Below are 53,332 nucleotides of genomic sequence, written 5' to 3' on the forward strand. Positions count from 1 at the left end.
GCGGCGATCGCATTTTTAACGGCAGGAGAGATAGTGTGGTCTGGCAGCAGCAGCGTGCCGTCCATATCGATTGCAATGAGTTTGATAGCCATGAGGTCCCCGGGATAAATGAGTGCTATTTCATGCTAACGCGATTAAGCACACAAAAATAGAGCTACCTTGCGTAACAAAAAGCCCCTTTTATATTTATCCCGGGAACAAGAACTCACTGGCGGGTGAGAACGATTTTGCCAAACGCACCGCGATCCAGATGCTCAAGCGCCTGTTCCAGTTCGTCAAAACGGTAGCGATGTTCAATCACCGGTTTTAACTCCGTGACATCAACAGCACGGACAAAATCTTCCAGCGCCCGGCGGTGTCCAACCCCAATTCCCTGAATGACGGGGGATTTCAGCAGCAGCTCGCCAGCAGGCAGGGAAATGTCCGTTCCGGCCAGCACGCCAATAACGGAGATACGCCCGTGAACGGCTACCGCGCGAAGGGAATGTCTCAGGTTCTCCCCACCCACGGTTTCGATAATATGGTCGATGCCGCGATCCTGCGTCAGTGCCAGCGTATTTTCAGCCCAGTCGCCTTTCAGTCGGTTGATGCCCTGGCTGGCTCCCAGCTTTTTGGCTAGTGCCAGTTTTTCATCACTCCCCGACGTAACAATAACTTCTGCGCCGTGCGCTTTTGCTATCTGCAAAGCGAATAGCGCCACACCGCCCGTGCCTTGTACCAGCACCGATTGCCCGGCGCGTAAATGACCGCGCTCCACCAGCGCGAACCATGCGGTAAGCCCCGCGCAAGGAAGCGTGCTGGCCTCAGCGTCATCCAGGCTTTCCGGGGACGCCACCAGCGCGTTTTCACTCACAATCACATATTCGGCCAGCATGCCCTGGAAGTATCCACCGGACGTTTTATAGGGCAAATCGCGCGCGTCTGCCTGCGGCTTGCCGTCGATCCATTCCGGGAAGAAGGTTGAGATGACGCGTGCGCCGGGTTTGAAACGCGTAACGCCTTCGCCAATGCTGTCCACCACGCCTGCCATGTCAGATGCTGGGGTAAACGGGAAGGAAAGCGGAATCGGCATCGTGCCTTCAATCACCATTTTATCCCGGTAGTTGAGCGCAACGGCACTCACCCGCACGCGGATCTCACCCGGGCCGGGCTGTGGCACAGGCACCTGAACAAGCTGAAGGCTCTCGCGCCCAAGGGCGTTCATTGACCAGCGCTGCATTGTTTCTGTCATTTTTTCTCTCCTGCCATCAAATAAGCTTTAGGACTGACAGTCTACCGTTGACGCCTGGTCGCCAGTGGCGATAAGTTTTCCCATAATTGATGACGCAGTGGATACAATCCATGACCGATACGCTGAAGGATATACCTGTATTTGTGGCCGCCGTTGAGGCGGGAAGTTTTGCGCAGGCCGCCGTCCGTCTGCATTTGTCGCGCTCGGCGGTAGGAAAAAGCATTGCTCGTCTTGAAGAGCGGCTGGGCGTACGTCTTTTCCAGCGTACCACCCGCAGCCAGAGGCTGACCGACAACGGCGCTCTGTTTTATGAACGCTGCCTTCGCGCGCTGGAGGAGATTCGGGGCGCGGAGTCGCTGCTTGAAACAGGGAAGCAGCAGGTCAGCGGCCGCCTGCGCGTCGCCATGCCGGTTCTGTTTGGTCGCCAGTGCGTCGCGCCACTGCTGATAGAACTGACGCAGGAACATCCTGGGCTTGAGCTTGAAATGTCATTCAGCGACCGCGTGGTGGATCTGGTAGAGGAAGGCTTTGATATGGCGGTACGTAACGGCACGCTGCAGGACAGCAGCCTGCTGGTCGCCAGAAGGCTGGGCGAGCATCGCATGGTGCTGTGTGCCGCCCCGGATTACCTGATGAAGAACGGCCAGCCAGAAAACGTTGCTGATTTACCCCACCACACTGCCATTAACTATCTGCGATCAGGCAGAGTGCTGCCCTGGCAGCTAATGGATAGCGAAGGGAGATCGCACACCTTTACTCCCCGCTCATCGCTCAATATGGATGATTTACAGGCAATCTGCGACGCTGCGCTGGCCGGACACGGCCTTGCGTGGTTGCCCTGCTGGATGGCCCGCAGAGAAATACATCAGGGAAAACTCATCCCGCTTTTAAAGCAGGCACCGGACGTGCGCTTCGACGTTCATGCAGTCTGGCAGCAGACGCCGCATCTGCCGCTGAGGGTTAGAATAGCGATAGATACGCTGGCGAGCCGTTTACCGTCCGTGATGTCGCTGGATATGCCTGCGCCCATAAAAAAGCCGCGCTAAAAGCGCGGCCTGTTATCGTGCGGTATAACGACGATTAAATATCGATATTCGCCGCTTTCAGGGCGTTCTCTTCGATGAAGGCGCGACGTGGTTCAACCGCGTCACCCATCAGGGTAGTGAACAGCTGATCCGCTGCGATTGCATCTTTAACGGTGACGCGCAGCATGCGACGGCTTTCCGGATCCATGGTGGTTTCCCACAGCTGATCCGGGTTCATTTCGCCCAGGCCTTTATAACGCTGAATAGAGAGGCCACGACGGGACTCTTTCACCAGCCACTCCAGCGCCTGTTCGAAGCTGGCTACCGGCTGACGACGCTCGCCACGTTCGATGAACGCGTCGTCTTCGATCAGACCACGCAGCTTCTCGCCGAGGGTGCAGATACGGCGGTATTCCGGACCGGTAACAAACTCGTGCTCCAGCGGGTAGTCGGTATCGACGCCGTGGGTACGCACGCGAACAATCGGCTCGAACTGCTGCTCAGCGTTCTGCTGAACGTCAAACTTCCACTGGCTGCCGTGCTGCTCTTTCTCGTTCAGCTCGCTCACCAGGGTGTTCACCCAGCGGGTGACGGTCTGCTCGTTGCTCAGATCGGCTTCGGTCAGGGTCGGCTGATAAATCAGCTCTTTCAGCAGCGCTTTCGGATAGCGACGCTCCATACGGCCAATCATTTTCTGCGTCGCGTTGAACTCGGAGACCAGACGCTCCAGCGGTTCACCGGCCAGCGCTGGCGCGCTGGAGTTTGCGTGCAGGGTCGCACCATCAAGGGCGATCGCGATTTGGTACTGATCCATCGCCTCGTCATCTTTAATGTACTGTTCCTGCTTGCCTTTCTTCACTTTATACAGCGGCGGCTGGGCAATGTAGACGTGGCCGCGCTCAACGATTTCCGGCATCTGACGATAGAAGAAGGTCAACAGCAGCGTACGAATGTGCGAGCCGTCGACGTCCGCATCGGTCATGATGATGATGCTGTGATAGCGCAGTTTGTCCGGGTTGTACTCGTCGCGACCGATGCCGCAGCCGAGCGCGGTGATGAGCGTCGCCACTTCCTGAGAAGAGAGCATCTTGTCGAAGCGCGCTTTCTCAACGTTAAGGATTTTACCCTTCAGCGGCAGAATCGCCTGGTTCTTGCGGTTACGGCCCTGCTTTGCAGAACCGCCCGCGGAGTCCCCTTCCACGAGGTACAGTTCAGACAGCGCCGGATCGCGTTCCTGGCAGTCAGCCAGTTTGCCCGGCAGGCCTGCCAGGTCCAGCGCGCCTTTACGGCGGGTCATTTCACGGGCTTTACGCGCCGCTTCACGGGCACGCGCCGCATCGATAATTTTACCCACCACGATTTTCGCGTCGGACGGGTTTTCCAGCAGGTATTCGCTCAGCAGTTCGTTCATCTGCTGTTCAACCGCCGATTTCACCTCAGAAGAGACCAGCTTGTCTTTGGTCTGTGAGGAGAATTTCGGATCCGGCACCTTCACGGAGACCACGGCAATCAGGCCTTCACGGGCATCGTCGCCGGTGGCGCTGACTTTCGCTTTTTTGCTGTAGCCTTCTTTGTCCATGTAGGCGTTCAGGGTACGGGTCATCGCCGCGCGGAAGCCCGCAAGGTGCGTACCACCGTCGCGCTGTGGAATGTTGTTGGTAAAGCAGTAGATGTTTTCCTGGAAACCATCGTTCCACTGCAGTGCCACTTCCACGCCGATACCGTCTTTTTCAGTAGAGAAGTAGAAGATATTCGGGTGAATTGGCGTTTTGTTCTTGTTCAGATACTCAACGAACGCCTTGATACCGCCTTCGTAGTGGAAGTGGTCTTCTTTGTTGTCGCGTTTGTCGCGCAGTCGAATCGACACGCCGGAGTTCAGGAACGACAGTTCACGCAGGCGTTTCGCCAGGATCTCGTACTCGAATTCGGTGACGTTGGTGAAGGTTTCAAGGCTCGGCCAGAAACGCACCATGGTACCGGTTTTGTCGGTATCACCGGTAACGGCCAGCGGTGCCTGCGGCACACCATGGGTGTAAATCTGGCGGTGAATTTTGCCTTCGCGCTGGATAACCAGCTCCAGCTTCTGCGACAGGGCGTTTACTACGGATACGCCTACGCCGTGCAGACCGCCGGAAACTTTATAGGAGTTATCATCGAACTTACCGCCTGCGTGCAGAACGGTCATGATCACTTCCGCAGCAGATACGCCCTCTTCCGGGTGAATACCGGTTGGGATGCCACGACCATCATCGGTAACGGACACGGAGTTGTCCGCATGGATCGTGACCACGATGTCTTTACAGTGACCCGCGAGCGCTTCGTCGATAGCGTTATCTACCACCTCGAATACCATGTGGTGCAGACCGGTGCCGTCATCCGTGTCGCCGATATACATACCCGGGCGCTTACGCACCGCATCCAGTCCTTTCAGGACTTTGATACTGGAGGAGTCATAAGAATTCGACATCAACGTTTCTCGCTCATTTCAACTTGGGTTAATCCGTTATTTTACCCTTTTCCACGGTAAACATCTTCGAATTTTCGTCCGACATGTCCATAACGTGTTCAGCGCTAATGGCGCTGACGAAAACCTGCGACTGCGTGGCTTTTAAGCGGCTGGCAAGTAGCCCGCGCCGCGCGTCGTCAAGTTCCGAGGCAAAATCATCTATCAGGTACAGGCAGCGTCGCCCACTTTCGCGGGTGAGGAACTCCCCCTGCGCCAGGCGCAGCGCGCACATCAGGAGCTTCAGCTGCCCGCGCGACAGCGTGTCTTCCACCGGCGCACCGTCGGCACGAATGCGGAAATCCGCCTTGTGCGGGCCGTGCGCGGTGTAGGTCAACATGCGATCGCGCTCGAAGCTTCTCTCTAACACCTCGGCATAATCCGTCTCTTTTTCCCAGCCACGCTGGAAAGAGAAGGTGAGAGAGAACTCGGGTAAAAACTGTTTGCAGGTATCGGCCATGTCTTCGGCGATACCTGCGCTGTATTCGGCACGCCAGCGGCTGATTTGTTCCGCAAGAGGAATTAATTCCATGTCCCACGGACGCAGCTGGGCGTAGCGCGTGACCTGGCGCAATGCGGCGTTACGCTGTTTAAGCAGACGCTTCAGATTGCTCCAGGCGTTAAAGAAACCGGCTTCATTGTGAAAGCATCCCCAGTCGAGGAACGCTCTTCTGTATTTGGGGCCGCCGTTGAGTAAAGTAAACCCCTCCGGCGTAATCAGCTGCATCGGCATCAGCAGTGCCAGCTCCGCCACCTTGTGGCCGTCGGTGCCGTCGATGCGCACCTTGCTGTCGCCCTGCTTGTCTTTGGTCAGGCCGATGGCAGTTTCCCGCTCGGCACCCTGTAAGCGCCCATGCAGCACAAACGCATCCTGCTCGTGGCGAATCACGCGACCAATCTGCAAACTGCGAAACGCCCGGCCATGACCGAGCGTATAGATGGCTTCCAGCACGCTGGTTTTGCCGCTGCCGTTCGCGCCAACCAGGAAATTAAAGCCAGGGGATAAAGCGAGATCCGCGCTCTCGATGTTGCGAAAGTCGCGGATCAACAGACGGGTGAGCGACATTACAGTCTCATTGGCATGACAACATAAGCAGCCGACTGTGATGCGGCATCTTCAATCTGTACGCTCGAAACGGAGTCAGTCAGCAGGATGCGAACGTTCTCGCATTTCAGTGCATTCAGCACATCCAGCACATAGCTGACGTTGAAGCCGATTTCCATCTCAGCCCCGGCGTAGGTGACGTCCAGAATCTCTTCTGCCTCTTCCTGCTCCGGGTTGTTGGCGGTGATTTTGATCTGGTTTTCACTCACGTACAGACGTACGCCGCGGAATTTCTCGTTGGAGAGAATAGCGGCGCGCGCGAACGCCTGCTTGAGGATGTCGCAACCTGCCTCCAGCGTTTTGTCCGGGTTCTTCGGCAATACGCGGCGATAATCCGGGAAACGTCCGTCTACCAGCTTCGATGTGAAGACAAAATCGCCCACGTGGGCACGAATATTGTTGCTACCGATCTGCACGCGCAGCGGGGTGTCGCCGCCGTCGAGCATACGCATCAGTTCAATTACGCCTTTACGCGGTACGATCACCGAATGGTTTGGCAGTGAATCGCCAATCGGCATGGAACAGACCGCCAGACGGTGACCGTCTGTAGCCACGGTACGCAGCTCTTCACCTTCGGTTTCGAACAGCATGCCGTTTAAGTAGTAACGAACGTCCTGATGCGCCATGGAGAACTGCGTGGCTTCAATCAGACGCTTCATCGTCGCCTGCGGCAGGGTAAATTCAACTTCGCTCTGCCAGTCATCCAGGTTCGGGAAGTCCGCAGCGGGCAGCGTGGAGAGGGAGAAACGGCTGCGGCCAGAGCGCACCAGCATGCGGTCGCCCTCCAGCTGCACGGCGATTTCAGCGCCTTCCGGCAACCCACGGCAAATATCAAAGAATTTACGTGCCGGAACCGTGGTCGCGCCCGCGTCGTGCGGCTGAGTCAGCGTAACGCGCGCGATCATTTCCATTTCCAGATCTGTGCCGGTCAGCGACAGCGTACCGTCAGCGACCTGAAGCAGCAGGTTTCCAAGAATAGGCAGCGTAGGGCGGCCGCCTAATGGGCCACTCACCTGTTGCAGCGGTTTTAATAAATGTTCACGTTCAACGGTAAATTTCATAGCGTCACGATGATAATGTTCTGATTAAATTGGAAAAATCTTCTTTTATGTCGTGGCTTTCTTCGCGTAACTGCTCAATCTTGCGACAGGCGTGCAGCACGGTCGTATGGTCACGGCCACCAAACGCATCACCGATTTCCGGCAGGCTGTGGTTGGTGAGCTCTTTTGCCAGCGCCATCGCCATCTGACGCGGACGCGCCACCGAGCGGGAACGACGTTTAGACAGTAAATCTGCCACTTTGATCTTGTAGTACTCAGCCACCGTCTTCTGAATATTGTCGATGGTGACCAGTTTTTCCTGCAATGCCAACAAATCGCGCAGCGCTTCACGCACAAAATCGATGGTGATCGCACGACCGGTAAAATTGGCGTTGGCGATAACGCGGTTCAGTGCCCCTTCCAGCTCACGAACGTTGGAACGCAGGCGCTTGGCAATAAAGAACGCCACTTCACCCGGCAGGCGAATGTCGTTCTCGTCGGCTTTTTTCATCAGGATCGCGACGCGGGTTTCCAGCTCCGGCGGCTCGATCGCCACGGTCAGGCCCCAGCCGAAGCGGGATTTGAGACGATCTTCAACGCCGTTGATCTCTTTTGGATAACGATCCGAGGTCAAAATGATCTGCTGATTGCCTTCCAGCAGGGCGTTAAAGGTGTGGAAAAACTCTTCCTGCGATCGTTCTTTATTGGCAAAGAACTGGATGTCATCGATCAGCAGCGCATCAACGGAACGGTAGTAGCGTTTAAACTCTTCGATCGCATTGTTTTGCAGGGCTTTTACCATGTCCTGAACGAAGCGTTCGGAGTGCATATACACTACTTTGGCATTGGGCTTACGCGCCATAATGCCGTTGCCCACCGCATGCAGCAGGTGCGTTTTACCGAGACCCGTGCCGCCATAAAGGAACAGCGGGTTGTAAGCACCACCGGGATTATCGGCAACCTGACGGGCCGCCGCGCGCGCCAGCTGGTTCGACTTACCTTCAACGAAGTTATCGAACGTGTGTTTCACGTTAACATTAGAGCGGTAGGTAGGCTCAGCGGGGGCCGGAACGTTATCCCAGCCCTGACGAGCCGGTGCAACGCGAGGCGCTGGAGCGGGCGCCGCCTGTGCAGGGGCTGCCACATTGACAACTTCACGAACGGTTTGGGTGACCGGCTTTGTGCCCACTTCAAAACGCAGCTGTGGGGCATCTGACCCGCAGAAATCGTTCAGCAGTCCATTGATGTTATTAAGGTATTTATCCCTTACCCAATCGAGCACGAAACGGTTTGGCGCGTACAAAGCCAGCGTGTTATCGCTCAGTTCCGCCTGCAATGGGCGGATCCACATACTGAATTCTGTGGCTGGTAACTCATCCTGCAATCGGGCAAGACACTGCTGCCAAAGCGAAAGTGACACGGCGGACTCCACTCGAACAATAAAAGAAAACTATTGAATATTCATGATTGTTGGCGCACATCGACATGACCCCATCAGGGTGATGTGCGAACCGCTATCTGCGGTTATACACGCTATCGTTGATACAGCCTGAACGATGTTGTGTTTATGTCCGGCCAGGATCGCTGGATCCCGATCAGGACCGCGGATCATAGCCTAAACTGAGCCAGAGATCTTCTGTTTCTCACAGATTCTTCCCGATTTATCCACAGGAAGATCCGGAATCGGGTAAGTGTAAACGATCCTGACGCGAGTGCCTCGCGATTTAGGCCGCATATTGGAAAATTTAATGAGCACAGACAATTTTGGGCTTAAATGATCTAACGAAGATCCAGGAGGATCCTTGCGCTTTGTTGGCGAGCCCGTATAATCCTCGACCCGGCGCGTGATGCTCATCTTCCTGCGTCGTTCGTTGCTCATTTTCCACGCGAAATCGTGCGGAAATACGCAGGGATTTAAGGAAAGAGAATTGACTCCGGAGTGTACAATTATTACAATCCGGCCTCTTTAATCACCCACGCTGAGGCGTTAGTCGTTCGAATCTCGTTCGGGTATACGCAAAAGTCAGTGAATTTATTCAAGTTTAGGTAGAAATCGCCATGAAACGCACTTTTCAACCGTCTGTACTGAAGCGCAACCGTTCTCACGGCTTCCGTGCTCGTATGGCTACTAAAAATGGTCGTCAGGTTCTGGCACGTCGTCGTGCTAAAGGCCGCGCTCGTCTGACCGTTTCCAAGTAATAAAGCTAACCCCTGAGTGGTTAAGCTCGCATTTCCCAGGGAGTTACGTTTGTTAACTCCCACTCATTTCACTTTCGTCTTCCAGCAGCCACTACGGGCTGGCACGCCGCAAATCACCATCCTCGGCCGCCAAAATTCGCTGGGGCATCCCCGCATCGGTCTCACAGTCGCCAAGAAAAACGTTAAGCGTGCGCATGAACGCAACCGGATTAAACGTCTGACGCGTGAAAGCTTCCGTTTACGTCAGCACGAACTGCCTTCAATGGATTTCGTGGTGGTGGCTAAAAAAGGGGTTGCCGACCTCGATAACCGTGCTCTCTCGGAAGCGTTGGAAAAATTATGGCGCCGCCACTGTCGCCTGGCTCGCGGGTCCTGATAGCCCTCATTCGGGTCTATCAACGCCTGATTAGTCCGCTACTCGGGCCACATTGCCGTTTCACGCCAACATGCTCAAGCTACGGAATTGAGGCATTGCGCAGGTTTGGAGTGATAAAAGGCAGTTGGTTGACGGTGAAACGCGTATTAAAATGCCACCCTTTACACCCAGGTGGAGACGACCCCGTCCCTCCAGGACCTTTTGATACCAGAGAACACTAACGATGGATTCGCAACGCAATCTTCTTATCATCGCTTTGTTGTTCGTGTCTTTCATGATCTGGCAGGCATGGGAGCAGGATAAAAATCCTCAACCCCAGCAGCAGACCACGCAGACCACGACCACCGCAGCGGGTAGCGCCGCCGACCAGGGCGTACCGGCCAGTGGCCAGGGGAAACAGATTACGGTTAAGACCGATGTGCTTGAGCTGACTATCAACACCCGTGGTGGTGATGTTGAGCAGGCGCTGCTGTTGACCTACCCGAAAGAGCTGAAGTCTACCGAACCGTTCCAGTTACTGGAAACCACGCCTGAGTTTATCTACCAGGCACAGAGCGGCCTGACCGGTCGTGATGGCCCGGATAACCCGGCGAACGGTGCGCGTCCACTGTATAACGTCGAGAATGACACCTTTGTGCTGGCTGATGGTCAGAACGAACTGGTTATTCCGATGACCTACACCGACGCGGCAGGCAACACCTTCACCAAAACCTTCACCCTGAAACGCGGTGAATATGCGGTGAACGTGGGCTACAGCGTACAGAACACCGGTGCGAAACCGCTGGAAATCTCTACCTTTGGTCAGCTGAAGCAGTCCATCAATCTGCCGTCTCACCGTGACACCGGAAGCAGCAACTTTGCGCTGCATACCTTCCGTGGCGCGGCTTACTCCACGCCAGATACCAAGTACGAGAAATACAAATTCGACACCATTGCCGATAACGAAAACCTGAACGTCAGCTCTAAAGGCGGTTGGGTCGCAATGCTGCAACAGTATTTCGCGACGGCGTGGGTACCGAATAACGACGGTACGAACAACTTCTACACCGCGAACCTCGGCAACGGTATTGCAGCCATCGGCTACAAATCTCAGCCGGTTCTGGTGCAGCCGGGTCAAACCGGTAAGCTGGCAAGCACCCTGTGGGTCGGCCCGGAAATCCAGGACAAAATGGCTGCCGTTGCGCCGCACCTGGATCTGACCGTTGATTACGGTTGGTTGTGGTTCATCTCTCAGCCGCTGTTTAAGCTGCTGAAGTTCATCCACAGCTTCCTGGGTAACTGGGGCTTCTCCATCATCGTTATCACCTTTATCGTTCGTGGCATCATGTACCCGCTGACTAAAGCGCAGTACACCTCCATGGCGAAGATGCGTATGCTACAGCCGAAGATTCAGGCTATGCGTGAGCGTCTGGGCGATGACAAACAGCGTCAGAGCCAGGAGATGATGGCCCTGTATAAAGCAGAAAAAGTGAACCCACTGGGTGGTTGCTTCCCGCTGCTGATTCAGATGCCAATCTTCCTTGCGCTGTACTACATGCTGATGGGTTCCGTTGAGCTGCGCCACGCGCCGTTCGCCCTGTGGATCCATGACCTGTCCGCACAGGACCCGTACTACATCCTGCCGATCCTGATGGGCGTGACGATGTTCTTCATCCAGAAGATGTCTCCGACCACCGTGACTGACCCGATGCAGCAGAAGATCATGACCTTTATGCCGGTCATCTTCACCGTGTTCTTCCTGTGGTTCCCGTCAGGTCTGGTGCTGTACTATATCGTCAGCAACCTGGTGACCATCATCCAGCAGCAGCTGATTTACCGTGGTCTGGAAAAACGTGGCCTGCATAGCCGCGAAAAGAAAAAGTCCTGATTCGGTAACTTAACGCTAAAATAAGGGCGGTCGATTGACCGCCTTTTTTATTTGTATTGAACGAGAGCAACCATGAGCCATAACGACACTATCGTCGCCCAGGCAACCCCACCGGGACGCGGTGGTGTAGGCATTCTGCGCATCTCCGGCCTGAAGGCGCGTGAGGTGGCCGAAGCGGTGCTGGGTAAACTGCCAAAGCCGCGCTACGCTGATTATCTGCCATTTAAAGATGCCGACGGCACCTCGCTGGACCAGGGCATTGCGCTGTGGTTCCCCGGCCCAAACTCTTTTACCGGCGAAGACGTGCTGGAGCTTCAGGGTCACGGCGGCCCGGTGATCCTCGACCTGCTGTTAAAACGTATTCTGACCCTGCCTGGCCTGCGCATTGCGAAGCCGGGTGAGTTCTCCGAGCGTGCCTTCCTGAACGATAAGCTCGACCTGGCGCAGGCCGAAGCGATTGCCGACCTGATCGACGCCAGTTCCGAACAGGCAGCCCGCTCCGCGCTGAACTCGTTGCAGGGGGCATTTTCCGCACGCGTGAATCACCTTGTGGAAGCACTTACTCACCTGCGAATCTATGTTGAAGCGGCTATCGACTTCCCGGACGAGGAGATTGACTTCCTTTCTGACGGCAAAATCGAAGCCCAGCTCAACCAGGTGATGAACGATCTGGATGCCGTTCGCGCCGAAGCGCGCCAGGGCAGCCTGCTGCGTGAGGGCATGAAGGTGGTCATTGCTGGTCGCCCCAACGCCGGGAAATCAAGCCTGCTGAACGCCCTGGCGGGCCGTGAAGCGGCGATCGTGACCGACATAGCCGGTACCACCCGCGACGTCCTGCGCGAGCATATCCATATCGACGGCATGCCGCTGCACATCATCGATACCGCTGGCCTTCGCGATGCGAGCGATGAAGTCGAGCGTATCGGTATCGAACGCGCCTGGCAGGAGATCGAGCAGGCCGACCGCGTGCTGTTTATGGTGGACGGAACCACAACCGACGCCGTTGACCCGGCAGAAATCTGGCCAGACTTTATCGCCCGTCTCCCGGCCAAACTGCCGATCACCGTGGTGCGCAATAAGGCCGACGTTACCGGCGAAACGCTGGGCATCAGCGATGTGAATGGTCACTCACTTATTCGCCTGTCGGCCCGTACCGGGGAAGGCGTGGAAGCCCTGCGTAACCATCTCAAACAGAGCATGGGCTTCGACACCAGTATGGAGGGCGGCTTCTTGGCCCGTCGTCGTCACTTGCAGGCGCTGGAAGAGGCGGCTCGCCACCTTGAGCAGGGCAAAGCCCAGCTGATCGGCGCTTGGGCCGGCGAGCTGCTGGCGGAGGAACTGCGTCTGGCGCAGCAGAACCTGAGCGAGATCACCGGGGAGTTTACGTCGGACGATCTGCTTGGACGAATTTTCTCAAGCTTCTGTATTGGTAAGTAATTCCCGATAGAACATGGTGATTTCCTCCAGGGAAATCACCATTGTCCCAATGGCAACTCGCTTAATCCCCCCATGCCCCCTATCCTGCTTGCCTGCACCTATGGGGGATTTATGGCTCGTTTTCTGTTTTGTAGTTTCGCATTAGTTCTGCTGTATCCGTCCGGTATTGATATGTATCTGGTGGGGCTACCGCATATTGCACGCGATCTGGGTGCCAGCGAGGCGCAACTGCACATCGCGTTTTCGGCCTACCTCGCGGGAATGGCGTCGTCGATGGTATTTGCCGGGAAAATCGCGGACAGAGCCGGCCGTCAACCCGTCGCCATTACGGGGGCGGTTATCTTTACGCTGGCATCGGTACTGTGTTCAATGGCTCAGGAAAGCACAATGTTCCTGTCAGGGCGCTTTATCCAGGGCATTGGCGCGGGCGGCTGTTACGTGGTGGCGTTTGCCATTCTGCGCGATACCTTGAGCGCCCAGCGCCGCGCCAGGGTGCTGTCGATGCTGAACGGCATTACCTGCATCATCCCGGTGCTGGCACCGGTTGTAGGCTACCTGATCATGCTGAAATTTCCGTGGCAGAGCCTTTTCTGGACCATGGCCACAATGGGCGCCATCGTCTTTATACTGTCCGTAACGGTGTTGAAAGAGACCCATCCCGGTTCGCAGCAGACGCACCACGCTGCTACCATTCATCCGGCTGAAAAGCTTCTGAATCGCTTTTTCCTGAGCCGCCTGGCCATCATCACGCTCAGCGTGGCGGTGATCCTCACATATGTAAACGTTTCCCCGGTGTTACTGATGGAGACGATAGGCTTCGATCGCGGTGAGTATTCGACGGTGATGGCGCTCAATGCGATGGTCAGCATGGCGGTTTCATTCTCGATGCCCTTTGCGCTCAATATCTTCCGCCAGCGCACGCTGATGCTCGCTTCACAGACGCTGTTTCTCGCCGCAGGCGTAATTCTGGCGACCGCCACCTCACATGCGCTGATGCTGGTGGGTATGACCCTGATCTGCGCCGGATTCTCCGGCGGCTTCGGCGTGGCGATGAGTCAGGCGCTTGGCCCGTTCTCACTGCGGGCAGGCGTGGCAAGCTCGGTGCTGGGCATTGCGCAGGTCTGCGGTTCGTCGCTGTGGATTTGGCTGGCGGCGGTGATCGGCCTTAACGCGCTGAATATGCTGATCGGGGTTCTGATTGGCTGTAGCATACTCTGCATTACCTTACTTATGGTCATCCAGCCCGCGGCGCACTATGAAGAAGCCCATCAGCAGTCTCGATCTTAATCTTTTACTTTGCCTGCAGTTGTTGTTGCAGGAGCGCAGCGTCACCAAAGCCGCGAAGCGAATGAACGTGACGCCGTCCGCGGTGAGTAAATCGCTGGCGAAGCTGCGCGACTGGTTCGACGATCCGCTGTTTGTGAAAACGCCTTTAGGGCTACTGCCCACGCCGCTAACGGTGAGTCTGGAACAGGATCTGGCCGACTGGATGCAGATTGGCAATCAGATCGTCGATAAATTCCACCATAGCTCTCCAGGCGGGCTCAAGTTTGTGCTCGCCGCCGAAACGCCGCTGATGCTGATTCGCTTCAACACCCTGCTGGAGCAGGTGAATGAGCGCTACCCACAGGCGACGGTGAAGTTGCGCCAGTGGGATTATGATTCGCTGGACGCCATTACGCGCGGGGAGGTCGATCTCGGTTTTACCGGCCGCGAAACGCACCCGCGCTCCCGCGAGCTGCTAAAGCTGATGCCGTGGTTTATTGACTACGAAATCCTGTTCAGCGACCGTCCGTGCGTCTATCTGCGAGAAGATCATCCGGCACTTCACGAAGCGTGGAACCTTGAGACGTTTCTGCGCTACCCGCATATCAGCATCTTCTGGGAGCGCAGCGATACCTGGGCGCTTGATGAAGTGCTAAAAGAGATGGGCCGGGAGCGCAACGTCGCCATGAGCCTGCCCGGCTTTGAACAGTCGATGTTTATGGCGGCTCAGCCGGACCACAACTACATTGCCACTGCGCCCTACTACTGCCATCACTACAATCAACTCCACCAGCGTAATCTGGTCTGCCTTCCCATTCCCATCGATGAGGCGCAGGCAGAAAAGCTGACCGTACCCTTCACGCTAATCTGGCATAAGCGGAACAGCCATAATCCGAAAATTATCTGGCTGCGCGAAACTATAAAAGCCCTGTATACCGCGCCAGGTCAGGTTTTTGCCTAAGATAATGTAAAGTTCGGTCCTCAGGCTTCTCTTATTTCTATTTACTGATTAAAACAGAAGCTGAGTTAAGCGATAATCATGTAACCGTTTAACCGACTACGACCATTATCAGGGAGCGAAAAATGGCTACGCACTTTGCACGAGGAACATTAACGGAAGGGCATCTCGTATCGGCCAGAATTTCTTCAGCCTGTCACAGTGAGGCGCTCAAACTACCTGAACACCGCAGGACGCGGTTTTTAGCTTCCAGAGCGCTCCTCGCAGAACTGCTTTTTATGCTGTACGGCACCAGCGAATTACCGGACATACTCACCCAGCCAGAAGGTCGCCCGGTTTTTGCGGACCCGGCACTCCCCCATTTTTCCATTGCGTATACCGGCAACATTGTTGGCGTCGCGCTGACGACTGAAGGTGATTGCGGCCTGGATATGGAGCTGCAACGCGTCACGCGCAGCTTCCATGGTGCTAACGCGCTCGATGAATACCCGCTCTCCAGCAATGAAAAGCTGTGGATACGTAACCAGAACGATCCCGTTGAAGCCAGAGCGCAGCTCATCACCCTTCGCCAGAGCATCCGTAAACTGAGCGGCGCGGCATCAGACGACGCCAGCCTGTTGCAGCTGCTTCCCGGCTCCGGACGCCTGCGTGCCGCGAAAGCCTCGCTGGTAGAGGCGCTCAGCGACGCTGAGGACGTACTGATCTGGTCCGTTGCGGTGAGCCCCGCCATCGAACGGCTGAAAATCTGGGAGTTTGACAGTATTCGCGGTTGGCGTAGTCTTCCGGATGTACCTGAGCGCGCCAACGAGCCCGCCGCGCGCCTGATGCGATTAACCAGTTTACCGGCAGAAAAAGCATACACCCATAGCTGATCCGTCCAGGGTCATCATGATGAAACAGGAGTAATCATGTCTGATACGTTGAAAGTTGTTACGTTACTGGGAAGCCTGCGCAAAGGTTCGTTTAACGGGATGGTAGCGCGCACGCTGCCACAGCTGGCGCCTGCGGGAATGGAGATCAGCGCCCTGCCGTCTATTGGCGACATCCCGCTTTATGATGCTGACGTTCAGCAGGAAGAAGGGTTCCCGCACAGCGTGGAGGCGATAGCCGAGCAGATCCGTCAGGCTGATGGTGTAGTGATTGTAACGCCAGAATATAACTACTCGGTTCCGGGGGGTCTGAAGAACGCGATTGACTGGTTATCCCGTTTACCGGAGCAGCCGCTGTCAGGCAAACCGGTGCTGATCCAGACCAGCTCAATGGGCGCCATCGGCGGTGCGCGCTGCCAGTATCACCTGCGACAGATCCTGGTGTTCCTGGATGCGATGGTGATGAACAAGCCGGAATTTATGGGCGGCGTGATTCAGAACAAAGTCGACCCGCAAACGGGTGAAGTGGTGGATCAGAGTACGCGTGACCATCTCTCTGGTCAGTTGACCGCGTTTGGGGATTATATTAAGCGGGTTAAAACCTGATAAAAAAGCCCGGTGGCGCTAGCGCTTACCGGGCCTACACTCGTCAGTAGGTCAGGTAAGCAAAGCGCCACCTGACACCACAAACCGCACCTTAGTGCGCGTCAATAAACACAATCTTGAGCACAAACAGCAGCGCCACAATCATCACGCACGGGCTGAGTTCGCGGAAACGGCCGGTACCGATCTTCATCACACAGTACGAGATAAAGCCCAGCGCGATACCTTCGGTGATCGAGAAGCTGAACGGCATCATCACCGCGGTAATAAACGCCGGAACGGCTTCCGTCAGATCTTCCCACTTCACGCGCGCCAGGCTCGAGGTCATCAGCACGCCGACGTAGATCAGCGCGCCAGCTGCCGCGTACGGTGGCACCATCCCCGCCAGCGGAGAGAGGAAGATCACCAGCAGGAACAGCAGACCCACGACTACCGCCGTCAGGCCAGTACGGCCGCCCACGGACACGCCGGAAGAGGATTCAATGTAAGCGGTAACAGACGAGGTGCCGATGAAAGAACCCGCAACGGACGAGATGCTATCCACATACAGCGCCTGCTTCATGCGCGGGAATTTGCCTTTCTCGTCCGCCAGACCCGCTTTGTCCGTCACGCCAATCAGCGTACCGGAGGAGTCAAACAGGTTGACCAGCATGAAGGAGAAAATCACTCCGGCCAGACCCAGGTTCAGCGAGCCCGCCAGATCAACGTGACCAATCACGGTAGAAACGCTCGGTGGCGCAGAGACAATACCGCTGTAATGCACGTCACCCAGCATCCAGCCCAGCAGCGTGGTCACGATGATAGAGACCAGCACCGCAGCGTGGATGTTACGCGACGCCAGGATCGCGATAATAAAGAAGCCCAGCACGCCCAGCAGCACGCTGTGAGAGGTCAGGTTACCAATACTCACCAGCGTTTCCGGGTTCGCCACGATTACGCCAGCGTTTTTCAGCCCCATCATGCCGATAAACAGACCGATACCGCTGGTGATACCCACGCGCAGGCTCACGGGAATGTTCGCAATCATCCAGTAGCGCACACGGAAGATGGTCAGCAGCAGCAGGCCGACCGCGCCCCAGAAAATAGCCCCCATCCCAACCTGCCACGGCAGGCCCATCGCCTGAACCACCACGAACGCAAAGAACGCATTCAGACCCATTGCCGGGGCCAACGCCACGGGCAGATTAGCGAAAACGCCCATCAGGATGCTGCCAAGGGCCGCGATCAGACAGGTGGTAACAAAGACGGCGCTGGTGTCCATGCCAGCCACGCCCAGAATTTGCGGGTTAACGAAAACGATATAGACCATCGTCAGGAAGGTAGTAAAACCGGCGATCACTTCGGTGCGTGCCGTTGTGCCGTGCTCGCGCAGTTTGAACACGCGCTCAAGCAGCCCCTGACCAGATGTCTGGGTAGTGTGTTGTTGACTCATCATCAATTTCCGAACAAGGAGGGAAAATTCGTCGCTATCCTATACCAAAATGCGACAATAGTGGCGGTTACGGGATACTTTTTTCATTGATTTTGCTTATACGGCAACGATTGCGTCTCGTTAAACTGTCGTACGTAAACGTTAAACTTGTTAAAAGGGAAAGGCATGTCCGGAATTGAAGCGGTATTTTTCGACTGTGACGGTACGCTGGTCGACAGTGAGGTCATTTGTTCCCGTGCGTATGTCGCCATGTTCCAGGAATTTGGCATTACGCTCGATCTCGAAGAGGTGTTTAAACGCTTTAAGGGCGTGAAGCTGTACGAGATCATCGACATCATTAACGAAGAGCACGGGGTGGATCTGGCGAAAGCGGATCTGGAACCGGTGTACCGCGCCGAGGTCGCACGCCTCTTCGACGCCGAGCTGGAAGTTATCGCCGGCGCTAACGCGCTGCTGGATGCGATGACGGTGCCGATCTGCGTGGTCTCTAACGGCCCGGTCAGCAAAATGCAGCACTCACTCGGCAAGCTGGACATGTTGCACCACTTCCCGGAAAAACTGTTCAGCGGCTACGATATCCAGCGCTGGAAGCCGGATCCGGCATTGATGTTCCACGCGGCGAAGGCGATGAACGTCAACGTGGAGAACTGCATCCTGGTGGATGACTCGTCTGCGGGCGCGCAGTCGGGGATTGATGCGGGGATGGAGGTGTTTTACTTCTGCGCCGATCCGCACAACAAGCCGATCGATCATCCAAAAGTGACGACCTTTACAGACCTGGCGCAGCTGCCGGAACTGTGGAAGGCGCGCGGGTGGGATATTACTCGCTGAAAAAACAAAGCCGGATGGCGCTAACGCTTATCCGGCCTACAAGGATCGTAGGGCGGGTAAGCGATAGCTCCACCCGCCACACACATCACTCTTTCGGATCTTTACCCGCCAGCAGCTTGTCCAGCTCGTCGCCGCCCACGTGACGGAAATCCTGTCCCTTCACGAAGTAGAAGATGTATTCGCAAATGTTCTGGCAGCGGTCGCCAATACGCTCAATTGAGCGCGCGCAGAACAGCGCGGTCAGCACGCTTGGAATGGTACGGGAATCTTCCATCATGTAGGTCATCAGCTGACGCACTATGCCTTCGTATTCCTGGTCAACTTTCTTATCTTCACGGTAGATACGGACCGCTTCGTCCAGATCCATGCGCGCGAAAGCGTCCAGCACATCGTGCAGCATCTGCACGGTGTGGCGACCGAGAGACTCCAGGCTCACCAGCAGCGGCTGGTGCTGCTGGGAGAATTTCTCCAGCGCGGTGCGGCAGATTTTATCCGCCACGTCACCAATACGCTCCAGCTCGGCGATAGTTTTGATGATCGCCATTACCAGACGCAGGTCACTCGCGGTTGGCTGACGCTTGGCAATGATGCGCACGCACGCTTCGTCGATGGCGACTTCCATCATATTGACGTTGTGATCGCCTTCGATAACGCGCTTCGCAAGCTCGCTGTCCTGGTTGTGCATTGCCGTAATCGCATCAGAAAGCTGCTGCTCGACCATGCCGCCCATGGTCATCACCTGGGTGCGAATGCTTTCCAGCTCTGCGTTAAACTGGCCGGAAATGTGTTTATTAAGATTGAGGTTGTCCATGGTTTCTCCACATGCACTAAGGCAAATCAACCGTAGCGGCCAGTAATATAATCTTCGGTTTGTTTCTTCGCAGGACGGGTGAACAGCGCGTCCGTATCGCTGAACTCAATCAACTCGCCCAGGTACATAAACGCCGTGTGGTCAGAACAACGGGCAGCCTGCTGCATGTTGTGAGTGACGATCACCACGGTGTAATCCTGCTTCAGCTCGGTGATCAGCTCTTCGATACGCCCGGTTGAGATCGGGTCAAGGGCTGAGCACGGCTCATCCAGCAGCAAGACTTCCGGGCGAATGGCGATACCGCGCGCAATGCACAGACGCTGCTGCTGACCACCGGAGAGAGAGTACCCGCTCTGGTGAAGTTTATCTTTGGTTTCGTTCCATAATGCGGCCTTGGTCAATGCCCACTGCACGCGCTCGTCCATATCCGCACGGGAGAGCTTCTCAAACAGACGCACACCAAAGGCGATGTTGTCATAGATCGACATCGGGAACGGCGTGGGTTTCTGGAACACCATCCCCACTTTCGCACGCAGCAGGGCGATATCCTGGGTATTGGTCAGGATGTTGTCACCGTCCAGCAGAATTTCACCTTCTGCGCGCTGCTCCGGATAGAGCGAATACATTTTGTTAAAGGTGCGCAGCAGCGTGGATTTACCACAGCCAGACGGACCGATAAATGCCGTGACCTGGTTCTTCGCGATATCCAGGTTGATATTCTTCAGGGCATGGAATTTGCCGTAGTAGAAGTTCAAATCACGAACCTGAATCTTACCCGGGGCAGTATCAACCATACTCATTGACTCATTTCCTCATTCGGCGCCGCGATGTGCCGCGCCGTAAAAATTTAACCGTGTTTCTGCTTCGCGAAAATGACGCGCGCCAGAATGTTCAGCAACAGTACGCAAAGGGTGATGATCAGCACCCCGGCCCAGGCCAGCTGCTGCCATTCCGCGAATGGGCTCATCGCAAATTTAAAGATCGTCACCGGCAGGTTGGCGATCGGCTGCATCATGTCCGTACTCCAGAACTGGTTGGAGAGGGCGGTAAACAGCAGCGGTGCGGTTTCACCAGCGATACGGGCGATAGCCAGCAGGATACCGGTCATGATCCCCGAGACGGACGCTTTCAGGGTGATCGCCGAAATCATTTTCCATTTCGGCGTGCCCAGTGCGTAAGCCGCTTCACGCAGGCTGTCCGGCACCAGTTTCAGCATGTTTTCAGTGGTACGAATAACGATAGGCACCTGCAACAGCGCCAGCGCAATCACACCCGCCCAGCCGGAGAAGTGTTCCATTTGCGCCACCACGATGGTGTAAACAAACAGACCTACCACAATCGACGGGGCAGAAAGCAGAATGTCGTTAATAAAGCGGATGACTTCAGCGATCCAGGACTTGCGGCCATACTCCGCCAGATAGATACCCGCCATGATGCCCAACGGCGTACCGAAAACGGTCGCCCACAGGATCAGCAGGCCGCTGCCCGCCAGGGCGTTTGCCAGACCACCACCCGCCGTGTTTGGCGGCGGCGTCATCTCGGTGAACAGCGCCAGGGACATTCCATCAATACCACGGGTGATGGTGGACATCAGGATCCAGATCAGCCAGAACAGGCCGAACGCCATCGTGGCCATGGAAAGCGTCAGCGCAATGCGGTTTTTAATCCGGCGCTTTGACTGCATTTTGCGACGAGATTCCGCAAGCTGAGCGGTGTTTTGCATGTCGAGAGTCGCCATTAGCGTGCCCCCTCGTTTTTAGCCAGACGCATAATCATCAGCTTGGAGATAGCCAGCACAATAAAGGTAATAACAAACAGGATCAGACCCAGTTCCATCAGCGCTGCGACGTGCAGCCCGGATTCCGCTTCGGCAAATTCGTTCGCCAGCGCAGAGGTAATACTGTTCCCCGGCATGTAGAGCGACACGCTGTCGAGCTGGTAGGTGTTGCCGATGATAAAGGTCACCGCCATGGTTTCACCCAGCGCGCGGCCTAAGCCCAGCATGATGCCGCCGATCACCCCATTTTTGGTGAACGGAAGGACGATGCGCCAGATAACCTCCCAGGTGGTGCAGCCGATGCCGTAGGCCGACTCTTTCATCATCACCGGGGTTTGTTCGAAGACATCGCGCATGACCGCCGCAATGTACGGAATAATCATGATGGCGAGGATCACGCCAGCCGCCAGAATACCGATACCGAATGCCGGGCCAGAGAACAGGGCCCCCACAAACGGAACGGCGGAGAGAACATTACCCACCGGCTCCTGGAAGTACGTCGCAAACAGCGGAGCAAAGATAAACAGGCCCCACATGCCGTAAACGATACTTGGGATGGCCGCCAGCAGTTCAATGGCGATACCCAGCGGACGTCGCAGCCAGCCTGGTGCCAGCTCCGTCAGGAACAGGGCAATACCGAAGCTTACCGGCACCGCAATCAGCAGAGCGATAAAAGAGGTCACCAGCGTGCCGTAAATCGGCACCAGCGCACCGTAGATATCGTTCGGCGCATCCCACTCTTTGGTCCACAGGAAGGCGAAACCAAATTTTTGAATGCTCGGCCAGGAGGAGAAAATGAGGGACACGATAATGCCGCCCAGCAGCAATAGCACAATCAGCGCAGCCAGTTTCACCAGCGCGCTGAAAATCATGTCACCTTTTTTACCCGGAGGGTTAAATGCAGGCTTGGTTGCAGCCATAAATTACTCTTCTTTATGAGACGTCTTACGAATATGCCCGGTGGCGCTGGCGCTTACCGGGCCTACAGGATGAACCGTAGGGCGGGATCGCTGCGCGCCACCCGCCATCTTCGTCAAAAATATCCTGTTAGTACAGCGCTTTACCGCTGCTGTCTTTCACGTTGGTTTTCCATGCAGCACGGATCTGCTCAACCACGCTGTCTGGCAGGCTGGCGTAATCCAGGTCATTCGCCTGTTTGCCGCCGTTTTTGTATGCCCAGTCGAAGAACTTCAGCACTTCAGCACCCTGCTCAGGCTTCTTCTGCTCTTTGTGGACCAGAATGAAGGTGGTAGACGTGATAGGCCATGCATCGTCGCCTTTCTGGTTGGTCAGGTCCTGAGCGAAGGATTTGCTCCAGTCAGCGCCTTTTGCGGCGTTAGCGAAGTTCTCTTCGGTCGGGCTAACCGGTTTGCCGTCAGCAGAAACCAGTTTGGTGTAAGCCAGGTTGTTCTGCTTCGCGTAAGCGTACTCTACATAGCCGATAGAGCCAGGCAGACGCTGTACGAAGGCAGCGATACCGTCGTTGCCTTTACCGCCCAGACCGGTTGGCCAGTTAACGGTAGAGCCGGAACCGACTTTAGATTTCCACTCTTCGTTCACTTTCGCCAGGTAGCTGGTGAACACGAAAGAGGTACCAGAGCCGTCAGCACGACGAACCACCGCGATATTCTGCGAAGGCAGCTTAACGCCCGGGTTCAGTTTCGTGATGGCTTCGTCATCCCATTTTTTGATTTTGCCCAGATAGATATCACCCAGGGTTTTGCCGTCCAGCACCAGCTCGCCTGATTTCAGGCCAGGGATGTTAACAGCCAGCACAACGCCGCCGATCACGGTCGGGAACTGGAACAGGCCTTCCTGATTCAGTTTCTCATCAGACAGCGGAGCGTCGGATGCGCCGAAATCAACGGTATTCGCGGTAATTTGTTTTACGCCACCGGAGGAGCCGATACCCTGATAGTTGACCTTGTTACCGGTCTCTTTCTGGTAGGTATCCGCCCATTTGGCATACACCGGCGCAGGGAAGGTTGCACCAGCGCCAGTAAGGCTTGCTGCTGCGAAAGCAGAGAAAGCGCTCAGAGATAAGGTCGCGGCGACAACAGTTGCGACAGTGGTACGCATAACTTTCATAATGTCTCCTGCAAGGATTTCGTAAATCATTGTTTAAGTGGCTACGATGAGCAAAATAGGACAAACAGGTGACAGATAAATGTACGAAATATGACAGTTTTATGACAAAGAAAATTTCACTTAAAATTAAGCAAAAATCCATAAATAAATCATAAACTTAATGATTATTATGACAGCTTGTTTTCAGTAATATTTTCTTTATGTGACACTGATAAAATAGCTGAAAATGACGGATTGTCATAAAAAAAGGCTCCACCGGATGGCGGAGCCTGGAAGGATTATTCTACGGTAACGGACTTCGCCAGATTTCGCGGCTGGTCAACGTCGGTGCCTTTGATCAGCGCGACGTGGTAAGCCAGCAGTTGCAGCGGTACGGTGTAGAAGATCGGCGCAATCACCTCTTCCACATGCGGCATCTCGATGATGTGCATGTTGTCGCTGCTGGCGAAACCGGCATCTTTATCCGCAAAGACGTACAGTACACCACCACGGGCGCGCACCTCTTCGATGTTAGATTTCAGTTTTTCCAGCAGTTCGTTGTTCGGTGCCACCACGATAACCGGCATATCCGCGTCGATCAGCGCCAGCGGACCGTGTTTCAGCTCGCCTGCCGCGTAGGCTTCCGCGTGGATGTAGGAGATCTCTTTCAGCTTCAGCGCGCCTTCCAGCGCGATAGGGTACTGATCGCCACGGCCCAGGAACAGAGCGTGGTGCTTATCAGAGAAATCTTCAGCCAGCGCCTCAATGCGCTTGTCCTGAGACAGCATCTGCTCGATACGGCTCGGCAGCGCCTGGAGACCGTGAACGATATCATGCTCAACGGAAGCATCTTCGCCTTTCAGACGCGCCAGCTTCGCCACCAGCATCAGCAGAACGGTCAGCTGAGTGGTAAACGCTTTGGTGGAAGCGACGCCGATTTCGGTGCCCGCTTTAGTCATCAGCGCCAGATCGGATTCACGCACCAGCGAGGAGCCCGGTACGTTACAGATGGCCAGCGAACCCAGGTAACCCAACTCTTTAGACAGACGCAGCGCCGCCAGGGTATCGGCCGTTTCGCCAGACTGGGAAAGGGTGATCATCAGGCTGTTACGGCGCACAGCGGATTTACGATAGCGGAACTCAGATGCGATTTCGACGTCGCACGGCACGCCCGCCAGGGATTCAAACCAGTAGCGAGAGACCATACCGGAGTTGTAAGAGGTACCGCAGGCCACGATCTGAATGTGCTCGACTTTGCTCAGCATTTCGTTGGCATTGGCGCCCAGCTCGCTCAGATCCACTTCACCATGGCTGATGCGCCCGGTCAGAGTGTTTTTAATGGCGTTTGGCTGTTCGTAGATCTCTTTCTGCATGTAGTGACGGTAAGCGCCTTTGTCGCCCGCGTCGTATTGCAGGTTTGATTCGATTTCCTGGCGCTTAACCTGCTCGCCTTTCGTGTCGAATACGGTCACGCTGCGACGTGTCACCTCGGCAATGTCGCCCTCTTCCAGAAAGATAAAGCGACGGGTAACCGGCAGCAGCGCCAGCTGGTCGGAAGCGATAAAGTTTTCACCCATGCCCAGACCAATCACCATCGGGCTACCGGAACGCGCGGCCAGCAGCGTGGACGGGTCACGGGAATCCATGATCACCGTACCGTAAGCACCACGCAGCTGAGGGATAGCGCGCAGCACCGCATCACGCAGTGTACCGCCCTGTGCCAGCTCCCAGTGCACCAGGTGAGCAATCACTTCGGTGTCGGTTTCAGAGACGAAGGTATAGCCGCGCGTTTTCAGTTCTTCACGCAGCGGTTCGTGGTTTTCGATAATGCCGTTATGCACCACCACAATGTGTTCAGACACATGCGGGTGTGCGTTGCCTTCAGATGGCTCACCGTGAGTCGCCCAGCGGGTATGCGCAATACCGGTGCCACCGTGCAGCGGATGTTCCTCCGCAGCCTGGGCCAGCATCTGCACTTTACCGAGACGACGCAGACGGGTCATATGACCTTCTGCATCGACGACAGCCAGACCGGCTGAGTCATAACCACGGTATTCCAGACGACGTAAACCTTCGAGAAGGATTTCAGCAATATCACGCTGCGCAACTGCGCCAACAATTCCACACATAGTTAGATTTCCTGATTATGGCGTTATGCCATGCGTTGTCGCTGACCTGTATTTGCCCTTTCCGGGCACCCCGAGCCTTGTAGAGAGTGGGGTTATTTTTATGGGTACTGCTGGTGGGGGGAGGATTATGTTATCCCCTCACCCCAGCCCTCTCCCCATAGGGGAGAGGGTGAAAACCGCACCATTCAGTTCCCCTCTCCCCTATGGGGAGAGGGTCAGGGTGAGGGGTGTATATTGTCGTTACTTTTTCTTCACCGGGCGTTTCCAGCCCTGCTTACTGACCTGCGGAACGCGGCTTAACACCAGCTCGTTCTCGGCCACATCGCGCGTAACGGTTGTCCCGGCGGCAATGGTCACGCCTTTGCCCACGGTAACAGGCGCCACCAGCTGGGTATCGGAACCTACAAACACGTCATCACCGATGATGGTTTTAAACTTATTGGCACCGTCATAGTTACAGGTAATCGTCCCTGCACCGATGTTTACGTTGTCGCCAATTTCCGCATCGCCCAGATAGGTCAGATGACCGGCTTTCGAGCCTTTACCGAGACGTGCTTTTTTCATTTCCACGAAGTTACCTACATGAGCGCCTTCCAGCAGCTCAGCGCCCGGGCGCAGACGCGCAAACGGGCCGATGGTACAGGCGGAATCCAGACGCGCATCTTCTACCACGCTGTACGGGCTGATTTCGCAGTCGTCACCGATCACGCTGTTTTTAATCACACAGCCGGTGCCGATTTTGACGCGGTTGCCCAGCGTGACGTTACCTTCCAGGATAACGTTAGTATCTATTTCAACGTCGCGCCCGTGGGTCAGCGTGCCACGCAGATCGAAACGCGCCGGATCGCGCAGCATAACGCCCGCCAGCAACAGTTTTTCTGCCTGCTCGGACTGGTAAATACGCTCCAGGCGTGACAGCTGTAGACGGTTGTTTACCCCGTCCGTTTCGCTGATACGCGCCGGATGAACGGCGGCAATCTCACGCCCTTCCTGGTACGCCATCGCAATGATGTCGGTGATGTAGTATTCACCCTGCGCGTTGTTATTATTGAGTTTGGACAGCCAGCGCTTCATATCTGCACCGTTCGCAATCAGGATGCCGGTGTTGATCTCCTGAATCTGACGCTGTTCGTCAGTGGCATCTTTATGCTCAACAATCCCGGTTACCTTGCCGTTTTCACGCGTAATGCGGCCATAGCCGGTTGGATCGTCCAACACGACGGTTAACAACCCAATGCCACCCTGCGGTTTGGCTTCACGCAGGCGAGTGAGGGTTTCAACGGAGATCAGCGGGACGTCGCCGTAGAGCATCAGGATATCTTCATCATCAGCGAAGAAGGGTGCAGCCTGCTGCATTGCATGACCCGTACCCAGCTGTTCTGCCTGTAGCACCCAGTTGAGATTGTCGTCACGCAGCGTTTTTTTCAGCAGATCGCCGCCATGTCCATAAACCAGATGCACCTGGCTGGCGCCTAATTCATTAGCTGCATCAATAACATGCTGCACCATTGGCTTTCCTGCCAGCGTGTGGAGCACTTTAGGCAGATCGGAATACATGCGGGTACCTTTGCCTGCAGCAAGGATCACCACGCTCATCGCACTGTTTAACATACGCATCCTGACGGTAGTTTGTGTGAGAAGTAAAAACGTTTGATGCTTAAAATTCTACATCTTTTTCATCATGAATTAAGGCCGAAAAAAAAAGCCAGCCTGGGATCCAGACTGGCTTTTGTGCTTTTCAAGCCGGTGTTACATCGCTTTTTTGGTCAACTCGATAACGCGCAGTTTCGCGATCGCTTTGGCCAGCTCCGCAGACGCCTGAGCGTAATCCACGTCACCATGAGAGCTGCTAATGTGCTCTTCAGCCTTACGCTTCGATTCCAGGGCTCGCGCTTCGTCGAGATCCTGGCCACGAATAGCGGTATCGGCCAGAACGGTCACACTGCCTGGCTGCACTTCAAGAATGCCGCCGGACAGATAGATAAACTCTTCATGACCGAACTGTTTAACGATGCGGATCATACCAGGCTTAATGGCGGTGAGCAGCGGTGCGTGACCCGGGAAAATACCCAGTTCACCTTCACTACCCGTTACCTGGATTTTCTCGACCAGACCAGAGAACATTTGTTGCTCTGCGCTGACGACGTCCAGGTGGTAAGTCATTGCCATATCACCCTCCGATTAAGGCGTTAAAGTTTTTTGGCTTTTTCCACGGCTTCTTCGATGGAACCAACCATGTAGAACGCCTGCTCTGGCAGGTGATCGTATTCGCCTTCCATGATGCCTTTAAAGCCACGGATGGTGTCTTTCAGGGAAACGTATTTACCTGGAGAACCGGTGAATACTTCCGCAACGAAGAACGGCTGGGACAGGAAGCGCTGGATCTTACGCGCACGTGCTACCACCAGTTTGTCTTCTTCAGACAGTTCATCCATACCCAGGATGGCGATGATGTCTTTCAGTTCCTGGTAACGTTGCAGCAGGGACTGTACGCCACGCGCGGTGTCGTAGTGTTCCTGGCCAACAACCAGTGGATCCAGCTGACGGCTGGTAGAGTCCAGCGGGTCAACGGCCGGGTAGATACCCAGAGACGCGATCTGACGGCTCAGTACCACGGTTGCATCTAAGTGAGCAAAGGTGGTGGCTGGAGATGGGTCAGTCAAGTCATCCGCAGGTACGTATACCGCCTGAACGGAGGTGATAGAACCAGTTTTGGTAGAGGTGATACGTTCCTGAAGAACACCCATCTCTTCCGCAAGCGTAGGCTGATAACCTACCGCTGAAGGCATACGACCCAGCAGTGCAGATACTTCAGTACCGGCCAGGGTGTAACGGTAGATGTTATCAACGAACAGCAGAACGTCACGGCCTTCGTCACGGAACTTCTCAGCCATCGTCAGGCCAGTCAGCGCAACGCGCAGACGGTTTCCTGGTGGCTCGTTCATCTGGCCGTAAACCAGGGATACTTTATCCAGAACGTTGGAGTCGGTCATTTCGTGGTAGAAGTCGTTACCCTCACGAGTACGTTCACCAACACCCGCAAACACGGAGTAACCGGAGTGCTCGATCGCGATGTTACGGATCAGCTCCATCATGTTTACGGTTTTACCTACACCCGCACCACCAAACAGACCAACTTTACCGCCCTTCGCGAACGGGCACATCAGGTCGATAACTTTGATGCCGGTTTCCAGCAGTTCCTGAGAGCTGGACAGCTCTTCGTAGGAAGGTGCCGCGCGGTGGATAGCCCAACGCTCTTCTTCACCGATGTCGCCTTTCATGTCGATTGGTTGACCCAATACGTTCATGATACGACCCAGTGTTGCTTTACCTACCGGGACTTCGATCGGGTGCTCAAGGTCTTTCACTTCCAGACCACGACGCAGACCGTCGGAAGAACCCATGGCGATGGTACGCACGATACCGCCGCCGAGCTGCTGCTGAACTTCCAGCACCAGGCTCTCGTTACCATTTTGTACCTCAAGCGCGTCGTACACGCGTGGTACGGCGTCCTGAGGGAACTCGACGTCCACCACGGCGCCGATTACCTGGACAATCTTTCCAGTAGCCATCTTGAATCCTCTACGTAATTCGTAAACCTGGTTAAACCGCGGCGGCCCCCGAGACGATCTCGGTGAGTTCCTGAGTAATGCTGGCCTGACGAGCTTTGTTGTAAACCAACTGCAGCTCTTTAATCAGGCTGCCGCCATTATCGGTCGCGGCTTTCATCGCCACCATTCGTGCGGCCTGCTCGCTGGCCAGGTTTTCTACAACGCCCTGATAAACCTGAGATTCAACGTAACGACGCAGCAGGGTATCCAGCAGCGGTTTCGGATCGGGTTCATACAGGTAATCCCAGGCTTTCTGTTTCAGCTCGTCATCTTCTGATGCCGGTAACGGCAGCATCTGAGTGAGCGTAGGCACCTGAGACATGGTGTTAATAAATTTGTTGCTGACAACGTACAGTCTGTCCAGACGGCCTTCATCGTAGGCCTGCAACATCACTTTAACCGGGCCGATCAGTTCGGACAGGGACGGGTTATCACCCATACCGGTCACCTGAGCGACAATGTTGCCGCCAACGGAGTTAAAGAAAGAGACGCCTTTAGAGCCAATCAGTGCCAGATCGCACTGAACGCCTTTATCGGACCAGCCTTTCATATCCGCCAGCAGTTTTTTGAACAGGTTAATGTTCAAGCCGCCACACAGACCACGGTCAGTCGACACCACCAGGTAGCCCACGCGCTTAACGTCGCGTTCTTCCAGGTAAGGGTGCTTATATTCCAGATTACCGTTTGCAAGGTGACCAATCACTTTGCGCATGGTCTCTGCATAAGGACGGCTGGCCGCCATGCGATCCTGCGATTTACGCATTTTGGAAGCGGCGACCATCTCCATCGCTTTAGTGATCTTTTGCGTGTTCTGGACGCTTGCGATCTTACTACGTATCTCTTTTGCGCCGGCCATGAGCTTCTCCTCAATGCCAGACGGCTTGTCCTGAGACAAGCCGCCGGACGATTACCAGGATTGGGTTGCTTTGAAGGAATCGAGGATAGCTTTCAGCTTGCCTTCGATTTCGTCGTTATAGCCACCGGTCTGGTTGATCTCTTGCATCAGCGGAGCGTGATCACGGTCGACGTAAGCCAGCAGAGCGGCTTCGAAGCTACCGATTTTCGCCAGTTCCACATCTTCGAGGTAACCGCGTTCAGCCGCGAACAGTACCAGGCCCTGCTGAGCAACAGACATTGGCGCGTACTGTTTCTGCTTCAGCAGCTCGGTCACTTTCTGACCGTGGCTCAGCTGTTTACGGGTTGCTTCGTCCAGATCGGATGCGAACTGAGAGAACGCAGCCAGTTCACGATACTGTGCCAGCGCGGTACGGATACCACCGGACAGTTTCTTGATGATCTTGGTCTGAGCAGCACCACCCACACGGGATACGGAGATACCCGGGTTAACCGCCGGACGAATACCGGAGTTAAACAGGTTGGTTTCCAGGAAGATCTGACCATCGGTAATGGAGATTACGTTGGTCGGAACGAACGCAGAAACGTCACCCGCCTGGGTTTCAATGATCGGCAGAGCGGTCAGAGAACCTGTTTTACCCTTCACTTCACCTTTGGTGAAGTTCTCGACGTATTCCGCGTTAACGCGGGAAGCACGCTCCAGCAGACGAGAGTGGAGGTAGAATACGTCGCCCGGGAATGCTTCACGTCCTGGTGGACGACGGAGCAGCAGGGAAACCTGACGATAAGCAACAGCCTGTTTAGACAGGTCATCGTATACGATCAGCGCATCTTCACCGCGGTCACGGAAGTATTCGCCCATTGCGCAACCAGCGTATGGTGCCAGGTATTGCAGTGCAGCAGATTCAGACGCGGTAGCTACCACAACGATGGTGTTAGACAGTGCGCCGTGCTCTTCCAGTTTACGAACCACGTTGGAAATGGTGGACGCTTTCTGGCCGATAGCCACGTACACACATTTGATGCCGGAATCACGCTGGTTGATGATGGCGTCGATTGCCATCGCGGTTTTACCGGTCTGACGGTCACCGATGATCAGTTCACGCTGACCACGACCGATTGGGATCATGGCATCAACGGACTTATAACCCGTCTGCACTGGCTGATCAACGGACTGACGGTCGATAACGCCTGGTGCGATAACTTCGATTGGAGAGAAGCCATCGTGCTCAACCGGACCTTTACCGTCGATTGGCGCACCCAGGGTGTTAACAACGCGACCCAGCAGGCCACGGCCAACCGGCACTTCCAGAATACGGCCAGTACACTTAACCTTCATGCCTTCGGCAAGGTCAGCGTATGGACCCATCACAACGGCACCTACGGAGTCGCGCTCCAGGTTCAGTGCGATAGCGTAACGGTTACCCGGCAGGGAAATCATCTCACCCTGCATACAATCGGCCAGGCCGTGGATGCGGATAACACCGTCACTTACAGAAACAATAGTACCTTCGTTGTGAGCTTCACTCACAACACTGAACTGAGCAATGCGCTGCTTGATCAGTTCGCTGATTTCGGTGGAATTCAGTTGCATGCTCCAGTCCCCTTAAGACTGCAAGACGTCTGCAAGGCGCTCAAGACGGCCGCGTACGCTGCCATCAATGACCATATCACCCGAACGGATGATTACGCCTGCCATTACAGACTTATCGATTTTGCAATTCAGCTTAACTTTGCGTGACAGACGTTTTTCCATCGCGGCGGTGATTTTCGCAAGCTGTTCATCACTCAGTTCAGTCGCGGAAGTTACTTCAACTTCAGCGGTAGCTTCACTAAGGGCACGTAAGTGCTCAAACTGCTCGAGAACATCCGGGAGCACACGGAGACGACCATTTTCCGCCATCACCTTAATCAGGTTCTGGCCGTTGGCATCCAGTTGCTCTCCGCACACGGCGATAAACGACGCGGCGAGGGTTTCAGGCGCTAACGCACCAGAAAGCAACTCGGCCATTTGTTCGTTTTTCGTCACCTCAGCGGCAAACGCCAGCATATTCTGCCAGCGATCGACATTTTGGTGTTCGACAGCAAAGTCAAAAGCTGCTTTGGCGTAGGGGCGAGCTACCGTAACAAATTCAGACATCAGCCCCTCCCTCCTTACAGTTCAGCGACAAGTTTGTCCACGATGTCGCTGTTAGCAGCTTCATCCACGGAACGTTCGATGATCTTCTCGGCGCCAGCAACAGCCAGAATCGCAACCTGCTTACGCAGTTCTTCACGAGCACGTTTACGCTCAGCTTCAATTTCAGCCTGAGCCTGTGTCACGATCTTAGTACGTTCCTGTTCTGCTTCAGCTTTGGCTTCGTCCAGGATCTGAGAACGGCGTTTGTTAGCCTGTTCAATGATTACCTGAGCTTCAGCTTTCGCTTTTTTCAGCTGGTCTGTCGCGTTGGCCTGTGCAAGGTCCAAATCTTTCTTAGCGCGTTCTGCGGAAGCCAGACCGTCAGCAATTTCTTTCTGACGTTTTTCGATGGCAGCCATTAAAGGCGGCCATACATACTTCATGCAGAACCAGACAAAGAGAATAAACGCGATGGCCTGGCCGAGGATTGTTGCGTTCATGTTCACAGCACAATACCTCTTAAATTTCTGTGGCTTGGGGTTTTAAAACAACTACTACGCGACAGCAAACATCACGTACAGACCCAGACCTACAGCGATCATTGGGATTGCATCCACCAGACCCATAACGATAAAGAACTGAGTACGCAGCAGAGGAATCAGATCAGGTTGACGCGCTGCGCCTTCCAGGAATTTGCCCCCGAGGATGCCGATACCGATCGCAGCACCGATAGCCGCCAGACCCATCATCACAGCGGCAGCCATGTACAGCAGATCCATATTCAGGTTTTCCATGACAGTCTCCAGTTTGTTTCAATTAAAACGTAGTAGTGTTGGTAAAAAATCAGTGCTCTTCAGACGCCATCGACAGATAGACGATCGTCAGAACCATGAAGATAAAGGCTTGCAGCGTAATGATCAGGATGTGGAAAATGGCCCATGGCACATTCAGAATCCACTGTGACCACCACGGCAGAAGACCCGCGATCAGAATGAAAATCAGCTCACCCGCATACATGTTGCCGAACAGTCGCAGACCCAGTGAAACAGGTTTGGACAGCAGGCTAACGCCTTCCAGGATCAGGTTGACCGGAATAAACGCCCAGTGGTTGAACGGCTGCAAGGTAAGCTCTTTCACAAAGCCGCTTACGCCTTTCATTTTGATGCTGTAGAAAAGAATCAGGATAAATACGCCCAGCGCCATCGACAGGGTGATGTTCACGTCGGCAGACGGAACCACGCGCAGGGCAGGCAGACCGAAGACATGCTCGCCGATCCACGGCAGGAAATCGATAGGCAGAAGGTCCATCAGGTTCATCAGGAAGACCCAAACGAACACGGTCAGGGCCAGCGGAGCAATCAGCTTGCTCTTACCATGGTACATGTCTTTGACGCTGCCATGGACAAAGCCGATGATCATCTCGATGAACGTCTGGAATTTCCCTGGAACACCGCTGGTCGCTCGTTTAGCAACACCGCGGAACATGGCCAGGAACAGAAGACCCAAAACCACCGAGAAGAACATGGAGTCGATGTTGATCGTCCAGAAGGTGGCCGGGGGGTTATGTGGATCCACCAGCGAGAATGTACGCAGGTCCAGCTGAAGGTTATTCAGATGGTGACCTATGTAATCCTGCGGCGTCATATTTTCTGAAGCCATGATGCCTTTTACCCTTTGTTATTGATTACAGCTGGAGCCAGAACTTGTACCACCAGCACCAAAACCCACGTTGCTATCAGCGGCATGAATACCACTTTCAAAACCGCCAGCGCCATCACCAGTAGAGCAAAGGTCAGCAACACCTTACACACTTCGCCGAGAGCGAAGGACCAGGCCACGCGGCCTTTGGCGGGTGTATGCGCCTGATGACGCCAGGCAAAAATCATAAACAACACGTTTGGCAGAACCACCGCCAAACCTCCGCACGCGGCGGAGATGCCCCAGAAGGGGTCTTTGAGGCTAAACAGCAGTCCACTTGCTATCACAGCCAGAAACTGAATGAACAGAAGCTTACGAGCAACGTTTCTACTCAAGAGCGACACAGACATCACGTTTTTACTCCTGCTCCCTTCGAGGTATGCCGCGTGTCGTATAAAACGTCCTTTAAGGCTCAGAGTCAAGCATCAAAAAGCGGTCAAATTATACGGTGCGTACCCGTGATTTCAAACATTAAGTAGCGAAAAGGTGAATAAATGTTTAAATATTTTTCCCCAGTCCTATTTTTCAACTTTTGAACTCAGTGCCAACCTTCAGGCAAAACTGCAAACAGCGCGGAAACGTTGGTGATAAAGCGTGCACGAGATCACAAAATACACATTTGCGATAAAGTGGTATTTATCAAAGACGTAAAACGATTTATTTCATCCGATTGAAATTAAAGCAAAAAAATCGCAACTATTTTTAAAACAGAGCCGTATACAACAAAAACCTTTTATTGACATTCTTAATAAATATTTAACATCTCATTCTTGTTGCCTTTACCCATTTTTAGCAGGCTGATATTTTCATGGTTGACTATCTTCAGGGTGAACGAATCACTTCAGGTTAACCATAAGAAAATCCATGGTGACAACAAGGTTAAATTAACTACGGCCAAATCAGACTGGATGTGCTGCTTTTTAACACCATCAGAACAGCACAAATTCCACATTTTTTATTAATTTTTTAAAATGTGTTTGGCTTAATTATCACCAGATGACGCTCACCTTCGAGCTGAGGGATCTGGAGTTTTTCAATGGATTCCACTGCAAAACCGTCCGGAAGCTGCTCTATTTCGTCCCCCGGAAGTTGTCCTTTCAGCGCATAAAAACGGCCCTTATCCGCCGGCAGGTGTTTGCACCAGCTCACCATGTCATTGAGTGAGGCAAATGCGCGGCTGATAACGCCGTCAAACGGTGGCTCTGCCGGGAACTCCTCTACCCTGCTCTGCACGGGCGTGATGTTTTCCAGCTTCAGCTCATGCTGAACCTGTCGTAAAAAGCGTACGCGCTTGCCCAGACTGTCCAGCAGCGTGAAATGACTCTCCGGTCGAACAATAGACAACGGAACGCCCGGCAAGCCCGGACCGGTGCCCACGTCGATAAAACGTTCACCGGTAAGATACGGCGCCACAACGATGCTATCGAGAATATGGCGAATCAGCATCTCGTTGGGATCGCGTACGGAGGTGAGGTTGTACGCTTTATTCCATTTGTTCAGCATATCGACATAGGCCACCAGCTGATTTTTCTGGTGATCGGTGAGCGAAATACCTGCCTGTTCCAGCAGACGAGAGAGTTTATTGAGCACGGTGGATACCTGTTGAGAGATTTTTCGCCCGGTGGCACTGCCGCTTACCGGGCCTACGATTAAGTAGGGCGGGTAAGCGAAGCGCCACCCGCCAAAAGCAATGTTAATTACGCGCTACGGCGCAGCATACCCTGCTTTTTCAGCCACACCAGCAGAATCGAAATCGCGGCAGGTGTGACACCGGAGATACGTGAGGCCTGGCCAATCGACACAGGTTTGTGATCGTTCAGCTTAGCGATCACTTCGTTGGAAAGCCCCGTCACCTGACGATAGTCCAGCATTTCCGGCAGCAGCGTATTTTCGTTGCGCTGCTGTTTTTCGATCTCATCCTGCTGACGCGCGATGTAACCTTCGTATTTCACCTGAATCTCGACCTGTTCAGCCGCTTCAGCGTCTTCAAGGCCCGGTGCGAACGCGGTCAGTTTGACCAGATTCTCGTAGGTGACTTCAGGACGGCGCAGCAGATCTTCACCACTGGCTTCGCGCGAAAGCGGCGCAGTTAAGTGAGCGTTCACTTCAGCAGCAGTTTCCGCCTGCGGATTCACCCAGGTGGTTTTCAGGCGCTGACGTTCCTGTTCGATACGCTCCAGCTTCTCGTTGAAGCGCGCCCAGCGTTCGTCATCCACCAGACCCAATTCGCGGCCCACCTCGGTCAGACGCAGATCGGCATTGTCTTCGCGCAGCATCAGGCGATATTCCGCACGAGAAGTAAACATGCGGTACGGTTCTTTGGTCCCCAGCGTGCAGAGATCGTCGACCAGAACGCCCAGGTAAGCCTGAGAACGCGCCGGTGCCCAGCCCTCTTTCTCGGCAGAGAAGCGAGCGGCGTTCAGACCGGCCAGCAGCCCTTGTGCGGCAGCTTCTTCGTACCCGGTGGTGCCGTTAATCTGGCCTGCGAAGAACAGACCCTGGATGAATTTGCTTTCCAGCGTCGGCTTCAGGTCACGCGGATCGAAGAAATCGTACTCAATAGCGTAGCCAGGACGAACGATCTTCGCGTTTTCCATCCCCTGCATTGAACGCACAATCTGCATCTGCACGTCGAACGGCAGGCTGGTGGAGATGCCGTTCGGGTAAATTTCGTTCGAGGTCAGCCCTTCAGGTTCGAGGAAGATCTGATGCTGGTTACGATCGGCAAAGCGCATCACTTTATCTTCGATCGACGGGCAATAACGTGGGCCGATCCCTTCGATCACGCCGGCGTACATTGGGCTGCGATCGAGGTTGCTGCGGATCACGTCATGGGTTTTTTCATTGGTGTGCGTGATGTAGCACGGCACCTGCTGCGGATGTTGCGCCGCATTGCCCATGAACGAGAACACCGGCATCGGGTTATCACCGTGCTGCTGTGCCAGTACGCTGAAATCAATGGTACGCGCATCGATTCGCGGCGGCGTACCGGTTTTCAGGCGGCTTACGCGCAGCGGCAGCTCACGCAGACGACGAGACAGCGGAATCGACGGCGGATCGCCCGCACGGCCACCGCTGTAGTTGTCCAGACCAATATGGATTTTACCGTCCAGGAATGTCCCGACCGTCAGCACCACCGCTTTTGCGCGGAACTTGAGACCCATCTGGGTCACGGCGCCAACAACACGATCGTTTTCCACGATAAGATCTTCTACAGCCTGCTGGAAGATCATCAGGTTCGGTTGGTTTTCCAGCGCGGTGCGCACAGCCTGACGGTAAAGCACGCGGTCTGCCTGTGCACGGGTGGCGCGAACAGCCGGACCTTTACTCGCGTTTAGTATCCTAAACTGGATGCCCGCATGATCGATCGCTTTCGCCATCAGGCCGCCAAGTGCATCCACTTCTTTTACCAGGTGTCCTTTCCCAATGCCGCCAATCGCCGGATTACAGGACATTTGTCCCAGCGTGTCGATATTGTGTGTCAAAAGCAGGGTCTGCTGACCCATTCGCGCTGCGGCCATTGCGGCCTCAGTGCCTGCGTGACCCCCGCCAATGATGATGACGTCAAAAGGATCCTGATAAAACATGGTGGTCTGCCTCGCGTAAAGCGGTATGAAAATGGATTGAAGCCCGGGCCGTGGATTCTACTCAACTTTAGTCTTTCGAGAAAGCATTGGGATCCTGGGCTATTAAAAAGAAGATCTTTTTATTTAGAGATCTGTTCTATTGTGATCTCTTATTAGGATCGCAGACCTTTGTGGATAAGTCCGATCCCATAAATAAGATCATGCAGTTAGGAAGGATCGTTTGCTGTGAATGATCGGTGATCCTGGACCGTATAAGCTGGGATCAGATCGCCACTTTATACACAGGTCAAAAACTAAACTAACGTTGTTCTTTGGATAACTACGGGTTAATACGAGCTTTTAACCAGAGTTATCCACATCTGATCGCACGATCTTTAATCGTTTTTGAGTAAATTTTTCCATTCCGCGAGCCAGATCTCGGCTGGATCTTCGGGAATATCATGATCGAGGATGTTGATCTTCAGCGTTTCACCCAGCTGTTTTGCTCCGCAGGCGGTCACCGCAGCTTCTACTTTCTCTATGGCGCCACAGAAAGTGTCATATTCACGGCTGCCGATCCCCACAGCGCCAAACCGGACGTTTGACAGATCGGGCTGTTGTTCCAGCAGTTCGTCATATAAAGGTTGCAGGTTATCCGGCAGATCGCCCGCGCCGTGCGTGGAGGTGATCAGCAGCCAGACCCCGTCAGTCGGGAGATCTTCCAGCAGCGGTCCGTGCAGCGTTTGTGTAGAAAAGCCCGCGTCTTCCAGCTTCTCAGCCAGATGTTCCGCTACATATTCCGCACCGCCCAGGGTGCTGCCGCTGATAAGAGTAATGTCCGCCATTGATCGCTCGCTCAGATAAAGAGGCGGCCATTGTACGCTGTGAACGAGCTGGGATCTACCTGTGGAAAATGTGGGAATGAAATTGCCCGATCACGGGCGGATAGTACGCATGATCGGGTTTTGCAGGGAGATCAGGGTTTCGGTGGACTGAATTTCATCGATTGTTTGGATCTTGTTGATAAGTACCTGCTGGAGGGCGTCGATGGATCGGCACATGACCTTTATAAAGATGCTGTAGTGCCCGGTGGTGTAGTACGCCTCAGTGACTTCATCCAGCGCGTTCAGCTTCTCCAGCGCGGAGGGGTAATCTTTGGCGCTTTTCAGAATAATGCCAATGAAGCAGCAGACGTCGTAGCCGAGTTGCTTCGGGCTGACATCAATGCGTGCGCCGGTGATGATCCCGGCCTGCTTCATTTTCTCTACGCGAACGTGAATGGTCCCCGGGCTGACGCCAAATTGTTTCGCCAGTTCGGCATACGCGGTGCGTGCGTTGGCCATGAGCGCTTCCAGAATGCCGCGGTCCAGATTGTCGATCTGATAATTTTCCATAGGTTTTTCTTATGAAGATTAATGATTCCTTCTATTCTAGCGTCTTATTTTAACGAATCAAAAGTGAAGGTGGCTTTTTGTTGATGGGTTATTGAATTAAGCGCCTGTTCTGTTGCTTAATCAGTATCAACAGGACGCAGGAGTATAAATAATGAAAACCGCTTACATCGCAAAACAACGCCAGATCAGTTTCGTTAAATCCCATTTTTCTCGCCAGCTGGAAGAGAAGCTTGGCCTTATTGAAGTGCAGGCGCCGATTCTGAGCCGCGTGGGTGACGGGACGCAGGATAACTTGTCTGGTTGCGAAAAAGCGGTACAGGTAAAAGTGAAAACACTGCCAGACGCCCAGTTCGAAGTGGTTCACTCCCTGGCGAAGTGGAAGCGTCAAACCCTGGGACAACACGACTTCAGCGCGGGCGAAGGGCTTTACACGCATATGAAAGCCCTTCGCCCCGATGAAGACCGCCTCTCCCCCATTCACTCTGTCTACGTTGACCAGTGGGACTGGGAGCGCGTAATGGGTGACGGCGAGCGTCACGTCGGTACGCTGAAATCTACCGTTGAGGCGATCTACGCCGGGATCAAAGCGACCGAAGCGGCCGTGAGCAAAGAGTTTGGTCTGGCACCGTTCCTGCCGGAAACGATCCACTTTGTTCACAGTCAGGAGTTGCTGAGCCGTTTCCCGGATCTGGATGCCAAAGGCCGTGAACGCGCGATCGCCAAAGAGCTGGGCGCGGTATTCCTGATCGGCATTGGCGGGAAATTGTCTGATGGTAAACGTCACGACGTCCGTGCGCCGGATTACGATGACTGGAGCACCGTGGGCGAGAGCGAATATGCCGGTCTGAACGGCGATATTCTGGTCTGGAACCCGGTTCTGGAAGATGCGTTTGAACTCTCTTCGATGGGGATCCGCGTGGATGCTGAAGCACTGAAGCGTCAGCTGGCCGTGACCGGTGATGAAGATCGTCTGCAACTGGAATGGCACCAGGCGCTGCTGCGCGGTGAAATGCCGCAGACCATCGGCGGTGGTATTGGCCAGTCTCGTCTGACCATGCTGCTGTTGCAACTGTCCCATATCGGTCAGGTACAGTGTGGGGTCTGGCCGCAGCAGGTACGTGAGAGCGTCGGTTCTCTTCTTTAATTAACGTCGCCAGCGTCTGAGCAGGCGGCTACGCAACCCGGTATCAAAGCGCCAGATGTGATCGAAGATGCGCATGATGCCGGGTTTTCCATGTGCAGACATCGCCACGGCATGGAAACGGTGCTGGTGCACGCGCTGCATCTCCTTCACTTTATTCACGACGTCGTCCGGCAGCCGCTGGGCAATAAAATCGGAAATCACCACCGCATCCGCGTCGTACCAGTCTCCGCCCTGCATGCGCTCAATGATGCTGCGAAAACAGCTGGCCAGATCGGTGCCGCCGCGAAAGCGCTGGCTTAAAAAGCGGATCGCCTGCTCCAGCCCCTGTGGGCTGGTCAGTTCATACCCCACCACTTCGCTGGAAAATAACATGATGTAGCAGCGACGACGATCGGCGAGCGCCACGCGCATCAGAGCCAGGCAGAACGCTTTTGCACACTGCTCGTTAAATCCCCCCATCGATCCGGACGTATCTACGCAAACAATGAATGGACCGCGCGGTTGCTCATCAAAGTCCTGATGCACCACCGGGCGCTGGCTGATTTTTTCGCGCCAGGCTTCGCCATGCAACCGATAGGTAAGAAGCTGTTTTTCCACCAGACGGCGATAAAACTCATACTCCAGTTCGGTCATTCCCAGCGTGCTGAGTTCCGTAGGCAACAGGCGCAGGATATCATCGCTTTGCTGTAAGCCGTCCACCTGCTCCGGTACGGTGGACGGCTCGCGTACCAGCGTACGGAAGGTTTCCATCGGCGCATCTTTCTTTGGAACTGACCTAGCCTCCCGGGAACGACCAAGCTGTTCAGCAAGCTTCATCAGCTCCGGCTGTTGTGCCAGAAAGTCGCCGTACTTCACGATCAACTGATAATCGCCACGTTTTAACTGACCGGCACTCATATCCCAGAGTCGACCGGCGGCGTTTTCATTCTCCACCAGCACCTGTTCTAGCTGGCCGCTTAACGTCATCCGCTCCTGAACTTCGCTTAACAGCTGTTCGCGCTCTTCGTCCAGCAACTGCTGGTTGAGAGAGGTGGCCTGAACGACAAGACTGAGCCGCCAGCGCTGTAAAAACAGCGTATGCAGGGCGGGAGTAAAGCTGGGGTTGTCCGTGACCAGCGCTCTGGCCTGGCTGGCAAACGGGGAGTGAACGTTATCTAGCAGCGTCAGGGTTTGCTGTAGCTGGGCAATAAACTGCGGCGTTGAAAGCCGCTGGCACTGCTGGTAACCAGCCACTTCCTCTGTCAGTTCCGGCGGGACTTCCGTCTCCTTAAACCGCTGGCGCAGGTTATCGCGCCAGCGGGGAAGATCGTCCGTCATTGCTTTTCTGAGCTTCGGGAATTTTTCAAAGAAGGCCGCCAGCTGCGGTGAAGCGAGCAGGGTAATGACGACCTCTTCGATCAACCCTTCCTCGCTAACCGCCAGCATGACGTTAAGCGTGTCCAGCGTTAGCATTGACGCGCCTGTTTAATCTGCGCGCTGACATCCTGCAAGCTGGCTTCAATGCGACCTAACCAGTCGCTATGGATAAAGAGGCATTTCTGCTGCTCGCTGAAGCGCGTGTGCTGCTGATGCCATTCGTTATCCAGCGCTTCGAGCTGCTGTTTGATCTCCTCCGGAAGACTGTCAGAGGCCGTGCCCGGCAGCGCCAGGCGCGATCCCTGAAGGCTGACGTCGCGGATCACAAGGTGCTGGCTGCTGTCGACTTCCATCGACAGCGGCTGTGCAAAGCCGATACCGTTGAGTTTACCGCGGATCTCGCCGCCCTTATCCAGCCACTGAACCAGCGCAACGCGTTCGATCGTCACGTGCACCACCTGCATATCATGAAGCTTCAGCGGCTGCTGAAGAAGAAGCGTGAGCGAGGCGTCAGTCAGCTCGGCTGGCAGTTCATAGTGCGGTTTACGGGCAAACATCCCGCCGAGACGGTTCACCTTCAGCGCGGTTTTGTCACTTTGCTGCTGCTGAAGCTGAAGACGACGTTGGGCAATCGCCCCCAGTTGATTAAGCATGGATTGCTGACCCCACGCGTGCCCGGTCATCAAAACGTCCAGCTGCTGCTGCATCAGATTCATCCCTTCTGCGTCGTGCCACAGACAGTCTTTCAGCAGGATCAGATCGATGGGGGCGACAGCATCGCGGCCGCTGAACAGGGCGCTTGCCTGAAGCAGACGAATGGCTTTTTTCCAGCGACGGTCGGAGACGTACGGCGCGGAGGGCAATAAATCAAGCTGCTGGCGCAGCATGAAGATCAGCTCAAAGACGGCATCGGGCAGCTTAATTTTGCCTATCTCTTCCTGCCACTGGTCATACTCTTCGTCCGTGACCTGTAATGATGGTGCCACCGGATTTTCGTTTTCGTCCTGCTGGCTTACCAGCATTGAGCGGAAGTTCGATTTGTCCTGGACTTTATCCAGCCACAGGCGGATCAGCATGCGGTCATACAGCGCTTCAAGGCTGCTGTCGGCTTCGGGAAGTTCGTTAGACGCGGCCACCAGCAACCGCATGGGGATCTTCTCTTCGCTCGCGCCGTTGCGGAAGCGGCGTTCGTTGATTGCCGTCAGCAGGGTATTCAGAATGGCCGGGCCGGCTTTCCAGATCTCATCAAGAAAGACGATTTCCGCTTCCGGGAGATAGCCCGCCGTCAGACGTTCATAGCGTCCCTCATCTTTTAACGCCTGAATGGAGAGCGGGCCGAAAACTTCTTCCGGCGTGGAGAAGCGCGTCATCAAATACTCGAATGCGCGAGCGTTCTGGAAAGCGAATTTGAGGCGGCGTGCGATCAGACTTTTGGCAATGCCCGGCGGACCCAGCAGAAACACGCTTTCCCCGCTCAGCGCCGCCAGTAAACAGAGGCGAATGGCGTGGCTACGCTCGTATAGGCCTTTCTCCAGCGCACTGCTGAGGCGGGAAATTCTTTCTGCTAATAAATGTGAGTGAGCCATAATAGTTTTGCATCCTTTCGCCGTCGTGGCGGCTAATTGAAGCGAGTATAGACGTTTCGGTCTGGCCAGGTAATAGGCTGAAGTGCGGCGCTATTTTCTTTGCGCTACATTAATGCGGCTGCATTTAGGGGTACGATTTTGCATTGAATCGTGCATACTGTGCGCTTTTTGTGGGCCAAGGGACTAAGCACACATTTGTTATTCAAACGAAAAGACTAGTCTATGAGCACTGATAATAAGCAATCATTACCCGCAGTAACGCTTGCAGCGATCGGGGTTGTCTACGGTGATATCGGCACCAGCCCGCTTTATACGCTTCGTGAATGTTTGTCCGGTCAGTTTGGTTTTGGTGTAGAGCGTGACGCCGTATTTGGTTTCCTCTCGCTCATCTTCTGGCTGCTGATCCTGGTGGTCTCCCTTAAGTATCTCTCTTTCGTTATGCGGGCTGATAACGCGGGCGAGGGCGGTATTCTGACCCTGATGTCCCTTGCTGGGCGCAATACGTCTGCAAGAATGACCTCCGTGCTGGTCATCATTGGCCTGATTGGCGGCAGCTTCTTCTATGGGGAAGTCGTGATTACGCCAGCGATTTCGGTGATGTCGGCCATAGAGGGGCTGGAGATTGTCGCGCCACAGCTTGATACGTGGGTGGTGCCACTCGCTATTATCGTGCTGACGTTGCTGTTTGCTATACAAAAACACGGTACCGGGCTGGTGGGTAAGCTGTTCGCGCCTATTATGCTGGCCTGGTTCCTGATCCTGGCGGCGCTGGGCTTACGCAGTATTATCGCCAATCCGGATGTCCTGCATGCGCTGAACCCAATGTGGGCGGTGCATTTCTTCCTGGAATATAAAGTGGTGTCGTTTGTGGCGCTGGGCGCGGTAGTGCTTTCCATTACCGGTGTTGAAGCGCTGTATGCAGATATGGGCCACTTCGGGAAACTCCCAATTCGCGTCGCCTGGTTTAGCGTTGTTCTGCCTTCACTGGTGCTGAATTACTTCGGCCAGGGCGCGCTGCTGCTTGCCCATCCTGAAGCGATTAAAAACCCGTTCTTCCTGCTGGCGCCGGACTGGGCGCTGGTTCCGATGCTGATCCTGGCGACGCTGGCGACGGTCATTGCCTCTCAGGCTGTTATTTCCGGCGTATTCTCCCTGACGCGTCAGGCCGTGCGTTTGGGTTATCTCTCCCCAATGCGCATTATCCATACCTCTGAGATGGAGTCAGGCCAGATCTACATTCCGTTCGTCAACTGGCTGCTCTATTTCGCGGTGGTGATTGTTATCGTCAGCTTCGAGCACTCCAGTAACCTGGCGGCGGCGTACGGTATCGCGGTGACCGGAACGATGGTGTTGACCTCTATTCTCTCCACCACCGTGGCGTACCGTAACTGGCACTGGAATAAGTTCCTCGTGGGGCTGATCCTGGTTGGCTTCCTCTGTATCGACGTACCGCTGTTCTCTGCGAACCTCGATAAGATTGTCTCCGGTGGCTGGCTGCCGCTGACGCTGGGTCTGGTGATGTTCATCGTGATGACGACGTGGAAGAGCGAACGTTTCCGCCTGCTGCGTCGTATGCATGAGCACGGTAATTCTCTGGAGGCGATGATCGCCTCGCTGGAGAAATCCCCGCCGGTGCGTGTGCCGGGTACGGCGGTGTATATGTCTCGTGCGCTGAACGTGATCCCGTTTGCGCTGATGCATAACCTTAAGCACAACAAAGTGCTGCACGAGCGCGTGATCCTGCTGACGCTGCGCACCGAAGATGCGCCGTATGTTCACAACGTGCGACGCGTACAGATTGAGCAGCTGTCGCCAACCTTCTGGCGCGTGGTGGCAAGCTACGGCTGGCGCGAAACGCCGAACGTGGAAGAGGTATTCCACCGCTGCGGTCTGGAAGGGCTGAGTTGCCGCATGATGGAGACATCGTTCTTTATGTCCCACGAGTCGCTGATCATCGGCAAGCGCCCATGGTATCTGCGCCTGCGCGGCAAGCTGTATCTCATCCTGCAGCGTAACGCCCTGCGTGCGCCTGACCAGTTTGAGATCCCGCCCAATCGCGTGATTGAGCTGGGGACGCAGGTCGAGATTTAAGTCCTTTTAAAAAATGCCGGGTGGCGCTGCGCTTACCCGGCCTACCAGATCCTCAACATACCCGCCAAAATCACCTCAATATTTCACTTAGCGAAACGTTTCGACGCCGATCACAAATCCGTTACGTCATGATGGTTTTCTGAACACTTCTGCGGCTACACTGTTTTTAGCGAAACGTTTCGCTAGTGGAGCAAAAAATGAAGAAAGGCACAGTACTCAACTCAGAAATATCATCGGTGATTTCCCGTCTTGGGCATACCGATACGCTGGTGGTTTGCGATGCAGGCTTACCGGTTCCGCGCAGCACAACCCGTGTCGATATGGCGTTAACGCAGGGCGTACCCTCGTTCATGCAGGTACTGGAAGTCGTGACGGCGGAGATGCAGGTTGAGGCGGCCATTCTCGCGGCGGAAATCAAACAACATAATCCGCAACTCCACGAAACGTTGCTCAGCCACATTGAGCAACTGCAACAGCACCAGGGAAACACCATAGAAATTCGTTACACAACTCACGAGCAGTTCAAACAACAAACCGCAGACAGTCAGGCGGTGATTCGCAGCGGGGAGTGTTCCCCGTATGCGAATATCATTCTCTGTGCTGGCGTCACCTTCTGAGGCCATCATGGACGCATTACTGCAACTCAAAGGGATCGATAAGTCGTTCCCGGGCGTTAAAGCCCTCTCCGGCGCGGCGCTGAACGTCTATTCCGGGCGCGTAATGGCGCTGGTGGGCGAAAACGGCGCGGGCAAATCCACCATGATGAAAGTGCTGACCGGGATCTATCAACGCGATGCCGGTTCGCTGCTGTGGCTGGGTAAAGAGACCACCTTCAACGGCCCGAAATCCTCTCAGGAAGCGGGCATTGGCATCATCCACCAGGAGCTGAACCTGATCCCGCAGCTCACCATTGCGGAGAACATCTTCCTCGGCCGTGAGTTCGTGAACCGGTTTGGCAAAATCGACTGGAAAACCATGTATGCCGAAGCGGACAAACTGCTGGCGAAGCTGAATCTGCGCTTTAAGAGCGACCGACTGGTGGGCGACCTTTCCATCGGCGATCAGCAGATGGTGGAGATCGCGAAGGTGCTGAGCTTCGAGTCGAAGGTCATCATTATGGATGAACCGACCGACGCCCTGACCGATACCGAAACCGAATCCCTGTTCCGCGTGATCCGTGAGTTGAAATCCCAGGGGCGCGGCATTGTCTATATCTCTCACCGCATGAAAGAAATTTTCGAGATCTGCGACGACGTCACCGTCTTCCGCGACGGGCAGTTCATTGCCGAGCGTGAAGTGGCCACGCTGACCGAAGATTCGCTGATTGAAATGATGGTGGGACGTAAGCTCGAAGACCAGTATCCGCGTCTGGACAAAGCGCCAGGAGAGATCCGCCTGAAGGTGGATAACCTCTGCGGGCCGGGTGTGGATGACGTCTCCTTTACCCTGCGCAAGGGCGAGATCCTTGGCGTCGCGGGCCTGATGGGCGCGGGACGTACCGAACTGATGAAAGTGCTCTATGGCGCACTGCCGCGCACCAGCGGCTACGTTACCCTTGACGGCCATGAGGTGGTCACCCGCTCGCCGCAGGATGGCCTGGCGAACGGCATTGTCTATATCTCCGAAGACCGTAAGCGTGACGGCTTAGTGCTGGGCATGTCGGTAAAAGAGAACATGTCCCTGACCGCGCTACGCTATTTCAGCCGCAGCGGCGGCAGCCTGAAACACAAAGATGAGCAGCAGGCGGTCAGCGATTTTATCCGTCTCTTTAACGTTAAAACCCCATCGATGGAGCAGGCGATTGGCCTGTTGTCCGGCGGTAATCAGCAGAAAGTGGCGATTGCCCGCGGGTTGATGACGCGCCCGAAAGTACTGATCCTCGATGAGCCAACTCGCGGCGTTGACGTGGGCGCGAAAAAAGAGATCTATCAGCTGATTAACCAGTTCAAGGCCGACGGTCTGAGCATCATTCTGGTCTCTTCCGAGATGCCAGAAGTATTAGGCATGAGCGATCGCATTATCGTCATGCATGAAGGGCATCTCGGTGGTGAATTTACTCGCGAGCAGGCCACCCAGGAAGTTCTGATGGCTGCCGCTGTGGGCAAGCTTAATCGCGTGAATCAGGAGTAAGAAGATGACTACCCAGGCTGTTTCTGGTCGCCGCTATTTCACAAAGGCATGGCTGATGGAACAAAAATCGCTGATTGCCCTGCTGGTGCTGATCGCGATTGTCTCGACCATGAGCCCGAACTTTTTTACCGTCAATAACCTGTTCAACATTCTTCAGCAGACCTCCGTCAACGCCATTATGGCGGTGGGGATGACGCTGGTGATTTTGACCTCGGGTATCGATCTGTCCGTCGGTTCCCTGCTGGCGCTCACCGGTGCGATTGCCGCGTCGATTGTCGGTATTGAGGTCAACGCGCTGGTGGCCGTTGCTGCTGCGCTGGCGGCAGGTGCGGCAATTGGCGCGGTAACCGGCGTGATTGTGGCAAAAGGCCGCGTACAGGCGTTTATTGCCACGCTGGTGATGATGCTGCTGCTGCGCGGCGTCACCATGGTGTACACCAACGGTAGCCCGGTGAATACCGGCTTTACCGAAAACGCCGATCTATTTGGTTGGTTTGGTATCGGACGCCCTCTGGGTATCCCGACGCCAGTCTGGATCATGGCTATCGTCTTCCTGGCGGCGTGGTACATGCTGCATCATACCCGTCTGGGTCGTTATATTTATGCGCTGGGCGGTAACGAATCGGCAACGCGTCTGTCCGGTATTAGCGTCAACAAAGTTAAAATTATCGTTTACTCCCTGTGCGGTCTGCTGGCATCTCTGGCGGGCATCATCGAAGTGGCGCGCCTCTCTTCCGCGCAGCCAACGGCGGGTACGGGCTATGAGCTGGATGCCATCGCGGCAGTGGTTCTGGGTGGTACGAGCCTTGCGGGCGGTAAAGGTCGCATTGTTGGGACATTGATCGGCGCACTGATCCTCGGTTTCCTGAATAATGGCTTGAATTTGTTAGGTGTTTCCTCCTATTACCAGATGATCGTTAAGGCAGTGGTGATTTTGCTGGCGGTACTGGTAGACAACAAAAAACAGTAACTGACGACACTACAGGACATCTTAGATATGAACATGAAAAAACTGGCTACCCTGGTTTCTGCTGTCGCGCTGAGCGCAACCGTAAGTGCTAACGCCATGGCGAAGGACACCATCGCGCTGGTTGTCTCTACCCTGAACAACCCGTTCTTCGTCTCCCTGAAGGATGGCGCGCAGAAAGAAGCAGACAAACTGGGTTACAACCTGGTGGTGCTGGATTCTCAGAACAACCCGGCGAAAGAGCTGGCTAACGTTCAGGACTTAACCGTTCGTGGTACCAAAATCCTGCTGATCAACCCAACCGATTCCGACGCGGTCGGTAACGCCGTGAAGATGGCAAACCAGGCGAAGATCCCGGTCATCACCCTTGACCGTCAGGCAACGAAAGGGGATGTGGTCAGCCACATTGCGTCTGATAACGTACTGGGCGGTAAAATCGCCGGTGACTACATCGCGAAGAAAGCAGGTGAAGGCGCGAAAGTGATCGAGTTGCAGGGTATCGCCGGGACTTCCGCAGCCCGTGAACGTGGTGAAGGCTTCCAGCAGGCTGTAGCGGCGCACAAATTCAACGTGCTGGCGAGCCAGCCGGCAGACTTCGACCGTACAAAGGGCCTGAACGTCATGCAGAACCTGCTAACCGCGCATCCTGATGTGCAGGCGGTATTCGCACAGAACGACGAAATGGCGCTCGGTGCGCTGCGTGCGCTCCAGACTGCGGGTAAATCAGATGTGATGGTTGTCGGATTTGACGGCACGCCGGATGGTGAAAAAGCAGTAAATGATGGCAAACTGGCTGCGACCATCGCTCAGCTGCCTGAGCAGATTGGCGCGACTGGCGTGCAAACTGCCGATAAAGTGCTGAAGGGCGAAAAAGTTCAGGCCAAATATCCTGTTGACCTGAAACTGGTCATTAAGCAGTAAAGGCGATTCAGGCAGTCGCTGGCTGCCTGAGGGACACCAAATAAAAGAAAAGTGTGGCATACGCCACCGGGTAATACCGGTGGCGCTCTCAGATGGACACCTCAATACATGAAAACCGCAGGCAACCTCGTCGTCCTTGGCAGTATCAATGCCGATCACATTCTTAACCTTGAAACGTTCCCCACTCCGGGCGAAACCGTCACCGGCAATCAGTATCAGGTCGCGTTCGGCGGTAAGGGTGCAAACCAGGCAGTTGCCGCCGGACGCAGCGGGGCAAATATCGCGTTTATCGCCTGTACGGGTGATGACGATACCGGCGAGCGCGTACGCAAACAGCTGGCAAGCGACAAAATCGACATCGCACCCGTCAGCGTGGTTGCAGGGGAATCTACCGGCGTGGCGCTGATTTTCGTCAATGCGGAAGGTGAGAATGTCATCGGTATTCATGCGGGGGCTAATGCCGCGTTAACGACTGAACGCGTCGAAGCGCAGCGTGGGATCATCGCCGGAGCGGAAGCCTTGCTGATGCAGCTGGAGTCACCGGTTGAAAGCGTGCTGGCCGCTGCGAAAATTGCGCATGAAAATCATACGTCTGTCGTACTTAACCCGGCGCCTGCCCGTGTATTATCAGACGAGCTGCTGGCGCTGGTGGATATCATCACCCCGAACGAAACCGAAGCGGAAAAGCTGACGGGTATCCGTGTCGAAAATGATGACGATGCCGCGCGTGCCGCGCTTGCGCTGCATGATAAAGGCATCGGCACCGTGATCATCACCCTCGGCAGCCGTGGGGTGTGGGCAAGCGTCAATGGCGAAGGCCGTCGCGTGCCGGGCTTTAAGGTCAAAGCCATTGATACCATCGCCGCAGGAGACACCTTCAACGGTGCGCTGGTAACGGCGCTGCTGGAAGGAAAAGCAATGGATGACGCGATCCGCTTCGCGCATGCCGCCGCCGCGATTGCGGTGACGCGTAAAGGCGCTCAGCCTTCTGTTCCATGGCGTAAAGAGATTGATGAATTCTTAAGTCAGCAGGGGTAACGCTTGGCCACAATGAAAGATGTCGCCCGTATGGCGGGCGTTTCTACCTCGACTGTCTCCCACGTTATCAATAAGGATCGCTTCGTCAGCGAGGCGATTCGGGAGAAAGTTGACGCTGCAATTAAAGAACTCAACTATGCGCCGTCTGCGCTGGCCCGCAGCCTGAAGCTTAACCAGACGCGCACCATCGGCATGCTGATCACCGCCAGTACCAACCCTTTTTATTCTGAACTGGTGCGCGGCGTGGAGCGCAGCTGCTTCGAGCGCGGCTACAGCCTGGTGCTGTGCAATACCGAAGGCGATGAGCAGCGCATGAACCGAAACCTGGAGACGCTGATGCAAAAACGCGTCGACGGGCTGCTGCTGCTCTGTACCGAAACGCATCAACCCTCGAAAGAGATTATCCAGCGCTACCCTTCTATTCCTACGGTCATGATGGACTGGGCGCCGTTCGACGGCACCAGCGATCTGATCCAGGATAACTCGCTGCTGGGTGGCGATATGGCGACTCAGCATTTGATCGACAAAGGTCATACCCGCATTGCCTGTATTACCGGCCCGCTGGATAAAACCCCGGCGCGCTTGCGTCTGGAAGGCTATCTTTCGGCCATGGAACGGGCGGGGCTTGCCATTCCTGATGGCTATCGCATCACCGGCGATTTCGAATTTAATGGTGGATTTGAAGCTATGCAGAAACTGCTGGCGCAAGAGCCGCGCCCGCAGGCGGTGTTTATCGGTAACGATGCGATGGCATTCGGAGCTTATCAGGCGCTGTATCAGGCGGGATTACGTGTTCCGGACGACATGGCGATCGTCGGTTATGATGATATCGAACTGGCGCGCTACATGACGCCGCCGCTGACCACCATTCATCAGCCGAAGGATGAACTGGGTGAGCTGGCCATCGATGTGTTGATCCACCGCATGGCTCAGCCCACGCTGCAACAGCAACGTTTGCAGCTTACTCCTGTTCTGATGGAACGCGGTTCGGTTTAGCCTTCTCTTTATGACGCTCTTTAATCAGGTTCCGGCCGTCTTTTGGTTTTAACAACATAAAGACCACCGCCGATACCACGGTAAGCGCGCCCATGGTGATAAAGGTATAGTGGAACTGCTCAACGGTATTTGTACCGTCAAACCCTTCATAAAACCGCAGTACCGCCGCGCTCACAGCAACCCCGAGGCTGATCGACAGCTGTTGAGTGACCGCCAGTACGCTGTTGCCGCTGCTGGCATTCTCGTCGGTGAGGTCCCCAAGGGTGATGGTGTTCATCGATGTAAACTGCGTCGACATGGCCATACCCAGCACAAACAGCGGCAGGATCAGCATCCAGATGGGTAACGCCGCAGATTGCAGGGAGAACTGCGCAATCATCAATCCAATAAAGATCGTCACGCCAACCAGCGTCTTACGATAGCCAAACCAGCGCAGCACCTGCGTGACCGTCGATTTTGCCAGAATTGAGCCCATCGCTGTGGGGGCCATCATGCAGCCAGCAATCAGGGCCGGATAGCCGAAACCGACCTGGAGCATCAGCGGCATCAGGAACGGTACGCAGCCCGTGCCCAGACGCGAGGCAATATTGCCCGCGATCCCGACGGAAAACGTTCGGGTGTTAAACAGAGATAAAGAGATAAGCGGTGTCGGATGGCGACGCGCATGACGGATATATAGAAGGAACAGCAGAATACCGCTAAGAATGATGGCCAGCGCCAGCCACGTCGCTACGATTTTCTCGCCAAACAGCTCCATCCCGCTGGAGAACAGGACCAGGCTCAGGCCAAACAGGAAGAAGCCGCCCATATCGAAGCTGCGTCGTGGTGTGGTGAAGTTCGGCATATATTTGCGGGCATAGATTAGCCCTGCCACACCAATTGGAATATTAATCAGGAAGATCCAGTGCCAGCTTGCCCAGGTCACCAGTACGCCGCCGAGAACCGGGCCAAGTATCGGGCCGACCAGCCCCGGCATAGTCACAAAGTTGAGCACCGGGAGCAGTTCGCTGCGCGGATAGGCGCGCAATAACGCCAGACGCGCGACGGGCATCATCATCGCGCCGCCTATCCCCTGTAGAACGCGGAAGATAACCAGTTCCGTCAGAGAGGTAGAAAGGGCGCAAGCCAGAGAACCGAGGGTGAACAGCGTCACCGCCAGCATAAACACTTTGCGCGTGCCGAAACGATCGGCCAGCCAGCCGCTGACCGGAATGAGCATCGCCACCGTCAGGGTATAACTGATGATGGCGGATTGCATCGCCAGTGGGGAGCGGTTAAGGCTTTGGGCTATTGCGGGAAGGGCGGTATTGAGGATAGTGGCATCCAGTGCCTGCATAAAGAACGCCATGGCTGCAATCCACGGCAATCCGGCCATACTGCGTGCTTTTTTCTCTGTCATTTATTTACCTGCTGGTGGGTTGGCGCCGCCAGCAACGCCTGGCACGCACTCAGGGCTCGCTGCCCGTCGCTTTCCTGAATGGCATCGACTATCGCCTGATGCAGATCCAGCTTCACCACCTCATCCTGTGTGATAGAGGCAAAGTAAGTGTGGTACACAGAATGGAATAAAGAAGCAAAGGAGGTCAGGAAAGGATTTCCGCTCATATTATAGATATGTTCATGCCAGGCCATATCGACCTCTATCCAGCGCTCGCGGTTAAAGTGCTTTTTCAGATCCACCATCTCTTCCATAAAAGTATTGAGCTGCGCTTTTTGCTCTGCTGTGCCGAGCGTGGCGGCAAGCAGACAGGCCTGAGGCTCAAGACTGCTGCGCATGACCAGAAAGTGATCGACGACCTGATTAAAGTTATCTTCGGTCATCCACCAGGTGAGTAACTCCTGATCGAGAAAGTTCCAGTTCCCCTGAGGCATAACGCGGGTGCCAATGCGCGGGCGTGGAAGCACCATCCCTTTCGCCGTTAATGTTTTTACCGCTTCGCGAACGGCGGTACGGCTTACACCAAACTGATCCCCCAGCTCCATCTCGCTGGGCAGGATGCTACCTGGGGCATATTTACCCGCTAAGATCAGCTGAGCCAGCTTTTCTGCCAGCACATAGGACAGGTTTTTTTGAGCTGCCAGCTGTTGTGCGCTTAATGGCATCACTTTTATTCCTTAAATATTGATGCGGCTAATTATGCCATCTCAGGGGTGATTGTGGTTGCAGATACATCAATTAGAACAATTTGTAGCTTGATCTCATCGCTTTTGGTGAAAAAAAACACGGTCAGAAACTTTTTTTAAATTACCTCTTGTCACTTCAGAAGAACTCCCTATAATGCGCCTCCACTGACACGGAACAACGGCACGCAAGCCGCCGGGTCAGCAGAGAAA

At 54.9% G+C, this 53,332-nt stretch carries 50 protein-coding genes (1 of these 50 cut by a window edge); 19 read left to right on the forward strand and 31 right to left on the reverse strand.

Features of this window, described 5'->3' with window-relative positions:
* Both yidA and ACOT1A_RS10350 read right to left on the reverse strand, forming a co-directional pair.
* Window positions 1–92, reverse strand: partial view of a sugar-phosphatase gene (gene yidA / locus ACOT1A_RS10345; RefSeq protein ID WP_023305134.1) — the 5' end (the start) only. Its footprint begins 721 nt before the window's first position; only the first 92 of its 813 coding nucleotides appear in the window; the start codon lies at window positions 90–92; its stop codon lies beyond the left edge, outside the window.
* 113 nt (window positions 93–205) lie between these two features.
* Entirely contained in the window at window positions 206–1,231 is a 1,026-nt protein-coding gene (locus ACOT1A_RS10350; RefSeq protein ID WP_180256976.1) for a zinc-dependent alcohol dehydrogenase family protein, read from the reverse strand.
* A gap of 110 nt (window positions 1,232–1,341) precedes the next feature.
* On the opposite strand from ACOT1A_RS10350, the gene ACOT1A_RS10355 reads away from it, so the two are divergent.
* A complete protein-coding gene (locus ACOT1A_RS10355) occupies window positions 1,342–2,277 on the forward strand; it encodes a LysR family transcriptional regulator (RefSeq protein WP_063148996.1) in 936 nt (311 codons plus the stop codon).
* Window positions 2,278–2,311: 34 nt separating this feature from the next.
* Here ACOT1A_RS10355 and gyrB read toward each other — a convergent pair whose 3' ends face one another.
* Genes gyrB through dnaA form a run of 4 tightly spaced genes read right to left on the reverse strand, consistent with a single transcriptional unit; the run spans window position 2,312 to window position 8,324 of the window.
* A complete protein-coding gene (gene gyrB, locus ACOT1A_RS10360; RefSeq protein WP_023305131.1) occupies window positions 2,312–4,723 on the reverse strand; it encodes a DNA topoisomerase (ATP-hydrolyzing) subunit B in 2,412 nt (803 codons plus the stop codon).
* A 28-nt stretch (window positions 4,724–4,751) separates the two neighbouring features.
* Window positions 4,752–5,825: a DNA replication/repair protein RecF gene (recF, locus tag ACOT1A_RS10365; protein WP_022646527.1), complete on the reverse strand. Its 1,074-nt coding sequence runs from the start codon at window positions 5,823–5,825 to the stop codon at window positions 4,752–4,754.
* Window positions 5,825–6,925: a DNA polymerase III subunit beta gene (dnaN, locus tag ACOT1A_RS10370; RefSeq protein ID WP_003861122.1), complete on the reverse strand. Its 1,101-nt coding sequence runs from the start codon at window positions 6,923–6,925 to the stop codon at window positions 5,825–5,827. The genes recF and dnaN overlap by 1 nt, the downstream gene beginning before the upstream one ends.
* Window positions 6,926–6,929: 4 nt before the next feature.
* Window positions 6,930–8,324, reverse strand: coding sequence for a chromosomal replication initiator protein DnaA (gene dnaA, locus ACOT1A_RS10375; RefSeq protein ID WP_003861124.1), 1,395 nt, complete (start codon window positions 8,322–8,324; stop codon window positions 6,930–6,932).
* Window positions 8,325–8,962: 638 nt separating this feature from the next.
* Here dnaA and rpmH point away from each other — a divergent pair.
* From rpmH to ACOT1A_RS10420, 9 genes are all read left to right on the forward strand, one after another.
* Window positions 8,963–9,103 carry a 50S ribosomal protein L34 gene (gene rpmH, locus ACOT1A_RS10380; protein ID WP_000831330.1) on the forward strand — a complete coding sequence of 47 codons (141 nt, stop codon included), beginning with the start codon at window positions 8,963–8,965 and terminating at the stop codon, window positions 9,101–9,103.
* Window positions 9,104–9,119: 16 nt separating this feature from the next.
* Window positions 9,120–9,479 carry a ribonuclease P protein component gene (rnpA, locus tag ACOT1A_RS10385; protein WP_006808764.1) on the forward strand — a complete coding sequence of 120 codons (360 nt, stop codon included), beginning with the start codon at window positions 9,120–9,122 and terminating at the stop codon, window positions 9,477–9,479.
* The gene (gene yidD / locus ACOT1A_RS10390) at window positions 9,443–9,700 is read left to right on the forward strand and encodes a membrane protein insertion efficiency factor YidD (protein ID WP_001307474.1); all 258 of its coding nucleotides are present in this window, start codon (window positions 9,443–9,445) and stop codon (window positions 9,698–9,700) included. Before rnpA ends, yidD begins: the two co-directional genes overlap by 37 nt.
* Window positions 9,701–9,702: 2 nt before the next feature.
* Complete coding sequence (yidC, locus tag ACOT1A_RS10395) at window positions 9,703–11,346, forward strand: membrane protein insertase YidC (RefSeq protein ID WP_023298949.1); 1,644 nt, start codon at window positions 9,703–9,705, stop codon at window positions 11,344–11,346.
* A 72-nt stretch (window positions 11,347–11,418) separates the two neighbouring features.
* Window positions 11,419–12,783, forward strand: coding sequence for a tRNA uridine-5-carboxymethylaminomethyl(34) synthesis GTPase MnmE (mnmE, locus tag ACOT1A_RS10400; protein WP_022649885.1), 1,365 nt, complete (start codon window positions 11,419–11,421; stop codon window positions 12,781–12,783).
* A 111-nt stretch (window positions 12,784–12,894) separates the two neighbouring features.
* Complete coding sequence (locus ACOT1A_RS10405) at window positions 12,895–14,070, forward strand: MFS transporter (RefSeq protein ID WP_032622027.1); 1,176 nt, start codon at window positions 12,895–12,897, stop codon at window positions 14,068–14,070.
* Window positions 14,039–15,010, forward strand: coding sequence for an HTH-type transcriptional regulator YidZ (gene yidZ / locus ACOT1A_RS10410; RefSeq protein ID WP_022649883.1), 972 nt, complete (start codon window positions 14,039–14,041; stop codon window positions 15,008–15,010). Before ACOT1A_RS10405 ends, yidZ begins: the two co-directional genes overlap by 32 nt.
* 122 nt (window positions 15,011–15,132) lie before the next feature.
* Window positions 15,133–15,879 (forward strand): 4'-phosphopantetheinyl transferase family protein, encoded by a 747-nt coding sequence (locus ACOT1A_RS10415; RefSeq protein WP_023298947.1) that lies wholly within the window; start codon window positions 15,133–15,135, stop codon window positions 15,877–15,879.
* Between the two features lie 36 nt (window positions 15,880–15,915).
* A complete protein-coding gene (locus ACOT1A_RS10420; RefSeq protein ID WP_022649881.1) occupies window positions 15,916–16,482 on the forward strand; it encodes an NADPH-dependent FMN reductase in 567 nt (188 codons plus the stop codon).
* A 91-nt stretch (window positions 16,483–16,573) separates the two neighbouring features.
* On the opposite strand, the gene adeP is transcribed toward ACOT1A_RS10420, so the two are convergent.
* On the reverse strand, window positions 16,574–17,911 hold the full coding sequence (adeP, locus tag ACOT1A_RS10425; protein WP_139152660.1) for an adenine permease AdeP: 1,338 nt from the start codon (window positions 17,909–17,911) through the stop codon (window positions 16,574–16,576).
* Window positions 17,912–18,076: 165 nt separating this feature from the next.
* Here adeP and yieH point away from each other — a divergent pair, with 165 nt between their 5' ends.
* A complete protein-coding gene (gene yieH, locus ACOT1A_RS10430) occupies window positions 18,077–18,742 on the forward strand; it encodes a 6-phosphogluconate phosphatase (protein ID WP_022649879.1) in 666 nt (221 codons plus the stop codon).
* 85 nt (window positions 18,743–18,827) lie between these two features.
* Here the strand turns inward: yieH and phoU are convergent, their stop codons facing one another.
* The 20 genes from phoU to asnC all read right to left on the reverse strand — a co-directional run bounded on the left by phoU (window position 18,828) and on the right by asnC (window position 38,769).
* Window positions 18,828–19,553 (reverse strand): phosphate signaling complex protein PhoU, encoded by a 726-nt coding sequence (gene phoU / locus ACOT1A_RS10435; RefSeq protein ID WP_003861153.1) that lies wholly within the window; start codon window positions 19,551–19,553, stop codon window positions 18,828–18,830.
* A 26-nt stretch (window positions 19,554–19,579) separates the two neighbouring features.
* Complete coding sequence (pstB, locus tag ACOT1A_RS10440; RefSeq protein WP_003861154.1) at window positions 19,580–20,353, reverse strand: phosphate ABC transporter ATP-binding protein PstB; 774 nt, start codon at window positions 20,351–20,353, stop codon at window positions 19,580–19,582.
* A gap of 47 nt (window positions 20,354–20,400) precedes the next feature.
* Window positions 20,401–21,291, reverse strand: a complete 891-nt coding sequence (gene pstA, locus ACOT1A_RS10445) for a phosphate ABC transporter permease PstA (protein ID WP_022649878.1) — start codon at window positions 21,289–21,291, stop codon at window positions 20,401–20,403.
* Entirely contained in the window at window positions 21,291–22,250 is a 960-nt protein-coding gene (gene pstC / locus ACOT1A_RS10450; protein WP_022649877.1) for a phosphate ABC transporter permease PstC, read from the reverse strand. The genes pstA and pstC overlap by 1 nt, the downstream gene beginning before the upstream one ends.
* Before the next feature lie 127 nt (window positions 22,251–22,377).
* Window positions 22,378–23,418, reverse strand: a complete 1,041-nt coding sequence (gene pstS, locus ACOT1A_RS10455; RefSeq protein ID WP_022649876.1) for a phosphate ABC transporter substrate-binding protein PstS — start codon at window positions 23,416–23,418, stop codon at window positions 22,378–22,380.
* Between the two features lie 278 nt (window positions 23,419–23,696).
* Window positions 23,697–25,526 (reverse strand): glutamine--fructose-6-phosphate transaminase (isomerizing), encoded by a 1,830-nt coding sequence (glmS, locus tag ACOT1A_RS10460; protein WP_276169974.1) that lies wholly within the window; start codon window positions 25,524–25,526, stop codon window positions 23,697–23,699.
* 240 nt (window positions 25,527–25,766) lie between these two features.
* Window positions 25,767–27,137, reverse strand: coding sequence for a bifunctional UDP-N-acetylglucosamine diphosphorylase/glucosamine-1-phosphate N-acetyltransferase GlmU (gene glmU, locus ACOT1A_RS10465; protein WP_023305126.1), 1,371 nt, complete (start codon window positions 27,135–27,137; stop codon window positions 25,767–25,769).
* Between the two features lie 138 nt (window positions 27,138–27,275).
* On the reverse strand, window positions 27,276–27,695 hold the full coding sequence (locus tag ACOT1A_RS10470) for a F0F1 ATP synthase subunit epsilon (RefSeq protein ID WP_006177560.1): 420 nt from the start codon (window positions 27,693–27,695) through the stop codon (window positions 27,276–27,278).
* A gap of 20 nt (window positions 27,696–27,715) precedes the next feature.
* Entirely contained in the window at window positions 27,716–29,098 is a 1,383-nt protein-coding gene (gene atpD / locus ACOT1A_RS10475; protein WP_003862362.1) for a F0F1 ATP synthase subunit beta, read from the reverse strand.
* Between the two features lie 31 nt (window positions 29,099–29,129).
* Window positions 29,130–29,993 carry a F0F1 ATP synthase subunit gamma gene (atpG, locus tag ACOT1A_RS10480; protein WP_003862364.1) on the reverse strand — a complete coding sequence of 288 codons (864 nt, stop codon included), beginning with the start codon at window positions 29,991–29,993 and terminating at the stop codon, window positions 29,130–29,132.
* Between the two features lie 51 nt (window positions 29,994–30,044).
* Entirely contained in the window at window positions 30,045–31,586 is a 1,542-nt protein-coding gene (atpA, locus tag ACOT1A_RS10485) for a F0F1 ATP synthase subunit alpha (protein WP_006808751.1), read from the reverse strand.
* 12 nt (window positions 31,587–31,598) lie between these two features.
* Entirely contained in the window at window positions 31,599–32,132 is a 534-nt protein-coding gene (gene atpH, locus ACOT1A_RS10490; RefSeq protein ID WP_003862369.1) for a F0F1 ATP synthase subunit delta, read from the reverse strand.
* A gap of 14 nt (window positions 32,133–32,146) precedes the next feature.
* Window positions 32,147–32,617 (reverse strand): F0F1 ATP synthase subunit B, encoded by a 471-nt coding sequence (gene atpF / locus ACOT1A_RS10495; protein ID WP_003862370.1) that lies wholly within the window; start codon window positions 32,615–32,617, stop codon window positions 32,147–32,149.
* A gap of 48 nt (window positions 32,618–32,665) precedes the next feature.
* Window positions 32,666–32,905 (reverse strand): F0F1 ATP synthase subunit C, encoded by a 240-nt coding sequence (atpE, locus tag ACOT1A_RS10500; RefSeq protein WP_000429386.1) that lies wholly within the window; start codon window positions 32,903–32,905, stop codon window positions 32,666–32,668.
* Window positions 32,906–32,954: 49 nt separating this feature from the next.
* A complete protein-coding gene (gene atpB / locus ACOT1A_RS10505; protein ID WP_022649873.1) occupies window positions 32,955–33,770 on the reverse strand; it encodes a F0F1 ATP synthase subunit A in 816 nt (271 codons plus the stop codon).
* An 8-nt stretch (window positions 33,771–33,778) separates the two neighbouring features.
* Window positions 33,779–34,159, reverse strand: a complete 381-nt coding sequence (gene atpI, locus ACOT1A_RS10510) for a F0F1 ATP synthase subunit I (RefSeq protein WP_003862375.1) — start codon at window positions 34,157–34,159, stop codon at window positions 33,779–33,781.
* A 616-nt stretch (window positions 34,160–34,775) separates the two neighbouring features.
* On the reverse strand, window positions 34,776–35,399 hold the full coding sequence (rsmG, locus tag ACOT1A_RS10515) for a 16S rRNA (guanine(527)-N(7))-methyltransferase RsmG (RefSeq protein WP_022649872.1): 624 nt from the start codon (window positions 35,397–35,399) through the stop codon (window positions 34,776–34,778).
* Between the two features lie 107 nt (window positions 35,400–35,506).
* Window positions 35,507–37,396, reverse strand: coding sequence for a tRNA uridine-5-carboxymethylaminomethyl(34) synthesis enzyme MnmG (mnmG, locus tag ACOT1A_RS10520; RefSeq protein ID WP_022649871.1), 1,890 nt, complete (start codon window positions 37,394–37,396; stop codon window positions 35,507–35,509).
* A gap of 374 nt (window positions 37,397–37,770) precedes the next feature.
* Window positions 37,771–38,220, reverse strand: coding sequence for an FMN-binding protein MioC (mioC, locus tag ACOT1A_RS10525; protein WP_003862381.1), 450 nt, complete (start codon window positions 38,218–38,220; stop codon window positions 37,771–37,773).
* A 90-nt stretch (window positions 38,221–38,310) separates the two neighbouring features.
* Entirely contained in the window at window positions 38,311–38,769 is a 459-nt protein-coding gene (gene asnC / locus ACOT1A_RS10530; protein ID WP_003862383.1) for a transcriptional regulator AsnC, read from the reverse strand.
* A gap of 151 nt (window positions 38,770–38,920) precedes the next feature.
* Between asnC and asnA the strand changes: the two genes are divergently transcribed.
* Window positions 38,921–39,913: an aspartate--ammonia ligase gene (asnA, locus tag ACOT1A_RS10535; RefSeq protein WP_003862385.1), complete on the forward strand. Its 993-nt coding sequence runs from the start codon at window positions 38,921–38,923 to the stop codon at window positions 39,911–39,913.
* On the opposite strand, the gene viaA is transcribed toward asnA, so the two are convergent.
* Window positions 39,914–41,365 (reverse strand): ATPase RavA stimulator ViaA, encoded by a 1,452-nt coding sequence (gene viaA / locus ACOT1A_RS10540; RefSeq protein ID WP_048966198.1) that lies wholly within the window; start codon window positions 41,363–41,365, stop codon window positions 39,914–39,916.
* Window positions 41,359–42,855, reverse strand: coding sequence for an ATPase RavA (ravA, locus tag ACOT1A_RS10545; protein ID WP_022649869.1), 1,497 nt, complete (start codon window positions 42,853–42,855; stop codon window positions 41,359–41,361). Before ravA ends, viaA begins: the two co-directional genes overlap by 7 nt.
* Window positions 42,856–43,077: 222 nt before the next feature.
* Here ravA and kup point away from each other — a divergent pair, with 222 nt between their 5' ends.
* From kup to rbsR, 7 genes are all read left to right on the forward strand, one after another.
* Window positions 43,078–44,946 (forward strand): low affinity potassium transporter Kup, encoded by a 1,869-nt coding sequence (gene kup, locus ACOT1A_RS10550; RefSeq protein WP_006808744.1) that lies wholly within the window; start codon window positions 43,078–43,080, stop codon window positions 44,944–44,946.
* Between the two features lie 197 nt (window positions 44,947–45,143).
* Window positions 45,144–45,563 (forward strand): D-ribose pyranase, encoded by a 420-nt coding sequence (rbsD, locus tag ACOT1A_RS10555; RefSeq protein WP_038414969.1) that lies wholly within the window; start codon window positions 45,144–45,146, stop codon window positions 45,561–45,563.
* A 7-nt stretch (window positions 45,564–45,570) separates the two neighbouring features.
* On the forward strand, window positions 45,571–47,076 hold the full coding sequence (gene rbsA, locus ACOT1A_RS10560; RefSeq protein WP_022649867.1) for a ribose ABC transporter ATP-binding protein RbsA: 1,506 nt from the start codon (window positions 45,571–45,573) through the stop codon (window positions 47,074–47,076).
* 4 nt (window positions 47,077–47,080) lie between these two features.
* On the forward strand, window positions 47,081–48,046 hold the full coding sequence (gene rbsC / locus ACOT1A_RS10565; protein ID WP_022649866.1) for a ribose ABC transporter permease: 966 nt from the start codon (window positions 47,081–47,083) through the stop codon (window positions 48,044–48,046).
* A 27-nt stretch (window positions 48,047–48,073) separates the two neighbouring features.
* A complete protein-coding gene (gene rbsB / locus ACOT1A_RS10570; RefSeq protein WP_003862397.1) occupies window positions 48,074–48,964 on the forward strand; it encodes a ribose ABC transporter substrate-binding protein RbsB in 891 nt (296 codons plus the stop codon).
* Between the two features lie 108 nt (window positions 48,965–49,072).
* On the forward strand, window positions 49,073–50,002 hold the full coding sequence (gene rbsK, locus ACOT1A_RS10575; RefSeq protein WP_022649865.1) for a ribokinase: 930 nt from the start codon (window positions 49,073–49,075) through the stop codon (window positions 50,000–50,002).
* A gap of 3 nt (window positions 50,003–50,005) precedes the next feature.
* Window positions 50,006–50,998 (forward strand): ribose operon transcriptional repressor RbsR, encoded by a 993-nt coding sequence (gene rbsR / locus ACOT1A_RS10580; protein ID WP_072202236.1) that lies wholly within the window; start codon window positions 50,006–50,008, stop codon window positions 50,996–50,998.
* Here the strand turns inward: rbsR and mdtD are convergent.
* A complete protein-coding gene (mdtD, locus tag ACOT1A_RS10585) occupies window positions 50,964–52,397 on the reverse strand; it encodes a multidrug transporter subunit MdtD (RefSeq protein ID WP_023305119.1) in 1,434 nt (477 codons plus the stop codon). The genes rbsR and mdtD overlap by 35 nt on opposite strands.
* Complete coding sequence (locus ACOT1A_RS10590) at window positions 52,394–53,101, reverse strand: FadR/GntR family transcriptional regulator (protein WP_023298937.1); 708 nt, start codon at window positions 53,099–53,101, stop codon at window positions 52,394–52,396. The genes mdtD and ACOT1A_RS10590 overlap by 4 nt, the downstream gene beginning before the upstream one ends.
* Window positions 53,102–53,332 lie beyond the last annotated feature (231 nt).

It is taken from the genome of Enterobacter cloacae complex sp. SYL003, from assembly GCF_049236925.1.
GTDB classification, from domain to species: Bacteria; Pseudomonadota; Gammaproteobacteria; order Enterobacterales; family Enterobacteriaceae; genus Enterobacter; species Enterobacter intestinihominis.

Excerpts from the sequence above, each read along its gene's own strand:
- ACOT1A_RS10350 (WP_180256976.1), bottom strand. The coding sequence starts at position 1,231 with ATGACAGAAACAATGCAGCGCTGGTCAATGAACGCCCTTGGGCGCGAG.
- ACOT1A_RS10355 (WP_063148996.1), top strand. The coding sequence starts at position 1,342 with ATGACCGATACGCTGAAGGATATACCTGTATTTGTGGCCGCCGTTGAG.
- gyrB (WP_023305131.1), bottom strand. The coding sequence starts at position 4,723 with ATGTCGAATTCTTATGACTCCTCCAGTATCAAAGTCCTGAAAGGACTG.
- recF (WP_022646527.1), bottom strand. The coding sequence starts at position 5,825 with ATGTCGCTCACCCGTCTGTTGATCCGCGACTTTCGCAACATCGAGAGC.
- dnaN (WP_003861122.1), bottom strand. The coding sequence starts at position 6,925 with ATGAAATTTACCGTTGAACGTGAACATTTATTAAAACCGCTGCAACAG.
- rpmH (WP_000831330.1), top strand. The coding sequence starts at position 8,963 with ATGAAACGCACTTTTCAACCGTCTGTACTGAAGCGCAACCGTTCTCAC.
- yidD (WP_001307474.1), top strand. The coding sequence starts at position 9,443 with ATGGCGCCGCCACTGTCGCCTGGCTCGCGGGTCCTGATAGCCCTCATT.
- yidC (WP_023298949.1), top strand. The coding sequence starts at position 9,703 with ATGGATTCGCAACGCAATCTTCTTATCATCGCTTTGTTGTTCGTGTCT.
- mnmE (WP_022649885.1), top strand. The coding sequence starts at position 11,419 with ATGAGCCATAACGACACTATCGTCGCCCAGGCAACCCCACCGGGACGC.
- ACOT1A_RS10405 (WP_032622027.1), top strand. The coding sequence starts at position 12,895 with ATGGCTCGTTTTCTGTTTTGTAGTTTCGCATTAGTTCTGCTGTATCCG.
- yidZ (WP_022649883.1), top strand. The coding sequence starts at position 14,039 with ATGAAGAAGCCCATCAGCAGTCTCGATCTTAATCTTTTACTTTGCCTG.
- ACOT1A_RS10415 (WP_023298947.1), top strand. The coding sequence starts at position 15,133 with ATGGCTACGCACTTTGCACGAGGAACATTAACGGAAGGGCATCTCGTA.
- ACOT1A_RS10420 (WP_022649881.1), top strand. The coding sequence starts at position 15,916 with ATGTCTGATACGTTGAAAGTTGTTACGTTACTGGGAAGCCTGCGCAAA.
- adeP (WP_139152660.1), bottom strand. The coding sequence starts at position 17,911 with ATGAGTCAACAACACACTACCCAGACATCTGGTCAGGGGCTGCTTGAG.
- yieH (WP_022649879.1), top strand. The coding sequence starts at position 18,077 with ATGTCCGGAATTGAAGCGGTATTTTTCGACTGTGACGGTACGCTGGTC.
- phoU (WP_003861153.1), bottom strand. The coding sequence starts at position 19,553 with ATGGACAACCTCAATCTTAATAAACACATTTCCGGCCAGTTTAACGCA.
- pstB (WP_003861154.1), bottom strand. The coding sequence starts at position 20,353 with ATGAGTATGGTTGATACTGCCCCGGGTAAGATTCAGGTTCGTGATTTG.
- pstA (WP_022649878.1), bottom strand. The coding sequence starts at position 21,291 with ATGGCGACTCTCGACATGCAAAACACCGCTCAGCTTGCGGAATCTCGT.
- pstC (WP_022649877.1), bottom strand. The coding sequence starts at position 22,250 with ATGGCTGCAACCAAGCCTGCATTTAACCCTCCGGGTAAAAAAGGTGAC.
- pstS (WP_022649876.1), bottom strand. The coding sequence starts at position 23,418 with ATGAAAGTTATGCGTACCACTGTCGCAACTGTTGTCGCCGCGACCTTA.
- glmS (WP_276169974.1), bottom strand. The coding sequence starts at position 25,526 with ATGTGTGGAATTGTTGGCGCAGTTGCGCAGCGTGATATTGCTGAAATC.
- glmU (WP_023305126.1), bottom strand. The coding sequence starts at position 27,137 with ATGTTAAACAGTGCGATGAGCGTGGTGATCCTTGCTGCAGGCAAAGGT.
- ACOT1A_RS10470 (WP_006177560.1), bottom strand. The coding sequence starts at position 27,695 with ATGGCAATGACTTACCACCTGGACGTCGTCAGCGCAGAGCAACAAATG.
- atpD (WP_003862362.1), bottom strand. The coding sequence starts at position 29,098 with ATGGCTACTGGAAAGATTGTCCAGGTAATCGGCGCCGTGGTGGACGTC.
- atpG (WP_003862364.1), bottom strand. The coding sequence starts at position 29,993 with ATGGCCGGCGCAAAAGAGATACGTAGTAAGATCGCAAGCGTCCAGAAC.
- atpA (WP_006808751.1), bottom strand. The coding sequence starts at position 31,586 with ATGCAACTGAATTCCACCGAAATCAGCGAACTGATCAAGCAGCGCATT.
- atpH (WP_003862369.1), bottom strand. The coding sequence starts at position 32,132 with ATGTCTGAATTTGTTACGGTAGCTCGCCCCTACGCCAAAGCAGCTTTT.
- atpE (WP_000429386.1), bottom strand. The coding sequence starts at position 32,905 with ATGGAAAACCTGAATATGGATCTGCTGTACATGGCTGCCGCTGTGATG.
- atpB (WP_022649873.1), bottom strand. The coding sequence starts at position 33,770 with ATGGCTTCAGAAAATATGACGCCGCAGGATTACATAGGTCACCATCTG.
- atpI (WP_003862375.1), bottom strand. The coding sequence starts at position 34,159 with ATGTCTGTGTCGCTCTTGAGTAGAAACGTTGCTCGTAAGCTTCTGTTC.
- mnmG (WP_022649871.1), bottom strand. The coding sequence starts at position 37,396 with ATGTTTTATCAGGATCCTTTTGACGTCATCATCATTGGCGGGGGTCAC.
- mioC (WP_003862381.1), bottom strand. The coding sequence starts at position 38,220 with ATGGCGGACATTACTCTTATCAGCGGCAGCACCCTGGGCGGTGCGGAA.
- asnC (WP_003862383.1), bottom strand. The coding sequence starts at position 38,769 with ATGGAAAATTATCAGATCGACAATCTGGACCGCGGCATTCTGGAAGCG.
- asnA (WP_003862385.1), top strand. The coding sequence starts at position 38,921 with ATGAAAACCGCTTACATCGCAAAACAACGCCAGATCAGTTTCGTTAAA.
- viaA (WP_048966198.1), bottom strand. The coding sequence starts at position 41,365 with ATGCTAACGCTGGACACGCTTAACGTCATGCTGGCGGTTAGCGAGGAA.
- ravA (WP_022649869.1), bottom strand. The coding sequence starts at position 42,855 with ATGGCTCACTCACATTTATTAGCAGAAAGAATTTCCCGCCTCAGCAGT.
- kup (WP_006808744.1), top strand. The coding sequence starts at position 43,078 with ATGAGCACTGATAATAAGCAATCATTACCCGCAGTAACGCTTGCAGCG.
- rbsD (WP_038414969.1), top strand. The coding sequence starts at position 45,144 with ATGAAGAAAGGCACAGTACTCAACTCAGAAATATCATCGGTGATTTCC.
- rbsA (WP_022649867.1), top strand. The coding sequence starts at position 45,571 with ATGGACGCATTACTGCAACTCAAAGGGATCGATAAGTCGTTCCCGGGC.
- rbsC (WP_022649866.1), top strand. The coding sequence starts at position 47,081 with ATGACTACCCAGGCTGTTTCTGGTCGCCGCTATTTCACAAAGGCATGG.
- rbsB (WP_003862397.1), top strand. The coding sequence starts at position 48,074 with ATGAACATGAAAAAACTGGCTACCCTGGTTTCTGCTGTCGCGCTGAGC.
- rbsK (WP_022649865.1), top strand. The coding sequence starts at position 49,073 with ATGAAAACCGCAGGCAACCTCGTCGTCCTTGGCAGTATCAATGCCGAT.
- mdtD (WP_023305119.1), bottom strand. The coding sequence starts at position 52,397 with ATGACAGAGAAAAAAGCACGCAGTATGGCCGGATTGCCGTGGATTGCA.
- ACOT1A_RS10590 (WP_023298937.1), bottom strand. The coding sequence starts at position 53,101 with ATGCCATTAAGCGCACAACAGCTGGCAGCTCAAAAAAACCTGTCCTAT.